Source organism: Haloechinothrix aidingensis (assembly GCF_013450155.1).
Taxonomy (GTDB): Bacteria; Actinomycetota; Actinomycetes; order Mycobacteriales; family Pseudonocardiaceae; genus Haloechinothrix; species Haloechinothrix aidingensis.
The window spans coordinates 52,531-108,716 of the sequence record NZ_JACCKD010000002.1 but is presented as its reverse complement, the minus strand read 5'-3'; the positions used below and the strand labels follow the sequence as shown (position 1 = coordinate 108,716).

The window sequence follows — 56,186 nt, the reverse complement described above, 5'->3', positions numbered from 1 at the left end:
CGCGATCTTGTACATTCCGGATGAACTCGTGCATCTGCGTGCTGTGCTCGGTCGTCGCGTTCACGGGTAGTCCTCCACTGTTCCGTCTTGCGCCTCGCGTTCGGGTGCCCGCGACAACCGGGTGGTGAGGTCGCGGAAGGGTCGGGTGCGCCCCCGGTGTGGTGATGTCGTCGTCAGGTCTGCTCGGGACGTTGTGGCACGGCGTCCTCGACGTGCTTGGCGCTGTGGTAAGTGCCGTCCGGAAGTGCGCGCACCGCGCGTTCCGTTCGCGCATCGGGCTCGCGCTCGACGACGTAGTCGAGGATGTCCTCCTTGGTGGCCGGGTACTCCAGTCCCTGAAGGGCCTTGCGTACCCGCCTGATGTCGGCGTCCGTCATGGCGGTACGTCCTCCCTCATTCCGGCGTCGTCGTGAAGCGCAGCAGCGCGCCGAGCCCGTCGTCGAGCTCGACCGTGCCCTCCTCGACCAGCACCAGATCGGCGCGAGTGCAGGCCGCGGCACGCAGGATGGCCTCCTGCGCGGGCACGTGCGCGACCCATGCGGCACCGAGTGCTGTCAGCGTCGTCTCGTCCGTCGCCACCTGGTTGGGTTCCGGCCCGATGGCCAGGACGCCGTCCGCTCCCGAGTCACCGGTGTCGCGAGACCACAGCAGGGTGCTGACCTGGTCGTGCAACAGTGCGTCGACCGTGCCTTTCCAGCCCTCTGTTGCGTGCGCGCGGTTGCCGCGTGCCCGCTCGAACTCGCCGACGGCCTCCTCGACCCGGGACCGCAGGGCCGTCGCGACCGCCTCGCCGACCTCCCGGTGGAGCGACTCGTCCACGGCGTGCCTGCCCCGGTGGCTCGCGCCGGTTTCGATCACCAGCTCCCGCACCCCCTTGCGGAGGCGGTCCTGCACCAGCTTGCGTTGTTCGACGTCGCCACCGAGCACGATCACCTCGGCAGCGTGTTCGCGCACCTGGCGGGTGAGCTCCTCGGCGATCCTGCCCGCGTTGGCCTTCCATCGCTCCTCGACGCGCTGATGGTGGTGCTTCTCGTCGCCCTCTCCCGCGGCGTGGCTCTTGTGGTGCGGGTCGTCGTCCCCCTCGACCGTGACGTGACCGGCGTGACCGAGCGAGTCGACGACCGTGATGTCGGCGCCGATCCGGTCCACCATGGCCAGAGCATGCGGTATGCGGGTCCGCCGCATGCGCAGGTAAGGCATGAGCTGGGGAACTTGCTCGAAGGCGACCCCGGCGTCGTCGGCGAACTGCTCGGGTGGTTCGTCGAGCTCGTCGTGGAACACCACGGCGCCCCCGCTGGCGACCAGCACCCGGCCGCGGCAGCCGGGGCGAGTCCCGTGCAGCGCGATGTTCGACTCGAGCGCGTCGAGGGTCCGCTCGTCCGCGCCTTGCCTGCTCAGCCGCTCCCGTGCCGAGCGCCATCGCAGTTCCATCGCCTTCGCGGCGTCCTCCGAGCCGGCCGAGGTGTCCAGGTAGACCGTGGCGAACGGGCCGTCGTGGCGGTAGACATCCTGGAGGAACGCGAGCTTCATGACTGTGACCTCCGATCCTGGCGAGGCGGTCGTGCGGGCTCATGCACTCCGTGCCTGCTTCCCGTGGGCGCCCTCCGCCACTTCCTCGACCAGCTTGGCGCAGAACGCGGGCAGGTCATCGGGCTTGCGGCTGGTGACCAACCCGGAGTCCACGACGATCTCGTCGTCGGACCACCGGGCGCCCGCGTTGCGTAGGTCCGTCGCCAGGCTCGGGTAAGAGGTCAGCCTGCGATCGGCGACCACGCCGGCCTCGATGAGCAGCCACGGGGCGTGGCAGATGGCCGCGACCGGCTTGTGGTGGGCCACGAAGTCGTGCGCGAGCCGGACCGCGTGCGGGTTCAGCCGGAGTGCGTCCGGGTTGGCTACACCTCCCGGCAACACGAGTCCGCCGTAGTCTTCCGGCCGAGCCTGGTCGACGAGCCGGTCGGCATCGAACGTGCCGGCCTTGTCGAGGTGATGAAACGCCTGCACGGTGCCACGCCGGGTGGAGATCAGCTCCGGTGTGCCGCCCGCTCGCCGGACAGCGTCCCACGGGCTGGTCAGCTCGACCTGCTCCACGCCTTCGTGCGCGACGAGGAAGGCCACCTTCGTGCCGGACAAGCTCGTGCTCATCGGAACACGCTCCTACCAACCGCATCGCGAGCCACCGGGACCACACGGCCGCGGACGGCCCGGTCACCCACGCTCGATGGGTCCCGGCCGCGGTGAGCCCGCGTTCGCCTGTCCCGGCGTCGCGGGCTGCCGGTCCGCGCGGGCCCCCATGGACTCTCGGGTACTCCGTTACCTGTGTATTGATACCCGTCGCGCGGCTGCCCGAAACGTGGCGCGGCCACCCGACCGGGTCACGCGACGTTCGGTGCGGAGGAGGCCTGCGCCGGTGTCCCCGGCACGGGGCGGTCTACGAGCCGACCGTCAGGTCGCAGACCTTCCACTCGTCGTCCTCGACGATCATCTCCAGTCGCAGGGCCTGCTCCTCGGGCATGATTCCCTCCCACTCCGCGGGGATCTCGTCGAAGCTGGCTGTCACGTCGGCCGTCGCCGTGTCCTCGTTCTCGGTCACCGCGTCGAGGCTGACCGTGACCTGGAACTCCGGCTCCTGGCCGTCGTCGACCTCGCCGACGAACTCGCGGGCCTTGTCCCGCGCCTCCTCGCACAGTACGGCGATCATCCCGTCGGTGTCCTGCTCGTTCATCGCGGTGACCGCTTGCTGTGCGGTGGTTTCCGGGTCCCCGGGTCCGTCACCGAGCAGTACGACGAGCAGCACCGCGACGCCTGCGAGGACGACGAGCGCGGTTGCCCCACCCAGAACCCAGGCCAGGCGCCCTCCCCGCGGACGGGGAACCGGCTGCTCGCCTGCAGGGAGGTCGTCACCGGCTGCCCCGGACCGCCCGTTCCCGGTGTCGTTCCCGGACGATCGCTGCTGCGACACGTCCGGGTCCCGGGGTTCGTCCGGGTCCTGGGATCCTGGTGGCTGGGACATCTACGCTCCTGCCCTCGCAGCGTGGTCCCCGGCCGGTCCGGAGACGCTGAGTGGTTCGTGTGGCGAGAAGTCTAACCGGCGGTCCCGGCCTCGCGGATCCCGCAGGGCCACCGGTGCCGGTTCCACCGGACGGCGATCCGTGCCGGGACAGCGAGCACGCACGGAACAATCGGGAATGCGGAACGGTTCTACAGCGACATGAAGTTCGGTGTCGCTACATTCGTGACGGACAACGGTATCCGCCCGGGCTCGCTGGGCCGCGCGCTCGAGGACCGCGGCTTCGACTCGTTGTTCCTGGCCGAGCATTCCTACATACCGGCGAGCAGGGAGTCCCCTTACCCGGGTGGGGGTGAGATGCCGTGGATGTACTACCGCACGTTGGACCCGTTCGTCGCGCTGAGCGCTGCCGCGTCGACCACCAGGAACCTGCTGGTCGGTACCGGGATCGCACTGCTGGCCCAACGGGACCCGCTGCATACCGCCAAGGAGGTCGCCAGCCTGGACCTGGTCTCGGAGGGTCGGGCGGTGTTCGGGGTCGGTGCCGGGTGGAACCGCGAGGAGATGCGTAACCACGGGACGGACCCGAGCACGCGCGGGGCGCTGCTGAACGAGCAGCTCGCCGCGGTGACACGACTGTGGACGGAGGAAGAAGCCGAGTTCCACGGCAAGTTCGTCGACTTCGAGCGAGTCCATGCGCGGCCGAAGCCGGTTCAGCGCCCGCACCCGCCGATCTACATAGGAGGCGAGAGCGCTGCGGCGTTGCGGCGGCTCGACGAGCACGGCAACGGCTGGTTGCCCCGTCCGGACATCGCGCCGGAGGAGATCGCCCGGGTACGAGCGTCCTTCTCCGCGCAGGGCCGTGAGCTGCCCGTCACGATCTTCGGGGCCGGGACGGACGAGGAGCTGCTCGCGCGATGGGCCGAGGCCGGCGTGGACCGGGTCGCTTTCCTCCTGCGTACCCGCCAGGAGGGCGAGACCCTCACCGAGCTCGACGGGCTCGCCGAGATCGCGGCACGGTTCCGGTGACCGAGCCGGGTGAGCGCGGTCGCGGTCCCTGCGGTGGCGACACGGGCGGCCCGAGTGCGGTGCGGGCACCGGCGGGTGAATGGTGTTCACGTTAGGTTGCGGAACGGACGGATCGCCGAGATGAGGAGTGGATCAGTTCGTGGATGGTGTACAGGTCGGGATCGCCGCAGCTCTGGAACAGTTCCCTCCGAGGGAGTCGGTGGAGCTGGCCGCGCTGGCCGAGCGGCACGGCTTCCGGGGGCAGATGGCGGCCGACCACTTCCAGCCGTGGGTTCCCGCGCAGGGGGAGGCGTCGTTCGTGTGGAGCGTGCTCAGCGCGATCGCCGAGCGTACCGACGGGGACTTCGGCCCCGGGGTGACCTGCCCGTCGTTTCGGTTCCACCCGGCGCTGGTCGCGCAGGCGGCTGCGACGAACGAGGCGATGTACCCGGGCAGGAGCTGGCTCGGCATCGGTTCGGGTGAGGCGCTCAACGAGCACATGCTCGCCGGGTACTGGCCGGAGGCCCCGGAGCGGGTGCGGAGGATGTTCGAGGCACTCGAGGTGATCAGGAAGCTGTTCACCGGCAAGGACGTCAAGCATGCCGGGGAGTTCTTCAAGATGCACACCACGCGACTATGGACGATGCCCGAGGCGCCCCCGCCCGTCTACATCGCCGCGGCAGGCCCGTACACCTCGCGTAAGACCGGCGAGCTCGGTGACGGGTTGATCACGCCAGGCGCATCGATGGACAAGCTCGGGGGAATCCTGGACAACCTCGCGCAGGGGGCGCGGAAGGCAGGCCGGGATCCGGACGACATCCCGAAGCTGCTGCAGGTCCACCTGTCCTGGGCGGACACCGACGAGCAAGCCTGGTCGCAGGCGATCGAGCAGTGGCCCAACGGCGGGATGAAGTTCCCCAAGGCGGACGTGCGCTCGCCGTTCGACTTCGAGCAGATGGCCAAGCTGGTGCGCAGGGACGACTTCGCGGGACGCATGGTGATCTCGTCGGACCCCGACGAGCACCGGGCATCGTTGCAGAAGTTCATCGACGCCGGGTTCACCCGCATCTACCTGCACAACGTGGGTCGCAACCAGCGGGAATGGCTCGAGGTGTTCGGCCGTGAGGTGCTCCCCAGCCTGACGGCCTGAGCAGGCGAGCGCCGGACCGGCCGTCGCGAGTACGGGCCAGACGCGCCGCGCTCGTGGCAATCTGGGACGGGGGCGGCTGCCGACCGCGCCGCCGGACGGACCTGTGGTGGAGGCGTGCCTGTGCATGGCGAGAGCTGGCTCGACGTGCCGGACGGCGCCGAGTTCGGCACGTACGTCCTGCCGTACGGGGTGTTCTCGCAAACCAAGCGGGGCGATACGGCGGCACGGAAGACGGGTGTCGCGGTGGGCGACAGCGTGCTGGATCTCGCGGCGGTGGCCGGGCGGCTCGGTGAGGACTTCACACCACTCGTCGAGTCCGGCTCGCTGAACCCGCTGCTGGCCGCGGGCCGACCCGTGTGGCGTTCGGTGCGCGAACGGCTCACCGAGTGGCTGCGCGACCCGAGCTACCGCCCCGTGGTGATGGCGAACCTGATCCCGCGCGCGGACGTGCGGCTGCACCTGCCGTTCGAGCCCGCGGACTTCGTCGACTTCTACTCCAGCGAACACCACGCGCGCAGCGTGGGGCGCATGTTCCGAGCCGGCGGGGACTCGCTGCCTGCCAACTGGAAGCATCTGCCCGTCGGCTACCACGGCCGTGCCGGCACGATCGTGCCTTCCGGCACACCCGTTTCCCGGCCGCGCGGACAGCGCGGGCCCGGTGAAGGCGGTTCCCCCGCGTTCGGCTCCACCCGCAAGCTGGACTTCGAGGCCGAGGTGGGGTTCGTCGTCGGCGTGCCGTCCGAGCTGGGCAAGCCCGTCGGTGTCGACGACTTCGCCGAGCACGTCATCGGGGTCTGCCTGGTCAACGACTGGTCGGCGCGGGACTTCCAGGGCTGGGAGTACAAGCCCCTTGGTCCCTTCCTCGGCAAGTCCTTCGCCACGTCGCTGTCGCCGTGGGTCGTGCCTCTCGACGCGCTCGACCATGCCTGGGTGGCGCCGGAGGGGCCGCGCGAGGAGACGTTTGCCTACCTGCGCTGTACGGGCGCGTGGGGACTGGACCTGAGGCTGACCGTGCGTCTCAACGGCCATCCCATCGCGCAGCCACCGTTCTCGACGATGTACTGGACGGGCGCACAGCAGCTGGCGCACCTGACGGTGGCGGGCGCGTCGCTGCGTACCGGGGACCTCTTCGCTTCGGGCACGGTGAGTGGTCCGGAACCCGACCAGCGCGGGTCGTTGCTCGAACTGAGCTGGGACGGCAGCGACCCGATCCTGTTGCGCGACGGGTCGCAGCGCGGCTATCTCAACGACGGGGACGAGGTGAGCATCTCGGCTACCGCTCCGGGGCCGGACGGGAGCCGCATGGGGCTCGGTGAGGTGACCGGGCGCGTGCGGCCGTCGACGTAGGGAGGTGCGCGCGAGCGGGGCGAGGCCCGCGGGGTTTCCCTTCGGAATATCGATGCATATGCATTGGTTTTACCGTTGGTATCGTCGTGCGAGGAGGAAACCATGCCAGCTGTGACGGTAGACGACGTTCTGGTGCTGCCCAGGGTGGTCAGCCCGGATGTCGCGACGAGTGTGGAGCGCACCGTGTCCGCGGTGACAGCGGCTCCCCAGGGGTACGAGGGGGAAGGATTCCCGGTACGCAGGGCGTTCGCGGGTGTCAGCCACCGCGATCTGGACCCGTTCATTCACATGGATCAGATGGGGGAGGTCGAGTACGCGCCGGGCGAGCCCAAGGGCACCGCATGGCACCCGCACCGGGGATTCGAGACGGTCACCTACATGCTGGACGGGCAGATCGAGCACCAGGACTCCACAGGGGGTGGCGGGCTCATCTCCGGTGGCGACACGCAGTGGATGACCGCGGGGAGCGGCCTGCTGCACATCGAGGCTCCACCCGAGGCCGTCGTGATGTCCGGCGGGCTGTTCCACGGCGTGCAGCTGTGGGTGAACCTGCCCGCGCGGATGAAGATGACCGACCCCCGCTACCAGGACATCGGTGGCGGTGAGGTGAAGCTGCTGACCACCGAGGACGGCGGTGCCGTGCTGCGGCTGATCGCCGGTGAGGTGGGTGGTCACACGGGTCCGGGTGTCACGCACACGCCGATCACGATGGTGCACGCCACGGTCTCTCCCGGAGCGCAGGTGCGCTTGCCGTGGCGCCCGGACTTCAACGCGCTGGTGTATGTCCTGGCCGGTTCCGGTGCCGTGGGAACGGAGCGCCGTCCCGTATCGACGGGCGACCTCGCGGTGTTCGGGGCCGGCGACGCGCTGACGGTGCGTGCCGGGACCACCCAGGAGAGCCGCAGCCCGCAGCTGGATGTGCTGGTGCTTGGCGGTCAACCCATCCGGGAGCCGGTCGCCGCGTACGGGCCGTTCGTGATGAACACCCGTGACGAGCTGATCACGGCGGTCGAGGACTTCCAGGCGGGCAGGCTCGGCACGATTCCCGCCACACCCAAGGACGGTGGTGCTGCAGGCGGGAGTCACCGACGGTGAGCGCGGTTCACACGTCGCTGCCGGAACGCCGGCGCAGTATGGCGTGCACCTCGTCGTCCTCGACCTGGTGGAAGTCGCGGTACCACTGGCCGACGGCGTAGAACGTCGGTGGTTCGTCGAGGGTGTGCACCGCATCGGCCTCGGTCTCCACGCGCGCGCGGGCGGACGTGGAGGCGACCGGAACGGCGACGGTGATCGACAACGGGTCGTAGTGGCGCAACGCGCGCACGGCCGCGATGGCGGTGAGCCCGGTGGCGAGACCGTCGTCGACGAGGACGACGTCGCACCCGCGCACCTGGAGAGGACCTCCGTCGCGGTAGGTGTTCTGGCGTCTGAGGGCCTCGGCCGCCTCGGACGCGCGGCGATCCTCCAGCTGCGCGGGCTCGAGATCGAACGCGCGCAGCGAGGCCGTGTCGTACAGGTGCGCCCCGTCCGCGGTGACCGCCCCGATCGCCAGTTCGGGTTGGGCAGGGGCTCCGATCTTGCGCGCGACCATCACGTCCAGTGGAGCGCCCAGGGCATCGGCCACCCCTGCGGCCACGGGCATGCCGCCGCGCGCGAGTCCCAGCACGACCGGGTCGATCCACTGTCGGCGTGCCAGTTCCTTGCCGAGGAGGTGTCCGGCCTCCAGGCGGTCGGTGAACCGGTGTCGTGCCTTCACACGTCCATCATGCGCTCAAACGCGGCAGAAGACTAGAAAACTTACTGATAGTAAGTTATGCTGAGGCCGTTCGTGACAGCCAACGGAGACAGGAATCGAGGCGCGGCGGTGAAGGACTTCTCGGGCAAGGTGGCCGTCATAACCGGGGCGGGATCAGGCATCGGCAGGGCGCTCGCCGTCGCGCTGGCCAGGCAGGGTGCTCGGCTGGCTCTGTCGGACGTCGACTCGGCGGGCGTGGCCGAGACGGCGGGGCTGTGCGAGAAGGAGGGTGCGCAGGCACGCCACTACGTGCTCGATGTGGCCGACCGCGCGGCGGTGCAGTCCCACGCCGAGACGGTGGTCGCCGACTTCGGCCGGGTGAACCTGGTGTTCAACAACGCGGGCGTCGCCCTCACCGCGAACGTGGCGGATATGACCTGGGAGGACGTCGACTGGATCGTCGGCATCAACTTCTGGGGGGTCGTGCACGGGACGAAGGCATTCCTGCCGCACCTCATCGAGTCCGGCGACGGGCACCTGGTGAACGTCTCCAGCGTGTTCGGGATCATCGCGGTTCCCAGCCAGAGCGCGTACAACGCGACCAAGTTCGCCGTGCGCGGGTTCACCGAGGCGCTGCGCCAGGAAGTGCGGCTCGACAAGCAGCCTGTAGGCGTCAGCTGCGTGCACCCCGGCGGGATCAAGACCAACATCGCCAGGAACTCGCGAGCGGCCGAAGGGCTCAACACCGACGAGCTGAGCGCGCTGTTCGATCGTGTGGCGCGCACCACACCGGACAGCGCTGCCGAGCGCATCCTGCGGGGCGTGCGCAAGAACGAGGCGAAGATCCTCGTCGGCGCGGACGCCTACGCGCTCGACGGCATGGCCCGGCTGTTCGGGTCCGTCTACCAGCGCATCGTCGGCGCCGCGGCCCGGTTCGGCCCCCGGAAGTAGCCAGGGGGTCCCTCCCCGGCCCCGATCCCGCCGAACCGGTCGCAGGCGGTGCTCCCTGTCGCGAATCCGAGCGCTCGGGTGCCTGCTGCCCTTGGGCAGCTCATGATGCCGGAGGAGGAACGCGGCAACGCGGCCCAGCTCTTCGCCGGAGTCCGCGACCAGCTGGGCACTCGCCGGGTGCACGGGACCCCCGTCCCGTGCTGGATCGACACCGGTCCGGGCAGGCTGCTACGCACGCCGGGTGCGAACGGGTGGTACACCCTGCGGCAGGGGGACACGCCGAGCATCGCCGCGCAACTGTCCGAACTGGAGCAGCGACTTCGCGGCCGGCGACCCCTCGCGCCGCAGGACCTGCCCCGAGCCGCGTACGGAAGGATCACCACGCGTGCGGGGAACCGGGCGGGCCCGCGTCCGGCGGGGCCATGCCCGCAGCGCGCGCCAACTCGAGGGCGAGACCTTCGGTGCGGATCCTGCGATCGATGTAGACAAGGGCCGTCACGGTAACGACGAAGGGGTAGAGAACCGTAGTGGCGACGACCTCGCCGACGGTGCCCAGGATGATCTGCTCGTTCGTGACCGTCGACCCCGGTTCGACGCCACCGCCCGTCATGATCTCGAACGGCAGTATCACGACGATGTAGATGGCCGTGCCGATCGCGAAGGCCAGCGCCAGGATCCCGAAGATTCGCCACCACGAGTTGAGCACCAGGTCCCAGGAGCGGCGCATCGCGTGCGGCACGGAGGTGCGTTCCAGCACCAGAGCGGGAGCGGCAAGGGCGAGTACCACCGCAGCCCAGATACCCGGGATGAGGAACAGCATGACCCCGGCGAACACGATGACTCCCACCAGGACCGTGACGCCGAGGAGGGGAATCAGCCGGGGCCTGAGATCCTCCCATGCCTCCGCGAAACCGATGGTCCGTCCGAGCACGGCCTTTCCGACAACGATCGTGGCGAGCCCGGTCACGAACAACTGCGCCAGCATCAGGAACCCCATCGAGACCCCGTCCACGGCCAGCCTGTCGAGCATCAGTCCCACCATCTGCTCGTCGGAGAGCTCGTCGGCACCGGCCGTCGCGGCCACCTCCTGAATACGCGGCCATACCAGCGCCAGCGCCAGCAGCTGGCTGAGGCCGATCGCCACGAACGCAGCGCCGAACAGCATGGCCGCGTGCGATCGAAGGGTGGCCAGCGCGCCGCCGAGGATGTCGCCGAGCCCGAGTGGCCGCAGCGGGATCACGCCGGGCTGGAAGTTGCCCAGGTCGGGCCAGCCGCCACCACCCCGGGGTGCGGCGCTCTCCGGCGGCAACGGTGCCACGCCCGGGTAGTCGGAGGAGTACCGGATCTCCTCGCCCGGTTGCCGTTCCTCGTTCGGGTCGGGGTCGGGCCTGTCGCGCGCGTCGCTCATCACTACCTACTCGCCGGACTCAGAGCTGTCCAAGGGGTATCGCTGGTGTACAGGTCACTCTAGCCGATCGGGTCCCCGGTCCAGATGGTCGAGGGAGTGCGCGGCAGCGGGGAACACTCGGGAGACAGAACCCGGCACCCACCGTAGTAATGAAAATCGTTGCCATTAGCATCTCGGTGCGAGATCGGGAGGAGATGATCGAGTGCGTGGTCCGAGCGCGGTGGCGCATCGAGTGGGGCAGCTGCGCGAGCAGCTGGAGGCTGTGCCCGACTTGAACCCGTCCGACACGGTGGACGCGCTGTTCACCGAGCTGGTCGAGCTGTGCTGCTCGACGCCGCCCCGGGTCGCCGAGGCCGCCATGGCCGGGCTGGATCAGCACGCGAGCGCGCTGCAGAACCTGTGCGCGCACGGCGAGTCCGCGCTCGAGGCGTACTGGGCGCGGCGGATCACCGCGGCCACGGATCCGGAGGCAGAGCTCGCCCGCTTCCCGTACCTGAACAACTATCGCGACCTGGTGCGGATGGAGCTCGGCATGGTGGCCGCGATGGGCGAGCCGCGGCCTGCGCGTGTCGCCGTGCTCGGTTCCGGGCCGCTTCCGCTGACGGGCCTGCTACTCGCGGGCGAGCACGATGCACGCGTCGTGCACGTCGACAGGGACGGTGACAGCCTCGCTTCGGGGGAGGCCGTGGCCGGCGCGCTCGACGCGCCGGGAGCGGTCACGGCGGTGCGCGCCGACCTCGAGGATCCGGACTGTATGGACACGCTCGTACAGGCCGGGGTGCACACGTGCGACGTCGTCGTGCTTGCCGCGCTGGCCGGACAGGACGCGCGCGCCAAACGCGCCATCGGCGAGCGTCTCGGGGCGCTGCTGCCCGCTCGCACACTGGTGCTCGTGCGGTCGGCTGTGCGGCTGCGCAGGCTGCTGTACCCGCAGGTGCGGGCCGAGGATCTGACGGGGTTGCGTGTCGAGCTCGAGGTGCACCCCTACACAGATATCGTCAACTCGGTACTGGTCGCGCGCCCGGCGGGTGCCGGGACCGTGTGATCGCGACGCTGCTCCGCGTGCGTTCGCGCCGATTCCTGCTCACCGAGCGGTTCGGGCCGAAACCGATGGTCCTTCTCGGCCGCGTGCTGCGGGTGCTCGGATTCCTCCTGCTCGGCATGGCGGCAGGGTTGCGGTCCGGCCGCCAGGGGCGTGCCCGGCGGTGCCGCGTCACCCCTGGCGGCACTCGGTACGCTGTCGACTAAGCGCTTGCTTGGAACAGGGCCGGCGTGCGTGGATGTCGCGTCATGGGAGGCAGGATGACTACGAGCTCGACGGCGTGGACCGAACCGGGAGCGTACGAGGTGGCTCCCGGCGTGTACCGGATACCGTTGCCGATGCCGAACGACGGCCTGCGCGCGGTCAACGTGTACGCGATCGAGGACGGTGACGGGGTGGTCCTCGTCGACGCGGGATGGGACGTGCCGGAGGCGCGCGAGACGCTCCGGTCGGCGCTGGACTCGCTCGGCTACGAGCTCGCCGACGTGCGACGCATCCTCGCCACCCATGTGCATCGTGACCATTACACCCTCGGCGTCGCGCTGCGCAGGGAGTTCGGTATGCCGATCGCGCTCGGGGAGGGGGAGCGGCAGACGCTGCGGGCGATGTTCGACGAGGAGACCGCCGGTCGGATGGGTGAGCTGCGCCGATGGGGCGCGGAGGAACATCTCGCCGAGCTCGCCGCGAGCTACGATCCGGATGCGGTGCGCCGCAGCTATGACTGGCCGGACGAGTGGATCGACGACGTGGTCGACATCGAGCTGAACAAGCGCGTCCTGCGCGCGGTACCCACCCCCGGTCATACCCGCGGGCACGTGGTGTTCTGCGACACCGGTTCCGGCTTGCTGTTCAGCGGTGACCACGTGCTACCGCACATCACCCCGTCGATCGGTTTCGAGCCCGCGATGGCCAGCTCCCCCCTCGGCGACTTCCTGCGCTCCCTGAGGGGGTTGCGCGACTATGCCGACATGCGCCTGCTACCGGCACACGGCCCGGTCACCGAGAGCGCGCACACGAGGGTCGCGGAGTTGCTCGAGCACCATGACCGCAGGCTGGCCGACACGGCACGAGCGGTCTCGGAGGATGGCGCGCGCACGGTTTACGAGGCAGCGGGCAGGCTCGGGTGGACCCGGCGTGCGCGGTCCTTCACCGAGCTCGACGCGTTCAACCGGTTCCTCGCTGTGGCCGAGACGGCAGCACACCTGCGCCTGCTGGCCGAGCGCGGCCGGCTGAACGTGCGTTCCGTGGACGGCGTCGACTACTACTCGCCCGTTACGCCCTGACCGCGCGGGGACGCTCCGGCGGGACCGCGAGGTCGGGGGCGAGGCCGACGGTGGCCGCGCCGAGCCCCAGCTCGGTGGCGGCACGGAGGTCGTTGCGGGTGTCCACGTCACACCGCAGGCTCGGCCACGGGCCCCACAGCGGGACGGCCCCGCTAGCCAGGTGGGCCGCCGCGGAGCTCGGCCCGAAACGCGGCTCGAGGTCCCCACCTTCGGCGCCGAGCAGCAGCGTCGTTCCGGTACCTTCCCTGTCGGGGCAGAACGCGCGAGCGCCGCGCGCGGCATGTATGGCCGCGGTGACCTCGGCGGGACGTAGTGCGGGCAGGTCAGCCAGCAGTGCCCCGACCCGCGTGCCGGGATACCGTTCGCGCAGGTGGCGCTCGCCGAGTTCGAGTGCGGCGTTGAGCCCGCCGGTGGAGGTGTCCGGCAGCGTCGACGCGCCGAGCTCGCGTACCGCGGCCGTCACGTCGGGGTCGGGGGTGACCATCAGCACCTCTCGTACGGCCTCGGCAGCGAGTGCGGCCGACACGGTATCGGTGATCAGGGCGAGCACGGTGCGCCGGTGTTCCGCGCGGTCGCCCGAGCCGAACGAGGCGAGCAGCCTGCTCTTGGCAAAGGGCAGCCCCTTTACCGGTAGGACGAGGTCCACTGTGCGCATCTCAGCCTGTGCCCGGGGTATCTCACGCGTCAGGGTGGTTGGTCGAAGTGGGTGGTTCCGCGACGTCCGATCGGCGGCCACCGGACTTAAGCATACTGCGAGTGCACAATCGACGGCTCCGGTGCGTGACGCGTTCGCCGAGCCTGCCGGCTCCGGCGAGGCGTGTGCCGGTCGGCTGCTCGCGGGGCTGCGCGGCGGAAATGGCTGGTGAGGCGGTACCGCTCCGCGTGCCTTACGCCAACGGCCGTGCCAGCGTCGCCGTCCGCGGGCGCGGTGGCGTCGTGACCAACCGGTAATACGGGAACGTGTTTCACCAGCGTGGTTCACCCGTTAGTGTGATAGTTGGCAGGGTTCGTATACCGGACAGACAAGGAATGTGTCGCCATGACGAGACGGTTACTGCGTGCGGCAGCGCTCGCCGCTGGTTCCGCCCTGGTCGCGCTGGTGCTCGCGCCGGGCCAGGCCGTAGCGCAGCAGGAAGTCATCCAGCCGGGCGCCTCGATCACCACAGGGGACGGCTACTGCACGCTGAACTGGATATACGACGGTACGGGAGACCAGGCAGGCAGTGTCTACGGCGGAACGGCGGCACACTGTGTCGAGGGGGTCGGTCAACGCATCTCCCTGGCCACGTCGAGCTTGGGAGAGGCGACCGTCGAGTTCGGTGAGGTCGCCTTCGTCGCCGACGAGCTGGACTACGCGTTCATCGAGATCGACACCGCGCACACCGATCTGGTCGATCCGGCCCTGAAGGGGCACCCGCAGATCCCCACCGGAGTGTCCACCACCGAGACGGCGGCGGTCGGCGATCTGATCCAGTTCTCCGGGCACGGTGTCGGCTTCCACCTGACCCCGATCACGCAGGAACAGCGCGTCGGCATCCTCGGATACAACGACGGGACGCAGCACTACGTCAACGGCGCTGTCAGTCCGGGAGACTCCGGCGGGCCGGTCGCCAACCTCACCGACGGCAACAAGGCGCTGGGTCTGGTGAACACGCTGGGTGCCGGTGTCGCCGAGCTGCCCTACGTCGGGGAAGGCGGCGTCTCGCTCGAGGGCATGTTCGCCGACGCGGCCGCGTCCGGCTTCACCGTGACGCTGCGTACCGTGGGCTGACGACGGCGTAGCCGGCCGCCCGTCACGAATCCGGCCGGATCACCCATCGCCCCGCACGCATCACACCCTCGATGCGCAACGCGTCGTTCACGGCGACAAGGTCCGCGCGGTGGCCGGGCTCGATGGAGCCCGTGCCGGTGAGGCCGAGCGTGCGGGCGGGCGTCAACGACGCCGCGCGAACGGCCTGCTCCAGCGGGCAGCCGGTCGCCTCGACGAACCGCCGCACCGCCGCGTCGAGCGTCAGCGTGCTGCCTGCCAGCGAGCCGGTGGTGGCCAGCCGCGCCTGGCCGTGCCGGACGACGACGTCGAGCTCGCCCACGCGGTACTGACCGTCCGGCGCTGCCGCGGCAGCGATGGCGTCACTGACCAGGAGGAAGCGATCGGTCCCCGCGACCAGTGCCGCGTGCCGCAGCATCGCGTCGTGCAGGTGGTGGCCATCGGCGATGAGCTCCACCCGGCAGCGGCCGTCCTCGGTCAGGGCAACCGCAGGGCCCGGTTCCCTGTGGTGCGTCGAGCGCATGCCGTTGAACAGGTGTGTGCCGACCGTGGCGCCCGCGTCGATGGCGCGGCGGGTGGTGGCGTACGTGGCGTCGGTGTGCCCGATGGCGGCCACCGCGCCGTGCCCGGCGACGCGCCGTACGGCGTCGATGCCACCGTCGAGCTCTGGGGCGAGGGTCACCATGGAGATCGTTCCCCTGCCCGCGGTCAGCAGGCGTTCCACTTCCTCGGGCCGGGGAGGGCGGAGGTGCTCCGGAGCGTGCGCCCCCCGGTGCTTCTCGCTCAGCCACGGGCCTTCGAGGTGCACACCGGACAGCAGGCCGTCGTCGACGAGCTCGGCGAGCGCGCGCACGGCACGCTCGAGGCTCTCCAGGGGGGCCGATACCAGGCTGGCCACCGTGCTCGTCGTGCCGTGGCGCAGGTGGGCGCGCGCGGCGTTCGCTGCGGCATCCGGGTCGCCGTCGGTATAGCTGAACCCGCCACCGCCGTGCGCGTGCGCGTCCACGAGTCCGGGAAGGAGCGTCAGGGCGGGCAGGTGCACGACAGGCGCCGGTACGGATGGTTCACCCGTGCCCACCTGCCGTACGCGGTCGCCGACGACGTGTACCCATCCGTCCTGATGCGACTCCGCCGGCGTGACCACGGTGCCTGCGCGGAGTATGTGCCCGTCCGGTAAGGACGCATGCTCGCTCACCACGTCGAGGTCTCCTTGCGCAGGCCGCGTGGCGCGTCCGGGTCGTACCCGCGGGCGAGCGCCATGCTGTGCGCGAGCCGTTGCAGCGGAACGATCTGCAGGATCGGCAGGAGCTGCTCCCCGGTGCCAGCAGGCAGGGCGAGCACGCAGTCGCCGCGTCTCGCGACGGACGGGTCACCGAGTACGCACAGCTCGGCGCCGCGCTCGTGGACCTTGTCGACGACCGGCCACATCGCCTGCCCGCCCGCGCCTTCCGGGATCACCGCGATGACCGGGCGGTCCTGGTCGATCATGGCCAGCGGGCCGTGCAGCAGGTCGGCCCCGGAGAAGGCGTGCGCGGACAGGTACGCCGTCTCCATCAGTTTCAGCGCCGCTTCCCGCGCGGTGGCATAGGCATAACCCCGCGCTGTCGTGACGAGGGTGCCCGCGAACCGGAAGCGGTCCGCCACGGACTGGACGTCCGGCTGCTCCAGCAGCGCCGCTGCCTGTTCCGGCAACGCGTGCGCGGCATCCGTCGGCGCGCCCCGTACGTGCGTGAGCAGGAGCCACAGCGTCAACAGGCTCGCCGTGTAGGTCTTGGTCGCCGCTACGGCCCGTTCGGTGCCGGCGCGCATGTCCAGGTGGAGCTCAGCGACGGCGGCGAGGTCGGACTCGGGGTTGTTGGTTACCGCGAGCGTGGTCGCGCCCGCGCGCCCGGCTGCCGCCGTGGAGTCGACAAGGTCGGGTGAGCCACCCGACTGGCTGACCGCGATCCACAGGACCCCGGTCATATCCGGTCGGGCCCCGTAGGTGGTGAGCGTGGACGGCGAGGCCATCCCGGCCGGAAGCCCGAGCATGATCTCGACGAGGTACTTCGCGTACAGCGCGGCGTGGTCACTGGTGCCGCGCGCGGCGAGCAGCACGAACCGGGGTCGGCGGGTGACGATCGTGCTGGCGACGGAGCGCGCATCGGCCGCGCCGCCGGACAGGATCCCCTCGAGTGTCCCGGGTTGCTCGCGGATCTCGGCGAGCATGAGCTCACCGGGCGGACGCTCTCCGGGCTGGGCAGGGGGAGTGCTCATCGGCGACCTCGTGGTTGTGGTGTGCGTGTCACGGTGTGCTGCCCGATACGGCGAACCGCGCGGTCGGTTGACGCCGAACGACCTCTATTGTACCAATGGTACATTATTTAAGACCGGAGGTACATATGCGAGTGGCGCAGGTACGGGACGTCCTGACGAACCTCGTCGACGGGATGCGGCCGGGAGACCCCCTTCCGGCCGAGCGGGAGCTGGCCGCGCGCGTCGGGGTGTCGCGGATGACCCTGCGCAAGGCCGTGGACGAGCTGGTGACGGCGGGCCGCGTGGTGCGCAGGCACGGTGCCGGCTCGTTCGTCGCCGCCCCGAAGGTGACACAACCGTTGACCGCGAGCTCGTTCACCGAGGACATGCTGGCTCGCGGCCACGTACCCGGATCTCGCACGCTCGACACGGCGACCTGCTCGGCAGGCGCGGTCCTCGGGCGGCGGCTCGAGGTCTCCCCGGAGGCCGATGTGCTGCGCGTGCGGCGGTTACGCCTGGCGGACGGGGCTCCCATGGCCATCGAGGACCTGCACGTGCCGACCGCGCTCGTTCCGGGTCTGCGCGGCACGGATCTGGCCGATCACTCGTTCTACGCGTTCCTGGAACAGCGTTTCGGGGTGCGTGTCGCTACCGGAACGCAAGCTCTGGAACCCACGGTGACCGACCCGGGCGAGTCGGAGTTGCTCGGTGTGCCGGTGCACACGCCCGCGTTCCTGTTCGAGCGGACGTCCCGGGACGAGCACGGGACGGTGGTCGAGTTCGTGCGGTCGATCTACCGTGGCGATCGCTACCGCATCGTCGCCGAGATCCATGCCGACCGGCAGGCACCGGCGGCGGTCGCGGATGGAACGGCAGGTGGCCGATGACGGATCGCTCGGCCCGCGGGCGGTCCCGCGCTGTCGCGCACCGTGTGTTCGCTGTCGGACTCGTATGAACGAGTTCGCCGACGATCTCGGCCGGCTGGAAACCGAGCGGCCCCGGCGGGACCTTGCCGACCTCGACACCCGCGACACCGCCGCGCTGGTCGCGCAGATCTTCGCCGACGACGGCACCGTCGCCGCCGCCGTGGCCGCCGAACACGGTGCGATCACCGCAGCGGTCGAGGCCGTCACGGAGCGACTGCGCGCCGGGGGACGGCTGTGCTACGTCGGTGCTGGCACACCGGGCCGGTTGGCAGTCATGGATGCCGCGGAGTGCGTACCGACGTTCGGTAGTGATCCCGGGCAGGTTCTCGCCGTGCTCGCGGGCGGGACGGGCGCGAGCACGGCGACGGCCGAGGGAGCGGAGGACGATGCCGCGGCAGGCGCCGTCGACCTGCGCGCGGCAGGGGTGTCCGCCGCGGACGCCGTCGTCGGTGTCACCGCATCGGGCCGTACGCCCTACGTGCTGGGAGCCGTGGAGGCGGCTCGGGCTGCCGGAGCAACGACGATCGGGATGGCCAACAACCCGGACAGTCGCGTCGGCACGCTGGCGGACATCGCCATCGAGGTGCGCACAGGGGCAGAGGTGCTCGCGGGCTCGACCCGCATGAAGGCGGGTACCGCACAGAAACTCGTCCTCAACACGCTGTCCACGGCGACGATGATCAAGCTGGGTAAGACCTACGGCAATCTCATGGTGGACCTGCGGGCGACGAACGAGAAGCTACGTGACCGCGCTCGCCGGATCGTCATCGAGGCGACCGGAGTCGACTCCGCGACCGCCGAGGACACCCTGCTGCGGTCGGCAGGGCACGCCAAGACCGCCATCGTCGCACTGCTGGCGGGTACGGACCCGGAAAGCGCCGCACGGCGTCTGGATGCCTGCGCAGGCCACGTTCGCCGGGCACTGCACAGCGCGGCGGGTTGGGCCGGGCAGGAGGCTCCGCGCGATCGCGGGCAGTAGCCGACACTGCCGGACGCTCGTCCCGCGCGTCTGGCAGACTCTCGTTGTGATGCAGGTGGGGTTGCGGATCCGGCGCCGTCTGCCGGCCAGTCCGCTCGTGTTCGGTATATCGGTGCTGGTCATCCTCGCTTTCCTGGTCGTGGGACTCACCGCGACCTCGGCGATGCGGCGGATGTTCGACAGTGCGCAGGCCGGGATCGCCGCGTGGTTCGACTGGTACTACATACTCACGGTCGGCGGGTTCCTCGTCTTCGTGATCTGGCTGGGCGCGAGCAGGTTCGGCAGGATCCGGCTCGGCGAGCAGGACAGCGAGCCGGAGTACCGGTACATGACCTGGTTCGCGATGCTGTTCACCGCCGGTATGGGGATCGGGCTCGTCTTCTGGGCGGTGGCCGAGCCGCTGTCGCACCTGGCCGACCCGCCGATGGCCGAGCCGGGTACGGCGCGCGCGGAGACCGAGTCGATGCGGTTCACCTTCTTCCACTGGGGCCTGCACGCGTGGGCGATCTACATCGTGGTCGGGGTCTGCCTCGCCTACTTCTCCTACCGGCACAACCTGCCGCTGGCGATCCGGAGCGCGCTGTACCCGATCCTGGGGGAGCGGATCCACGGTCGTCTCGGAGACGTCGTCGACATCTTCGCGGTGTTCGGCACGATGTTCGGGGTCGCTACCTCGTTGGGTTTCGGTATCCTGCAGGTCAATGCCGGATTGTCCAGTTTGAATCTGGTGCCGCAGTCCACCGGTGTGCAGCTGGTGCTGATCGCCGCGATCACCTTCGCCGCCGTGTGCTCGCTGCTGGCGGGACTCGACAAGGGGATCCTGCGGCTGTCGGTGACCAACCTCGGCATCGGAGTCGCGCTGATGCTCTTCGTGCTGGTGACGGGGCCGACCACGGACGTGCTGGGTAGCCTCGTGCAGCAGCTCGGCCACTACGTACAGACGTTGCCCGAGACCACGTTGTGGACCGACTCGCAGGAGCAGACGGGGTGGCAGGTCGACTGGACCATCTTCTACTGGGGGTGGTGGATCAGCTGGTCCCCGTTCGTCGGCATGTTCATCGCCCGGGTGTCCAGAGGCCGGACGATCCGCGAGTTCGTGTTCGGGGTTCTGCTGATGCCGACGCTGTTCACTGTCGTGTGGATGGCCGTCTTCGGCAACACCGCGTTCTCGGTGAACTCCGAGACCGGTGGGGAGCTCTCCGGCCAGGCGGTCGACGATCCTGCCGTGGCGTTGTTCGGCATGCTCGGCCAGCTCCCCCTGACAACGGTGCTGAGCGCCCTCGCGATCCTGCTGGTGGCGGCATACTTCGTGACGTCGTCGGACTCGGCGTCGCTGGTGATCGCCATGCTCACCTCGGGTGGCGACCCGGATGCGCCGAAGGCACAGCGGGTCTTCTGGGCCGTGCTGCAGGGCGGTGTGGCCGCGGTGCTGCTGCTGGCCGGTTCCGGAGGGCTGGATGCGCTGCAGACCGCGGCGATCACCACGGCGCTGCCGTTCAGCGTGATCATGCTGCTGATGTGCTACGGGTTGGTGCGTGCGTTGTACGCGGACGGGAGGGTGGACAGCCTCGACCGGCTCGCGCTGACCACCCCGGCGCACCGCGCGGTCCCGGAACGCCGGGCAGCCGCACGCAGTCCCTTCGCCGACCGGGTCCAGGGTTCACCCTGATCCCTCAGGCGGGATCCCGCGTCCGGGAGCCGGCCTCGCGCCGCGTGTGTGTGACGGCGACGTGGGGGAGTGGCCGCAGCCGGGGACGTACCCGGAAGGTGGCGTGCCGCGCGAAGACGGCCACAGCGAGTGCCGTGCACAGTGCGGTCAGCGTGCCACCGGCGAGCAGGGACCACCGGGCGCCGAGCGCTCCGGCGAGCCAGCCGATCACCGGCGCGCCTGCCGGTGTGCCGCCCATCAGGATGGTGATGTACAGCGAGAGCACGCGCCCGCGGATGTGGTGGTCGACCGTGGTCTGGATGTACCCGTTGGCCGCGGTGAGCACCGTCATCACGAGTACGCCGATCGGTGCGAGCGTGAGCGCGAACGTCGCGTACGTCGGCATCGAGCCCGCGGCCACGGCGAGCACGCCGAAGAGCACCGTCCCCCCGACGATCAGGCGCAACCGGGGTAGCCGCCTGCGCGCCGCGACCAGTGCGCCGGACAGCGTGCCGATGGCCAGGATCGAGCCGAGCAGCCCGTACTCCTCCGGCCCGCGGTCGTAGATCTCCGTGGCCATCAGCGCCATGGTCATCTGGAAGTTCATCCCGAACGTTCCGAGACCGAACACGATGGTCAGCACCATGACCAGGTCGGGACGCGAGCGGACGTACGCGACTCCGGCGCGCAGCCGCCCGAGCGGGCCCGTGGCGTCGCCGTCGGCCGAGCTGGCGCGGGTGGACGGCACGCGCAACAGCAGCAACATCGTGATCGGTGCGGCGAACGAGAGCCCGTTGATGACGAACAGCCATCCCGTCCCGATCAGCGCGATCAGGCCCCCGGCGGCTGCGGGCCCGATCAGGCGGGCCCCGTTGAACGAGGCACTGTTGAGCGCGACCGCGTTGGTGACGTCGGCCTGACCGACCAGCTCGGAGACGAACGCCTGCCGGGCGGGGTTGTCCAGCGCGTTGCCGACACCGACCAGGAACGCGAGGACGTAGACGTGCCAGATCTCGGCAGCGCCCGCGAGTACGAGCGTCCCCAGTACGAGGGCGAGCCCGCCGAGGAAGCCGTTCGTGGCCAGCAGCAGCCTCCGCTTGGGCAGCCGGTCGGCAAGCAGGCCGCCGAAGGGTGCGACCAGCAGGAACGGGAGGAACTGCAGGCCGGTGGTGATCCCGACTGCCTGGGCTCCGCCGCCGAGGACGACGAGGACGAGCCAGTCCTGGGCGACCCGCTGCATCCATGTGCCGATGTTCGATACGAACATCCCGGACCAGTACAGGCGGTAGTCGCGATGGCGCAGGGAGTGGAACGTGCGGTTCACGCGAACTCGACCCGACTACGGATCGGCGCCGCGCCGGGCGACCCGTGCGCGGCTGCCGGGGTGAACCTTGCCGCGTGCACTGCCGTTAGCATAGCTCACTAGTTACCGGCGCGCTCGCCCAGGCGCCCGGTGAGCGCCGGGATCAGGCGATCGGGTCACCGGGGTCGGCGCCGTCGTCGGGTCGCAGCAGCCGGACCTCGCCGCCGGTCCCCACCGCGCCGAGTAGCAGGAACTCGCTGGTGAACCCCGCGATCCTCTTGCGCCCGAGGTTGATCGCGCCGACGACCGTCCGCCCGATCAGCTCCTCGGCGGAATAGTGGGTGACCTGGGCGCTGGTCCACCGGTGGCCGAGGATGCCGAAGTCCACGGCGATCTTCCATGCGGGGGAGCGCGCCTCGGGGAAGGGCCGCACCTCGGTGACGCGGCCGACCCGCATATCGACTGCGGGGAAGGCATCGGGCGCATCCGGCTTCGGAGAAGCGTCCATGCCGTAGAGCTTAGCGCCGGCTGTGCGCGAAGCGCGGGGCGGGGCGTCCGGCGTCCTGCGTCCGCCTTCGGGCACAGCCGGCGTGAGCGGTGATCCACTGCGGGTCAGTTGGACTCGCCCTCTGGCTGGGGTTGCTGGCCCTCCTGCCCCGGCTGCTGCCCCGGCTGCTGCTGGGGCATCTCGGGCATCTCGCCGATCTCCTCCTTCGGGGGAGCCTCGATCTCGACCGACTCGCCCCAGTCGGAGTAGTTCACCGTGATGACGGACTTGCCTTCCGGTGCTTGCTGCTGCTGCCCCTGCTGCCCCATCGACTCCGCGGCAGCCTTGTACAGCTCCGTCAGGTTCATCGTGACCTGCATGGGGAGGTCATCCTCGTTCACATCGAGGTTGACCCGGTACGACTCGATGCCGGACTGCTGCAGGGACTGCAGAGCCTGCTGCGTGATGCCCATCGGGAGGTTCTCCTTGAGCTTGCCGAGCTGGACCTCCGTCTTGTACCGGGTAGCCGGCTCGCCCGCCACCTCGGTCTCCTCGGTGCCCAGGATCGTGCCGGCCTCCTCGAGCTGGCCGAGCACACCCGCGGGGTCGGCCTGGCGGGGCAGCTGGTCCATCCCGCCGAACATCTGGGCCACCTGGGGGCTCTCGGTGAGGTCGAGCCACGGTGCGTCGGTTCCCACGGCGGCCTGCATCTGCTCGGGAAGCTTCATGTAGACGGCATCGTCGACCTGGCGCAGCTCGGTCTTCTGCCCTCCGGCATCCAGTGCGACGTCGACAGCGGAGCCGTCGTCGCCGTGCCGGTACGTACCCTGCCCGGTAGCGGTCTGACCGCCGATATCCATCTTGAAATCGAAGCTGGCGGTCTCCTGCTCCTTGGCCTGCTCGCCCGCGGCGAGAGCGATGTCCGCGGCGCTGTTCGGATCCTCCTCGGCGGACTTGTCGTCCGAATCCTCACCGCCGTCGCCGCCGCAACCGCTCACCGCCAGGGCAAAAGCGAGGGTTCCGGCTGTCACGAGTGATTTGCGCATATCATTCTCCTGCGTGCGGGGTCCCTATTCGTGCGTCAGGCTGTTTCTCGATCCGTCACCCACTCCAACGGAGGCGTTCGCGCCCCCACCGTGCAGGGCTGTGCAACGCCGTCGTCATCGCTCGATCACGGTACTGCTCGCGATAGTGCCAGGCGTACGCGCGGGGTTCGAAACCGGGTGAAGCAATTCGGCGCAAGAAAACCAGCAGATTTCCGATTTGTGCGAATCACACGGCCATATTTGTCCGGAAATCTATGCTCGCCGAATACGTTTGACATGAATTTTATATCCGGCCGGGCGGGTGCGGGATGCCCGGTGCCCGCGCGGAAACGGTCTCAGCCGCCGAGTAGCGAGGCGAGCGAGGTGTCCGGGTCCAGCTCGACCCCGAGTGCGCGGGCTGTCCCGGACAGCATCGAGCAGAGCGACGTCGTCAGGTAGGTCGTGAGCTGGCCCGCGCTCAACGACTTCTCGTTCGGGTCGGTGCGCCAGCTGTTGACCGTCGCGTCCACGAACCCGAGCATGCCGAACGCCGTCGGCCGTGCGAGGCGGGGGTCACCCTCGTAGCGTGCCAGTGCACGGCCGACGGCGTCCTCCATGCGCGCGGCTACAGCCGTACGCGCACCGCTGATCGCGTGCGAGGCGAGAACCTGCTGGTCGCTGGATCCCGCGACGAGGAAGTGGTGCAGGTGGGGGTGCCGCTCGATCCAGCTCACATACGTACCCACCGCGTGCCGGACGGTCTCGATCAGCGTTCCGTTCGGGGACAGAACCGGCGTCAGCTCGTCGAGGAGCATGTCCACGATGCGGCGACGAACGTGCTCGTCGAGATCCTCGCGGCCGTCGAAATGCCGGTAGACGACCTGGCGGGGCAGCTCCAGCCGCTGCGCGATGCGCCGCACGCTGACGCCGGTGCCCTCCTCCTCGATGGCGCGCAGCGCCGCGTCGACGACCTCCGTGCGGCGCTGTTCCTTGTGCTCCTGCCAGCGCGTCGTGCGCCCGTCGACGCGTACGTCCTTGGTCTCGTTCGCCGTATCCAGCACGGCTGCCACTCTACATCGCTCGCTCGGCTGGATGGTCATTGACTGTGACAACCTGTCACACTAATCTATGTGTGACGGTTGGTAACAGGCCAGCAGTGGTCGTGCGAGCAAGGGAGCTGCGATGACCGAGAACGGGAACGTGGCGACGCGGGAGAAGGTCGCCGAGAGGTTGCTCAGCGGGTCGGTCAAACGGTCCTACGAGCCCGCCGTGGATATCGACTGGGACGCGCCGCTGGACGAGAACAAGCTGTTCCTGCCCGAGCAGGTCATCTCGCTGTACGGCACGCCACTCTGGGAACGCATGAGCCACGCGCAGCGCAGGGAGCTCTCCCGTCAGGAGCTGGCGAACGTACTGAGCGCGGGGATCTGGTTCGAGAACGTGCTCAACCGGATGCTGTTGCGCGAGCTGCTCGCCGAGGACCCCACGGGCCGCCACGCCCACTACGCCCTGACCGAGATGGGCGACGAATGCCGGCACATGGTCATGTTCGGGCGGCTCATCGACCGGATAGGGGTGCGGCCCTACCGGTTGCGCGGGCTCGGCCTGCTGGGGGTCACGGCGTTACCCGCCGCCATCCGGCGCTCGTTCGTGTGGGTGGCCGCGCTGATCGGGGAGGAGATCTTCGACGCCCTGCAGCGGCGGATGGTGGACGCGCCCGAGCTGGAGCCGCTGGTGTCGCGGATGATGCGGATCCACGTGACCGAGGAAGCCAGGCACATCCGGTTCGCCCGTGAGGCGCTGGCCAGGACAGCCCCGCTGATGAGCCGGTGGGAACGGGAGTACACCGGCAACCTGATGGGCATCGGTGCCCCGCTGTTCGCGGCCTTGTTCACCAACCGGCACATGTACGCGCGCGCCGGTCTGGACGGTAAGGAGGCAAAGAACCAGGCACTGAACAACCCGCACTTCGCCGAGGCCCGCCGGTACGGGTTCGCCGATCTCGGGAACTTCCTGGAGAGCGTCGGCATGATGCGGCCCGCTGCCCGGTACATGTGGAAGCGCTGGGGGTTCATCGCATGACCGCCGGCACGCACCCGCAGGTGATCATCGTCGGAGCCGGATTCGCCGGGTTGTGCACCGCCATCAAGCTCGCCGAGGCAGGCATCGAGGACTTCCGCATCCTGGAGAAGGCCGACGAGCTCGGCGGCACCTGGCGGGAGAACACCTACCCGGGGTGCGGCTGTGACGTCCCGTCACTGATGTACTCGTACTCCTTCGCGCCGAACCCGCACTGGTCGCGCATGTACGCGCGGCAGCCGGAGATACTCGACTACCTTCGCCGCGTGGTGCGGCGCTACGACCTCGGCAGGTACATCGAGTTCGGCACGGAGGTGACCTCCTACGAGTTCGACGAGGAGGCGGACCGGTGGTGGGTACGGACGGCGGGGGGACGGACCTACCACCCGCGTATCGTGGTGGCCGCTCCCGGACCGCTGCACGAGCCGAAGATTCCCGAGCTGCCCGGCCGGGAACGCTTCCGTGGGACGAGCTTTCACTCGGCGGAGTGGGACCACTCCTACGACACGGCGGGCAAGCGAGTGGCGGTGATCGGTACCGGCGCCAGCGCCGTGCAGTTCATCCCCCGGCTGGCGAGGGACGCGCAGCGGATGTCGGTGTTCCAGCGCACACCGCACTGGGTGCTACCCAAATGGGACAGACGCCTGACCCGTACCGAGCGGGTCGCCTTCCGCGTGGTTCCCGGGCTGCGCAGGCTGTACCGCTACGCGATCTACTGGATCCACGAGGCGCTCATCCTGGGGTTCCTGCACCCGCGCCTGATGAGGCGGATCGAGGCGATCGCCAGGGGCCAGCTGCGACGCCAGGTCGCCGATCCGGAGCTCCGGCGCGACCTGACCCCGGATTACACGATCGGCTGTAAGCGGATCCTGATCTCCAGCGACTACTATCCCGCGCTGCAACGCGAGAATGTCGAGCTGGTCACCGGAGGGATCGCCGAGATAACCCCGGACGGGATCCGTACGCGCGACGGCTCCGAGCGGGAGTTCGACGCCATCGTCTACGCCACGGGTTTCGCCGTGACCGACCGGTTCGCCGCCGAGCGCATCGTCGGCAAGGGTGGCCTGACGATCCAGCAAGCCTGGCGGGACGGCATGGAGGCATTCCAGGGGATCGCGGTAGCCGGGTTCCCGAACTTCTTCCTGATGCTGGGGCCGAACTCCGGCGGTGGCAACCAGTCCATCGTGTTCATGATCGAGGCGCAGGCGGGCTACATCGTCCAATGCCTGCGGCAGATGGAGCAGCGGGACGTCACCCGGATCGAGGTGCGCCCGGCGGTGCAGCGCCGGTTCAATCAGTGGGTGCACGGCAAGCTGGCGGGCAGCGTGTGGAACTCCGGTGGCTGCGACAGCTGGTACCTGGACGACACGGGGGCCAACCGTGCGGCCTGGCCGGGCTCGAGCGTGTCGTACTGGCGCCGGATGCGGCAGGTCAACCCGGAGCACTTCGAGTGGACCGCGGCCGCCGACCGCGAACCGGAGCATGCTTATCACGGACCCGCCACGCTGACCGCCGGTACCGAGGAGCTGCCCGTGACGGTCACGCTGTCCGGGCATCTCGAACCGATCGACGGGGCGTTCCACTGGTACGGCCGGGTCGCGGCCGACGATGCGGTGATCGCATGGAAACGGGCCAACAGGCGGGTCACGCTCAGCCTGCCGGGGCGTGAGGCCGTGCACGCCCGGCTTGTCGAGGTGGATCCCTGGGGGCACGTGCGCATCAGCGGTACGGGGGTCCCGCCGTTCCCCGTCGAGTCGTTGGAGGAGATCGAGCGGACGGAGGTGGCCGGCTCACCGGTTGCGGGGAGCTAGGGCGTGTCTCTAAAGGATGTGTTTGAGCCACTGGGTGATGGCGCGTAGGACGGCTCCGGCCCGGTAGGTGAGGGCGAGTTTGTCGTAGCGCGTCGCCAGGCCGCGCCACTGCTTGAGGTCGCTGTAGCCGCGCTCGATGACGTTGCGGCCGCGGTAGGCAGCGACCTGCAGGGTCACGGGTCGTCCTCCGCGTGATCCGCGGTTGCGGCGGTGCTGCTGCTGGTCACGCGGCTCGGGGATCACTGCCGGGATGCCCCGGCGCCGTAGTTCGGCCCGGGTGGCGCGGGAGGAATAGGCCTTGTCGCCGAGCAGCCTCTCCGGCCGGGTGCGTGCCCTGCCGGGGCCGTCACGGGCGATGCGTAGTGCCGCGAGCAACGGGGCCAGCATCGGTGAGTCGCCGCCCTGGCCCGGCCCGCACAGGATCACCAGCGGCAGCCCGTGCCCGTCGACCAGTTGATGGATCTTGGTGGACAGGCCGCCCCGCGAGCGACCCAGGGCGTGATCAGCCGGCTCGGCACGCGGATGCGTGTGATTCGACCGGGCCCCCTGTGCCCCGCGGCAGGGTGGCGCCGTGCTGATGAGCGCGGCAGATCGTGGAATCGACCGCCACCGACCAGTCCAGCTGCCCCTGCGCATCGGCACGCACCAGCAGGGCATCCAGGACCCTGTCCCAGGTGCCGTCGGCAGCCCAGGCACGGTGACGCTTCCACACCGTCTGCCACGGGCCGAACTCGTCGGGCAGATCTCTCCAGGCGATGCCGCACCGGTACCGGTAGATGATGCCTTCGACTACTTGTCGATGATCACGACGAGGACGCCCCGTCACCGGCCGCTGCCGCGGCAGTAACGCCTCGACCGCACCCCACTGCACATCGGACAAAACCTTCTGACGACTCATCCCGCCAGCATCACCCAACCACCAGCACCAGCTTTGGAGACACGCCCTAGCCGCCTCCCACCCGCAGCCGCTCACGAGCCCGCTGCTCGTTGCCGCCACGCCGTCCGGGCCGCTGCGACCCCGATGTCGCGGTGAGCAGCACGAGACGTACCGGAGCGCCAGTGGACCCTGCTGCCGGTGGTGATGATGATGTTGATCGCCCGCCCGCACCCTTACATGATCGGTGATCGCACTGCTAGCGTCGCTGTGCAGCCATCCAGTTCGCCGAGTACGTCGGGAGAATGCCAGCATGAACTCCTCCACTGAGCCGGCCATGAAGCTGACCTCGCTGTCCCAGGGGGCCGGCTGCGCGTGCAAGCTTCCGTTGGCCAAGCTGGAGAGCATGTTCTCCTCGCTCGGTGCGAACCTCGAGTCGGCCACCGGCGAGATGCTGGTCGGGGCCTCAGAGGGCGACGACGCCGCGGTCTATCGCCTCGACGACGACCGCGCCCTGATCCTGACCACCGACTTCTTCACCCCGATCGTGGACGATGCCTACGACTGGGGCCGGATCGCGGCGGCCAACGCCCTGTCCGATGTGTACGCGATGGGCGGGCGGCCGATCATCGCGGTCAACCTCACCGCGTGGCCGGGCAACGATGTGCCCATGGAGATGCTGTCCGACGTGCTGCGCGGGGGTGCCGACGTGGCGCGTGAGGCGGGCTGCTTCATCGGCGGCGGGCATACCATCGACGATGCCGTTCCCAAGTACGGGATGGCCGTCGTCGGCATGGCCCATCCGGACCAGCTCTTCCAGATCGACCAGCTGCGGGCCGGTGATGAGCTTGTGCTCACCAAGGCGCTGGGCACCGGGGTTATCGCCACGTCGATCAAGGCGGGAGGCGCCAGCCAGGAGTGGATCGACGGCGCCGTCGACTCGATGACCACGCTCAACGCCGACGCCGGCGCGATCGCCTCGAGCGCGGGGGCGCGCGCGGCCACCGACGTGACCGGCTTCGGCCTGCTCGGCCACCTGCACCGGATGGCGCGTGCCAGCGGCGTCGCCGCCGAGATCGACTCCGCTGCCGTCCCCGTCCTGCCGGGCGCGGTCGACGCGATCCGCGCGGGCTTCGTTCCGGGCGGCACCAAGGCCAACACCGACCACCTCAGCTCCGTGGTCAGCGTCGCCGACGACGTCGACAAGGAGATGGCGGTGTTGTTGCACGACGCCCAGACCTCCGGCGGCATGCTGATCGCGGTTCCCTCCGGGACGGACAGCGCGGCCGTCGTCGCCGAGCTGCGTGGCAAGAACCTCCCCGCTGCCGTGATCGGCCGGGCGGCGGCAGGCACTCCCGGCCACGTCACCGTTGTGCGCTGAATGACGCTTTCACTCCATACGGGTGGTTGACGGACGCTTTCGGTCCACGAGCCGGACTGAAAGCGTCCGTCAGCGTCAGCGCACGGTACGGCGGACGGCTGCGCTGATGAAGTCCACGGCCAGGGTCAGCAGGATCAGCGTGACGAGCGTGGTCAGCGCGGCGCCGTAGTCGAAACCGCTCAGCTGTTGCGCCAGCGCGTAACCGAGCCCGCCGGCCCCGACGACGCCGACGACCACGGTCTCCCGGATGGTGACCTCCCACCGGTAGAGACCGTAGGCGGCGAAGCGAGGCGTCGCGGCTGGTACCACGCCGTAGCAGAAGACCTGCGCCGCAGACGCTCCGTGGGCGCGCAGCGCGCGCAGCGGCCGGACGTCGAGGTTCTCCGCCGACTCGGCCATCAGGCGGCCGAGCACGCCGACGGTGTAGACGCCGAGTGCCAGCGCGCCCGGCAGGATCCCTGGATAGAGGACGAACAGGAACAGCAGTGCCCACACCGGTGGCGGGATGGCCCGCAGCACCACGAGGATCAACCTGCTCACCGCGAACAGCACCAGGCGTGCTGCGCGCGAGAGGACATGACGCCGCGTGTGGTAGCTGCCGCGAGGAAGGTTCGCCGCGGGGAAGGCGAACAGCGCTGCCCCGCAGAAGCCGATCACCATGGCCAGGATCGAGATGGCGAGCGTGACCGCGCTGAGCCACACCAGCCCGGACAGGCCGTCGCCCGCCAGGGAGGGCGGCCATGCGTCGCCGAGCAGCCGCCGGGTGTGTTCCCAGGTCTCGCCGCTCCACAGCACGGCGACATCCAGCCCGATCCACCACACGGACAGGACGATCAGGGCGATGCCGAGTAGCCCTGAGCCCATGAGAACCGGGTCGGCTCCGCGCCTGGTCCGCTGCGTGCCGTCGGCGCGGGCGCTCCGCCTGGCCCGTACCCGCGAGCTCCAGAAGTCCGCTGCGACGCTGAGTGCGATCAGTGCGTAGAGCAGCGTCCATATCTCGTCGTAGTGCAGGCTCTGGAAGCTCAACGAGAGCTGGAAACCCAGGCCACCGGCGCCCACCAGGCCGAGCACGGCTGCGCTGCGGATGGCGCACTCGAAACGGTAGAAGCCGTAGGAGAGCAGGTCGGACAGCGCGGGTGGCAGCAGGCCGTAGATCATCGCCGCGCTCCGGCTCGCGCCGCCTGCCAGCAGGGCCGAGTACGGCTGCCGCGCGGTCTCGTCCAGCAGCTCGGAGAACACCTTGGCCGTGACAGCTCCGAACGGGATACCGATGGCCAGTACCGCCACGATCGGGTCGAGCCCGAACACGATCAGGAAGATCAGGCCCCAGACCACCTCGTGGATACCGCGGGGCACCACGAGCACCGTCCGTGCCAGCATCCAGGAGGCCGTGCCGCGCCTGCCGCGTGCACGGCGGCCGAGTGACCACCATGTCTGCGAGGTCAGCACGCCACCGACGATGCCGATCACCAGGCTGAGTGCGGTGCCGAGTACCGCGTACGCCAGGGTGGTCAGCGCGGCCGTCCCGGTCAGTGCCAGGAACTCACCGTCGAGCCGGGGGGCACCCGCCGCGCGGAAGAACTCGAGGAACGCGGGGATCCCCTCGGCACGGAGCACGTCCCGCTCGCCGATCCCGGCGGCCACAAGCGAGGCGCCGGTCACGGCCACGGCCGCCAGTGCCCACAACCACCGCTGGCGCGAGCGCCGGGTGCCGCCGCTCCGCCCGGCCGGAGCGGGAGTCGACGTCTCCTCGACCCCGTCGAGCGCGCGCAGCGACACTGTCATGGCGACCCCGGTGCCTGGTCGATGGTGTAGAGCGCACGGACCTCGTCGTCGTGCAGGTTCTCCCTGCGCTTGTCGAACACGATCCTGCCGTCCCGCAGGCCGACCACGCGCTCGAACTTGTCCAGCGCCATGTCCACGTCGTGCAGGCTGGCCAGCAGCGCGGTCTCCGACTCGGCGCTGATGTCCAGGAGCAGCTTCATGATCTCCAACCCCCGGGTCGGGTCGAGGCTGGCGACCGGCTCGTCGGCGAGGATGGCGTCGGGCTGTTGCACGAGGACCCTGGCGATGGCGACACGCTGCTGCTCCCCGCCGGAGAGGTCACCGGTGCGCTCGTGCAGTTTGTCCCGGATACCGACCTGCGCGAGCGCCTCACGCACGCGCGGCACATCCCTCGGCAAGACGAGAGACAGCGCCGCCTTCCAGAACGGCCACGTACCGAGCCTGCCCGCGTTCACGTTGTGCACCGTGCGCAGCTGGGCCACGACATCGAACCGCTGGTGGATCGTACCGATGCGTCGCTGGGTAGCGCGGATGTTCCTGGCCGAGGCGCGCGCGTAGGGGCAGCCGAGCGCCCGCACCTCACCGCGCGTGGCCGTCGTGGTGCCGTTCAGCAGGCTGATCAGCGTGGTCTTGCCCGCGCCGCTCGGCCCGATGATCGCCACCCGTTCCCCGGAACGCACCACGAGGTCCACACCGGACAAGGCTTCGACCTGGCCGAGCCGGACGCTGACATCCCGGAGCTCGAAAACGACGTCGTCGTCCCGATCGCCGACCCGCGGCCGGGATCCCTCGCGTGCCGTGGCCTGCTCGGCCCTACGATCGCGCTGCCTGTCGTGCTCCGCGTCCCGCGCCATGGCGATCACAACAACCCGACGTCGCGAGCGACCTTCTCGATCTGCTCGTAGTTCTCGGCCTCCGTTGCGATGAAGCCCTCCGCCTGGAACAGCTGGAGGATCTCCCGCTCGCGTTCGTCGCTGCCGTCGAGGTCGAGCAGCGCCTCGGTCAGGTTGTCGGTGAAGCCTGCGCCGAACGTCCCGTCCAGCTCCGGCCGGGCCAGCCAGTGATAGTCGTGGTACGTGGGCGTGCGGTACACCTCGCGAACCCGGTCGGTGTCCACGGCACCCTCCTCGACGCGGTCGTCCCACAGCGCCGCGTTGAGTGCGCCGACCTCGTAGGTGCCTTCCTCGACGAGCTTGGCCGTGGTGTCGTGCGAGCCGGAGAAGCCGACCTCGCCCGCGAACTCGTCCACCGAGACTCCTGCCTCGGACAGGAAGTGCTGGGGCATGACGCGTCCGGAGGTGGACGACTCGCTGCCGAAGGTGAACGAGTGCCCGGCCAGCTCGGCCAGCCCGGCCGGATCGTCGAACGGCTCCAGGCCGGTGTCGGTGTTGGCGACGAACACGCTCTCGAACTCCGCGTCGATGGTGCGCTGCGCGATCGGTTCGGCCCCCTCGACCTGGTCGCGTGCCTGCACGCCCGTGACCCCGCCGAAGAACGCCAGCTGCAGGTCGCCGCGCTGGAACGCGGTGACAGCCGCGGTGTAGTCGGTGACGGGTACGTATTCGACCTCGACGTCGAGCTCCTCGCTGAGGTAGTCGGCCAGCGTGCCGTAGGTGCGTTGCAGCTGCTCGGGGTCCTGGTCGGGGATCGCGCCGATGCTGAGCGTGTCACCGCTGCCGCCGCCCTGGCCACTCGGGTCGCCCGGAGCGCTCCCGCAAGCCGCGGCACCGAGGGTCACGGCCGCGAGGGCCAGGATCCGGAGGGGCGCGTCGCGCATGGTGGCTCCTTTCACTCTGGTTACGTCAGCGACAGCTCGGCAAGCAGGTCGGCCCAGGCCGCGTGCTCGCGTCGCGGGTCGACGAGGTGTCGCAGGTTCCGGCACCGGCGTGCCAACTGGGTGTAGAAGCCGTCGCGGTCCGACTCGGCTGCGGCGAGCAGATCAGCGAGGGACTCGGTGTCGCCTGCGGGGAAGTAGCCTGGGTAGTCATGGCCGAGCAGGCCGATCGACCCCGGGATGGCAGAGGAGATCACCGGGACGCCCGCGGCGATCGCCTCGGAGATGACGTTCGCGCCACCCTCGTGTTGCGAGGCGAGCACGAGTAACCTGCTGCGTGCCAGCACGTCGAGCGCCTGTGCCCGGGTGCGCTCACCGAGCCAGCTGTACCGCGGGTTCGTCGCCGACTCCTCGCGCGCCGCGGCCGCGAGGTCGCTGTCGAGCACCGAGCCGACATGGGTCACGTGGACGCGCGAGTCCGGTGGCAGCAGCCGTACGGCCGCGGCCGCGCGAAGCGGGTCCTTCACGGCGCGGATGTGCGCGAGCTGGGCGACCTCGACGATGCCGTCCGCGGGCCGGCGTCGCTCGATGGGTGGCACCGACTGCAGGATCACGCGGCACCGCTCGCGCCGCGCGCTGTCGAGCTGGTCACGTCCGTGCTCCTGCAGCACGACGATCCGGGACGCCAGGTCGAGCACCTCCGGCTCGACACCGGTGCTGCGCAGGTCCGGGTAGAGGTCCGTGCCGGTCAGCGCGAGCACGATGGGTGCCCGCGGGTTCTCGGCGCGGAACGCGCGGATCGCGTCCGCGCTCTTACGCGCGTGCAGCGCGATCAGCGCCGCGTAGCGACCTCCCGGATACTCCTGCGCGGTCCGTACCTCGTGGCCGAGCTCGCGCAGGATGCCGGCCCAGCGCTGGGCGGTGACCCCGTTCCCGTGGACGGTGTTCGGGGCCGCGGGGCTGACCAGCAGGATCATGTCAGTGAACCGCACAGGTCCGGAACCCGGCGAGAACGTCCGCGCGGTCCGGTGTGAAGTAGTTGCGCAATGTGGACCGGGCGTACCGGCCCCTTGTGGGCCACCCTCCGCCGCGCAGCACCTTGCGCTGCCCGAAGAACTGCTCCGAGTTGTCCCCGTAGGCGTCGCGCTCGAAGTTCGGGTACGCGTCGAAGTCGCTGGCCGTCCACTCCCACACGTTGCCGATCATCTGCCTGCACCCGTCAGGGGAGTCGCCCTGGCCGCACGCGCTGACGGGGACCGGCCCCCCGGATCGCCAATCGGTCGCTGCCTCTGCCGGCCCGGGCAGCCGCGAGCCCCACGGGTAGGCACTCTTGTCCTGCCTGCCCGCTGTGGCGGCGAACTCCCACTCGGCTTCGGTCGGCAGCCGCCTGCCCGCCCAACGGCAGAAGGCGTCGGCCTCCCACCAGGTGATATGGCTGACCGGTAGGTCCGGTTCCAGATTCACCCACGCGTCGAAGTGGCGCCGTTGCCAGCCGCCGTCCGGACCGGGCCGCCAGTACACCGGATGCGTGGCTCCGCTTGCCGCGAGCCAGGCGCCACCATCGGACCACAGCCCTGGTGTACGGTAGCCGCCGTCCTCGACGAACTGCGCGAACTCCCGCTGGGTCACCGCGGTGGCCGTCATCGCGAACGGCGCCACGTCGACCGGATGCGCCCACTTCTCGTTGTCGTAGACGAACGGGTCACGGCGCTGCGCGCCGAGCAGGAAGCGGCCGCCCGCGAACTTGACGTCCCCGCCGAAGTCCTCGCCGGAGGCGTCGAACGACGCACCGGTGTCGGTGAGCCCGGCCATGTGCGGGGCAGGGTGGCCGAGGAGCTGCCTGGTGTAGGTGAACGCCTCGGTGTGCGTGTCGTGGTGGTGCACGGTGTAGCGGGCGAAGTGCCGGACGACATCGGTGGCGTCGCCCGCAGTCACCTCCTGGGCGACCCGCTCGGCCACGGTGCGCAGGTACGACAGTGTGTCCTCACGGGACGGCAGCGCCAGGTACCAGCGTGTGTCGTGCGGGATGGCGCCCGAGTCGTACAGGGCGTCGGCATACGGCAGGATCGGGTCCCTGCCGCAGGCCCGCCTGAGCACGAAGAGCTCCTGGAACCAGGCGATGTGCCCCAGCTCCCAGAGCAGCGGGTTGACGGTGGGCAGCAGTGGACCGATCAGCTGGTCGTCCGTGAGGTCAGCGACGAGCTCCTCGGCGCGGTGCGCCGCGTCGGATATCCAGCCGGCCAGTTCTTCCGCGGTCACCTCGCGGTGATTCACATCGCCTCCCTACTCGTCCGCCTGGGCCTTCTGGTGACCCCCGGGCGGTGCCGTTACGTTCCCCCGGTCCGGGGGACGATGAGCGTCGCCAGCGATGAAAACACAGTACGCGTCGGCTGTCAGCGTCCATCAGAGTTGATCTCTGCCGCACCCCGGCGATTCTGTGTCAGTGCGCTGACAGTCGTGGGCGTCGGCTGTGACTCAGGGAGTCGCGCGGGCGAGGCTGAGCGCGAACCGTCCCGCCGCGTCCGTCCACCAGCTGTGCAGCTCGAATCCGGCCGTGACCAGCTCGGATGCCACGTGCTCGCGGCGGAACTTCGTGGAGACCTCGGTACGCATCTCCTCGCCCTCTGTGAAGTTGATCTCGAGGTCGATCCCGGGGAGCGTGACGCGCATGTCCCGCTCGGCACGCAGCCGCATCTCGATCCATTCCTGGCGCTCGTCCCACACCGCGCGGTGTGTGAACGCCTCGGGGACGAAGTCGGCGTCCAGCTCGGCGTTGAGGACGTGCAGGACGTTGCGGTTGAACTCCCCGGTCACCCCCTGGGAGTCGGCGTAGGCACGAACCAGGGTGTCGGGGTCCTTGACCAGATCCGTGCCGAGCAGCAGCCATTCGCCACCGTCGAGCGCGTCGCGCAGCGAGGTCAGGAACTTGGCGCGCTCGTCGGGCAGCAGGTTCCCGATGGTGCCGCCGAGGAACGCGACCAGGCGGGGACGCGATCCGTCCGGAACCGCGAGGGAGCTGGTGAAGTCGTCGACGACACCGTGTACCCGAAGCGCCGGATAGGTCTCGGCGATGGCGTGCGCGGCCTCGCGAAGGGCCTGCTCGGAGACATCGAGCGGGAAGAACTCGCGCAGGATCCCAGAAGGGGTCCCCTCGGCGGTACCGTCCGGTGCCCCGTTCGCGCTGAACGCGTCCAGCAGCAGCCGCGTCTTGACGGACGATCCGGACCCGAGCTCGACCAGTGCCGACGGCCGGGTGATGGTGGCGAGCTCGGGTGCGCGTTCGGCGAGGATCTCGCGTTCGGCACGGGCCGGGTAGTACTCCGGGAGCCGCGTGATGTCCTCGAACAGCTCACTTCCCCTGGCGTCGTAGAACCACTTCGGGGGCAGCCACTTCGGCATCGAGGTGAGTCCGGTGAGGGCGTCGGCGCGCAGCGCCTCGGCCGCCTGTTCGGGCGTGTGCCGGATCTCGACGGTTGCTGGCGGCATGGTCACCTCGCAGTGAGCTGATGGACGGTCGCCCATGATGATCTCTGACGAGGGGGCACAGGGAAAGCCGTCACGCCTGCGTCCTTGTTCATAGTCGGGCTGTCCACCACGTCGACGTCCCCGAACGTCACGCCTCACCCGCTGGTTCCCGCCCGCGAGTCGGTCACGCGCCGGCCCTCGTCCGGAAACGTGCGGACAGCCCTGCGGTACTCAGGCGGGCAGCACACCCCGGCCCGGCGCGGGCGATGCCCGCGCCGGGCCGGGGCCGGCAGGCGTCACGCCGCCTGCCGGTCGCTCGCGCTCACCTCGAAGCGCAACTCGCCGTCGACCACGTCGACGGCGACCCGCTGGCCGCTGTCCAGCTGCTCGACGAGCAGCAGGTCCGCGAGCCGGTCGTCGACCTCCCGCTGGATCGTGCGACGCAGCGGCCGCGCACCGAACTCGGGCTGGTGTCCTCGCTCGGCGAGCCAGTCGATGGCCGCGCCGGTGAACTCCACATCGACACCCTGCGCCCGCAGCCGCTTCCGGCTGTCCTCGAGCAACAGGTCGGCGATCGAGTGCAGCTCCGTTGCGCTGAGCTTGCGGAAGATCACGACCTCGTCGATGCGGTTGAGGAACTCCGGCCGGAACGACTCCTTGAGCCTGCCCATCAGCCGCTCGCGTACGGGCCTCTCGCTGGCGTCCTGGCCGGGGGAGGTGAAGCCGAGCGAGCCGGAGCCGCTGGAGATGACGTCCGAGCCCAGGTTGCTCGTCATGATCAGCACCGTGTTCCGGAAGTCGACGGTGCGACCCTGCCCGTCGGTGAGCCGCCCGTCGTCGAGCACCTGGAGCAGGATGTTGAACACGTCCGGATGGGCCTTCTCGACCTCGTCGAGCAGGATCACCGAGTACGGGCGGCGCCGCACGGCCTCGGTCAGCTCGCCGGACTGCCCGTAGCCGACGTAGCCGGGCGGCGCGCCGATCAGCCTGCTCTCCGTGTGGCGTTCCTGGTACTCGCTCATGTCCAGCCGCACCATGTTGTCCGTGTCACCGAACAGCGCGGCCGCCAGTGCCTTGGCCAGCTCGGTCTTGCCGACACCGGTCGGTCCGAGGAACAGGAAGCTCCCGATCGGCCGCTGGGGGTCGCCCAGCCCGGCGCGGGAACGTCGCACGGAGCGCGCGATGGCGTGTACCGCGTCCTGCTGCCCCACGACCCGTTCGTGCAGCTCGTCCTCGAGCCGCTGCAGGCGCGTCTTCTCCTGCTCGGTGAGACGCTGCACGGGCACGCCGGTGGCGCGTGAGACGACACCGGCGATGTCCTCGGTGGTGATCTCGACAGCGTGCTCGTCCGCGTTCGAGGCGACCCTGGCGAGACCGTCCTGCAGCGCGTTGATCTCGTCACGCAGCGCGGAAGCCCGCTCGTAGTCCTCCTCGGCGATGGCCTGCTCCTTCTGCCGCTCCAGCCGCTCGGCCTTCTCGCGCAGCTCGCGGCGCTCGTCCGCCCCGGGGCCGATGCTCAGCCGCTTGCGTGCGCCTGCCTGGTCGAGTACATCGATGGCCTTGTCCGGCAGGTGCCGGTCGGTGATGTAGCGATCCGACAACGTCACGGCCGCGGTGATCGCGTCATCGGTGAACCGCACCCCGTGGTGCTGCTCGTACTGCCCGCGCAGCCCGTCGACAACGGCGACGGCTTCGTCCGCATCGGGCTCGTCGACGAGGACCGGCTGGAACCGGCGCTCCAGTGCCGAATCGGACTCGATGGTGGAGCGGTACTCGTCGAGCGTCGTGGCGCCGACCATGTGTAGCTCACCGCGGGCCAGCCGCGGCTTGAGCATGTTCCCCGCGTCCACGGCGCCCTCGGCGCCGCCGGCACCCACCACGGTGTGCAGCTCGTCGACGAACACGATGATCTCGGAGCTGTGCGCGGCGATCTCGTCGATCACCTTGGTCATGCGCTCCTCGAAGTCACCCCGGTAACGCGTGCCGGCGAGCATCCCGGAGATATCCAGTTGCACGATCCGCTTGCCGGAGAGCATGGCCGGGATGTCGCCCTCGGCGACGCGCCTGGCGAGGCCTTCCACGATCGCGGTCTTGCCCACGCCGGGTTCGCCGATGAGCACGGCGTTGTTCTTGGTCCGGCGCGTCAGTATCTCGATGGTCTGCTCGATCTCGCTGTCCCTGCCGATGACCGGGTCGATCTCACCGTCCCTGGCACGTGCGGTCAGGTCGACGCCGTACTGGTCCAGCGTGGGCGTCGCGCTGCTGTCCCGCTCGCCATCGGCGCGTGTACCCGTCGCGGCCGACTGCAGCGACTCCGGCGTGACATCGGCGTTGAGCAGGATGTTGCCCGGTGTGGACCCGTGGTTGGCTGTCAGCGCCAGGAGCAGGTGGTCGGCGTCGATGTAGGCCGAGCCGACGGCCCGGGAGATCTGGTGGGCACCCAGCAGGACGGACCGGGCGGCCGAGGTCAGCGGAGGCCGGTCCGGTTCGTCACTGCCCGCGTTGGCCGAGCCGGCAGGCGGTAGGCGCTTGGCGGCCCGCTCGGCGAGCTCGTCCGGGTCGGCGCCCGCGCCGCTCAGCAAGTTCCTCGTCGGCTCGGTCCGCGTGGCTGCGAGCAGGATGTGCAGCGCGTCGACCTCGCCGTGGCCCCGCTCGACAGCCTCGCGCGCCGCCGTGCCGACCACCTCGTGGGCCTGCTGTGTCATCAGCTTGCCGATGTCGATGCGGCGCACGGAACGGTCACCCCCGAAGAACCGGGCGAAGAAGTCGTCGAACGGTTCGCCGTCGGGGCCGAATTCGTTGGCCATTCCTACCCCCTTCGGGAGGTTATCGAGTGATGTGCACCCGACAGAACGTCGGTGGACGCCCGATTGTTTCCGGTGCGGCTCGCGGCGTTATGTGCGTCACTTCAGTCCAGCTCATGGAGCTGAGTGGGAACAAAATGGAATGGCCGAGCGTTGTATCGGACTAGTTTTCGCCGAGAGAGAACGTCGACTCCGTGTCGGCCCGGGAATACGACCGGAATGCTATGTGCGTGTCGGTCTTGAGAACGCCAGGAACCTTGTTGATCCGCTCGGGAATGACCGTCGCGAGATCCTGGTGGTCGGGCACCCGGACGATGGCGACGATGTCGATCTCGCCCGCGCACGAGTACGCCTCCGACACACCGTCGATCTCGGCGATCGCTTGTGCTGTCGCGGGCAGCTTGTCGGGCGCGGCGTGCACGAGCACGATCGCGGTGATCACAGTAGCCTCCTTGACTGGCCCTGGACGTCGGGTGCCTGTCGATCGTAGCCCGGCCGCGCCGGAGCGATGAGTTTTCCTCCTTGCCCGTGTCTGTATCTGTGACGGGCCGCGACAGCCGGCCGCGACGATCCAGCACACCGATGATGGAGGGTTACCATGCCTACGAAAGCCTTCGTGAACCTGCCGGTCAAGGACCTGACGAAGTCGGTCGCGTTCTTCACCGAGCTGGGTTTCGAGTTCGATCCGAAGTTCACCGACGACAACGCCACCTGCATGATCGTCAACGACGGTGTCGCGGTGATGCTGCTGGTCGAGGAGTTCTTCGGCAACTTCACCAGCAAGAAGCCCTGCGACACCGGCACGCACGCCGAGGCGATCATCGCGCTGTCCGCGGGCAGCAGGGACGAGGTGGACAGCCTGGTCGACCGCGCGCTGAGCGCGGGCGGGAGTCCGTCGAACGAGCCGATGGACATGGAAGGCATGTACGGGCGCAGCTTCCAGGACGTCGACGGGCACAACTGGGAAGTCATGTACATGGACCCGAGCGTGATGGGGCAGTAGGCCGCGCGGGAACGGTCGCGCCCGGCCCTATCGCCGGGCGAGGCGCGACCGGCGGTGGGCGGCCATCCGGACAGGGGCGTTGACCGAGCCGTAGCCCGCGTAACCGCCGACGCGCTGGACGACCTCGAAGAACACCCGCGAGCCGAGCATCTCGGTGTAGAGATGGAAGAACGCACCGTGCTCGTCCTGGTCGTAGAGCACGTCGCAGGCGCGCATCCGCGCGATCAGGTCGGGGTCGAGCGCCAGCCGGGCGTCGAGGTCGTCGTAGTAGTTGTCCGGGACCGGAAGGATCTCGCCACCGCGCTCGCGCATCGCCAGGGCGGTGCCGAAGATGTCGTCGGTGGCGAACGCGATGTGCTGCGGGTCGGGAACGCCCGGTGCCCACTCGCCCCGGCGCAGCAGCGTGCTGTTCAGCGCGATCCGGACGCTGCGCTCGTCGTCGGTCATGGCTCTGCTGCGCATCAGCCCGAACGGCGCCGCGTACTCGGTGTCGTGGTGCGGCTCGAGACCGAGCACCGACCGGTAGAACAGGCTTGCCTCGTCGAACCAGTCGAACGGCTGGGTCAGCGCGACATGGTCGGTGCGGGTCAGGCCCGTTCCGCCTGCGGGCTCGGTGCCGGTGAGGATGAAGTCGGACAGCCAGCCGGTGTGGTCCTCCGCGCCGGAGCGGCAGAAGAACACGGCCGTGCCGTCCGGCGCGGCCACCGACGACAGGTCGGCCTCCGCGGTCCCTCGCGTGCGCGGCAGCACCGGGGCGAGCAACGCCTCCGCCCTGCGGGCGGAGCTCGCCGGGTCGACGCTGTCCACGGCCAACGCGCGTACCTCGGCGATTCCGCCCGGCTCGTCGCCCGCGCCGACGGTATTGAGCAGCACCCGCGCGGTGCCCTGCTGCCAGAGCTGCACCGGCTTGGACCGGTGCTGGCCCCTGTGCGCGAAGCCCATCGTGGCCAGCGTCCGCTCCACCCGTGCCGCAGAGTGTGCGTCCACGCCCAGCTCGGTGAAGGCGTGGCCGGTCAGCTCCGGCGCGACGGGCAGCGCCCCGGCAGCCTGCCCGGCAGCCTGCCCGGCAGCGGGCCCGGTCGCGGTCGCTTCCGCCGGTCGTGCCGCGGCCCGCTCGGTCGTTGCAGCGCGATGACGGTGTTCGACCGCCTCGTCGAGGGTGCGCAGCGAGCGCATCGCGTCCACGGCCGTGCGGTTGGGGTCGGACTGGCGGAAGACGTCGTTGAACACCTCGAGCGACAGCGGACCGGAGTAGCCGGTGTCCAGCACGTCCCGCAGGAAGGTGGCCAGGTCGAAAGCCCCCTGGCCGGGGAACAGCCGGTGGTGCCTGCTCCACTGCAGCACGTCCATGGACAGCTGCGGCGCGTCGGCCAGCTGCAGGAAGAACAGCTTCTCGCCGGGGATCCCGGCGATGCCTGCCGGGGAGGGCTCGCGGGACAGCACGTGGAAGCTGTCCAGGCACAACCCGAGCGCGGGATGGTCGCCGCGCCGGACGACATCCCAGGAACGTGCCCATGTGTCGACGAAGCGCCCCCACGCCAGCGCCTCGTAGGCGATCCGGATCCCGCGCCGCGCGGCGCGCTCGGCCAGGGTGCGTAGCTGTGTGGCGGCCAGCTCGTCGTCATCGACAGCGTGCGGCGATACGGTCGAGCACACCAGCATGGTCGAGGTACCGAGCCGCTCCATGACGTCGAACTTGCGCTCGGCCCGCCGGAGACCGCCGTGCAACCGGTCCTCGTCGACGGCCTCGAAGTCCCGGAACGGCTGGTACAGCTCGATCGACAGGCCGAGGTCCGCGCACAGCCTGCCTACTTCCTCCGGTGAGGCGGGGGAGGCGATGAGGTCGTTCTCGAAGATCTCCACCCCGTCGAATCCCGCCGCGGCCGCGGCGGCCAGCTTGTCCTCCAGCGTGCCGGACAAACATACGGTGGCGATGCTCGTGCGTATGGCACCACGGTGCGGGTGGGCGCGTGTCATGGCCATGCCGGTTCCTCCTGCGCTCCTTGCTGCGAGTGGTCCGCCTGCTCCGCGGTCCCGGGGATCGGCACAGGGGCGCCGGTGCGGGCTGCCTCCGCGATCGCCTGGGTCGCTCGCAGGGTGCGCACGCCGTCCCTGCCGGTGACAAGGGGCGGTGTACCGGCGCGGAGTACGGCGTGGAAATGGTCGAGCTGGGCTCGCAGCGGGTCGCGGCGTGGTACCTCGACCGCCGTCGTGTGGAACGGCTCGGTCCAGCCGGGTCGCCGCTGGTAGGTCGTCAGCCGCATGGTGGGGATGGCGAGCGATCCACGGGTTCCGGTGAGGATGTAGCAGTCCTCGTCGCCTGCGTGCGCGTAGCCGGGGTTCTCCCCGGAGGTCTGCTCCCAGCTTCGTACCGACGCGGCGGTGTCGGACAGCAGGAACGTCCCGAGCGCGCCGCTGGCGAAGCGGAGACTGATCGCGACGGTGTCCTCGACCGCGAAGCCTCGGGTGCTCGTCGAGGCGGTGGCCTGTACCTCGGCGATCTCCCCGTACAGCGCGCGCAGAGCGTCGACCTCGTGAATCATGTTGATCAGGATGGGGCCACCACCGGGTTCGCGACGCCACGGCGCGGCTTCGAAGTAGCCGTCCGGTTTGTAGAACATCGCGCTGCCCATGAGGGTTACGGGGTCACCGAGCGTTCCGTGCGCCACGATCTCCCGCGCGGTGGCCAGGACGGGGCTGTGCCGCCGGTGGTGGCCCACCAGTAGCGGGACGCCCGCTGCGGACGCGACCGTGACCAGCCTCTCGGCGTCGGCGACGTTGTCGGCGATGGGTTTTTCCACCAGCACCGGCACGCCGGCTGTGACACACTCCATGGCGCAGTCGACGTGCGTGGTGTTCGGTGTGGCGACGACGGCACCGTCCGGACGGGATACGGAGAACGCCTCGACCAGTGATGCGTACCGCGGTACACCTGCCTGCTCGGCGAGGTAGCCTGCGGCCGGGTCGGGATCGATGATCGCCGCGAGCCTGCACGCCGGGTGCTCCCGCACGAGCTCGATGTGCGTGCGGCCGATCAGCCCGGCGCCGACAACGGCTATGGCAACGCTATCCATTGTGGTCATTTCCGATACCGCCTCGCTGGCATGTGGACGAACGTCTCGGGTAGTACTGCACGGCGTCCGTGCTGAGGCGAACCGGATGGCCGTGGGGAGCCCGGAAGCCGTTCGAGCTCCCCACGGCCGGGCCGGCGGAGGATCAGGACGTGGCCTCGCGTGTCTTCTTGTAGAACTCGAGCTGCTCGCCGTCGAGGTTGTCCAGGAAGTACTCCTCGGTCTTCTCCCGGAACGCTTCACGGTCGACATCGTCGACGATCTCGACGTCACCGCCCTGCTCCCATTCCTGGACGATCTCGTCCTCGTCCTCCTCGATGCACTGCCGGTTCTCCTGCCGTGTCTCGTGCACGGCCGTGGCGAGGGCGTCCTGCTGCTCGCCCGAGAGCTCCTGCCAGCGGTCCTCCGAGATCACGATCATCTGCGAGCCGGTCTGGTGGCCACTCATGCTGACGTGGCTCTGCACCTCGTCGAAGCTCTTCTCGGCGATCGTCGGGATCGGGTTCTCCTGCCCGTCGATGACGCCTTGCTGCAGGCTGACGTAGACCTCCTCGAAGGCCACCGGCGTGGCATCGGCGCCCATCGCCTCGGCGTTGGACAGGTAGATGGGCGAGTCGGGGAACCGCAGCCGCAGCCCCTCGAGGTCGTCGGGCGTGCGGATCGGCGCGTTGGCGCTGAAGTGCCGCATCCCGAAGTACCATGTGTCCAGCACCCGGGCGCCGGTCTCCCGCTGGAAGCTCTCGAAGACCTCGTCGGCCGCCCCGCCGTCGACGACGTCGAACAGGTGATCCGGCCCGTCTATGGCGTAGGCCATGTCGAACACGCCGATCGGAGCGTATGTGGAGGCGAGCGCGGACGATCCCTGCACGTCCATGTCGACATCGCCGGACATCACCGAGCTGAACCGCTCGTCGTCGGCGCCGAGTTGGCTGTCCGGGAAGGTCTCGATCTCCACGCCGACGTCCTTCTCGGCGACCTTCTCGGCGACCCGCTCGATCCCGCAGCGCGTGTGGGGATGGTTGCTGGTATAGCTGTTGGCGAACGACAGGGTCACGGACCCGTCCGTGCCGCCGGTGCCGTCACCACCCGCCGAGTTGCAGGCGGCGGCCAGCAGGGCTGTGGCGGGCAGGACGGCCAGGAGCCGGAGCTGCTTGCCTTTGGTGCTGTGTAGCATCGTTGTCTCCTTACGGTGACGGGCGGTACCGGGTCGGCCGCCCTCTCGTTGGACCGTCACAAGCCGAGTGCGTGAGGTAGGCCCAATACGACGGATGGGACGAACGTGACGAGCAGCAGCACGGCCACCAGGGGGATCAGGAACGGCGCCGTGCCGCGGAAGACCTCGTGTACCGGGGTGTCGGTCACCGGGCTCATCACGTAGAGAACCATTCCGATCGGCGGGGTCAGCAGTCCGATCATCAGGTTCAGGATCACGATGACGCCGAAATGCAGTGGATCGACGCCGAACTGGACGGCGATCGGCAACAGGATCGGTACCGTGATCACCAGAGCCGAGGTACCTTCCAGGACCGATCCGATCAGGATCAGCAGGACGTTCACGATGAGCAGGAAGACGATCTGGTTGTCGGTGATGCCCAGCATCGCCTCGGCGATCGCCTGCGGGACTTGCTCGCGGGCAAGGATCCAGCCGAGCAGCCCGGACGCGGCGATGATCAGCGTGATGGACGCCGTGGTGGTGGCGGTGTCGCGCACGATCGAGCCGAGGTCGCGCAGGCTCAGCTTGCGGTAGGCCAGCCCGAGCACCAGGACGTAGGCGGCGGCGACGGCGGCCGCCTCGGTGGGGGTGAACAGCCCGCCGAGGATCCCGCCGAGAATGATGACGGGCGCGCCGAGCGGGCCGAGTACGTGCAGGGCAGCCCTGCGGAACCGCCGCCAGGCGAAGGGCTCCCCGTGCAGCCCGGTCTGGTGGCGCGACCAGATGAACACGGCCATCGCCAGGCCGGTAGCCATCAGCGCCGCGGGCACGATCGATGCGGCGAACAGCGCGCCGGTGGACACCGCGGCGACGGAGGCATAGATGATCGCCGGGATGCTGGGAGGCATGACCGGGCCGATCACGCTGGACGCGGCTGTCAGGCCAACCGCGAACTTCCGCGGGTAGTTGTTGCGCACCATCGCGGGAACCTCGACCTTGCCGAGGCCCGCCGCGTCGGCCAGTGCCGACCCGCTCATCCAGGAGAAGCCGAGGCTGACGCCGATGTTGACGTAGCCGAGACTGGCCCGGACCCTGCCGACGGTGGCCAGGGCGAACTCGAACAGCCGCTCGGCGATGCCCGTGTGGTTGGCGATGACACCGACGAGGATGAACAGCGGTACCGCCAGCAACGGGAAGCTGTCCACCGCCTCGGTCACCATGCGCAGGCTCAACCCGGTCGACTGGCCCCCGGCGATCATGTAGGCGAGGCAGGGACCGAGGATGGCGAAAGCGGCCGGAACTCGCAGCACCAGCAGCGAGGCGATGCCCAGCGCGAGCAGTATCATGCTCATCTCGCTTGCCCTCCTTCCCAGCCGCCTGCCTGTTCGCCGTTACCGGCGCCGGGGGCGACGATCGCGACCAGCGCGCGGACTGCCGTGAGCACGAGCCCGATCAGCGGGATCAGGTAGAGCCACTTGACCGGCATGCCCAGGCCCGGTGACGTCTGCAGCGGGGGTAGCCGCAGCAGTTCGAATGCCTCGTAGGCGAACCCGGCGCACACCGCGGCGATGACCAGGTTCGCGACGATCGTCACGAACCGCAGCGCGCCTGCGGGCACGGAATGGTCGATCAACTTCAAGGTGATGTGGCTGTCGTGGCCCATCAGGTAGCCGGCCACCGCGAAGGTCAGCCACACCAGGCTGAACCGGGCCAGCTCGCCTGCCCAGATCCAGCTGTCCATGGGAAGGTAGCGCTGAAGCGCCTGGACCAGCATGAGCGCGAAGACGAGCACGACCAGTGCGCTGCCGAGGATCTGCTCGCCGAGCGCGACCCAGCGCAAGACCGCGAAGTGCCGGCCGGGGCGCCCTGCGGGACCGTCCGGTTCGTGCTTCATGCGGCCTCCTCTTGCCAGGACGACAGGTCGATCCAGGACTTGCCGGGTGCCTCGCGGGCCTGGGCGAACGCCGTGCCTGCGTGCTCGGGGTGTGCACCGGCCTGGAGAACCTGCTCCGGGGCCACCGACCCGTCGGCGACGGCCGCGACCGTGGCGGAGAAATCGGTGGGGTGGTCGTAGATGAGCGAGCCCACGATGGTCACCTGCCGCTGCACCAGCTCGCGGGTGGACACCGACACGGGGGTCCGGCTCATGCCGATCATCACCACCGTCCCGCCGCCCGCGACCGCTCGCAGCGAGGTCTCCCAGGCGGCAGGCACCCCCGCGGTGTCGAACACCATCGGGAACGGCTCCACGTCCGCGGCCTCGGCGCGCTTGGCTCCGAGACGTTCGGCCAGCTCCAGCCTGCCCTCGTGCGGTTCGGTGACCGACACCTGTGCTCCCGCTGCGAGCAGGGTCTGGCAGGTGAACAGCCCTTGCGAACCCGCCCCGACGACCAGGCACCGGTCACCGGGGGTTACTCCGGAGCGGCGCACGGCCGTGCGGGCGACGGCCAGCGGCTCGGTGCAGCCCAGCGCCCCATCGGCAACGGCGGCCGGGACGGGCCAGGCGAAGCGCGCCGGTACGGCGACCCGTTCGGCGAGCAGGCCCGGGTGGTTCATCCCGACGACGCGCCGGTTGCCGCACGCCGAGGTCCGGCCGTTGCGGCAGGCTGGACAGTCGAAGCAGCAGTAGTTCGGCTCGATGACCACGCGCTGCCCGACGTGCCGGTCGACGACCGCGGATCCGGTCGCGACGATCTCTCCGCCGCCCTCGTGTCCCATCACCCAGGGCAGCGACGGTACGGCCCGGTCGCCGTCGTAGACGCTGAGGTCCGAACCGCACAACCCGACGGCCCGGATCGCGACGACCACCTCGTCCGGGCCCGGTTCGGGATCCGGCCAGTCGTCCACGAGAGCCACTGCCTGGGGCTCGGTCAACACGATGGCGCGCATTCGCCTGCTACCTCGCAACGCTTCGTCCGTGGTCAGCGGGGTGATCGCTGACACAACTGCGTGGTTCATTCAGACGGTAAGCTGTTGTCGCAACTACGGCAAGCGGTTGCCAAAAGTTGCCACGGCGAGTAGAAAGAACCGGGGAACTATCCTGCGGATCATGTGCGGGTCGGAGGCCGGTTATGGCACGGGATGAGCGGAAGCGACCGACGATCTACGACGTCGCGCGGGAAGCGGAGCTGGCCCCGTCGACGGTCTCGCGGGCGCTGTCCAACCCGGGCCGGGTGAGCTCACGGACACGCGAACACGTGCTCGCGGTAGCGGACCGGCTCGGGTACCAGGTCAACTCGCTGGCGAGTGCGTTGCCGTCCGGTCGGACGCACACGGTCGCGCTGTTCGTATCGGACATCACCAACCCGCACTTCTTCGGGATCATCCGGGGCGCGGAGCACCAGGCGCGGGCGGCCGGGTGCACGCTCATCCTCGGAGACACCGAGGAGTCACCGGAGGTGGAAGCCAGGAACATCGAACGGCTCGGCGGCTCGGTGGACGGCTTCGTGGTCGCGGCGAGCCGGATGACCGACGAGGACATCGAAGAGCTCGCCGGCAAGCACAGCGTCGCCCTCATCAGCAGGCAGCTGGCAGGCCTGCCGAGCGTCATCGTGGACCATGTGGACGGTACCCGGGAGATCGTCGAACATCTCTCCGCGCTCGGGCACGAGTCGCTCGTCTATCTCGCGGGCCCGCGCAGGGCATGGCTGACCGACCAGCGCTGGCGCGGCCTCGCGCAGGCCGCGCGGCAGGTGGGGATGTCGGCGAGACGGCTCGGCCCGTTCCAGCCGACCATGCGGGCAGGTGCGAACGCGGCCGACGTCGCGCTGGGCTCCGGGGCGACGGCGGCGGTCGCGCACAACGACCTGATGGCGATCGGGATGTTGCGCCGGGTCGCGGAACGCGGCATGCGCGTGCCGGACGACCTCAGCGTCGTCGGGTTCGACGACATATTCGGATCCGACTTCTCCTCGCCAGCGCTGACCACGCTCGGCGGGCCGTTCGAAGAGGTCGGGCGGCTGGCTGTGGACTCGTTGCTGGGGATGCGGGAGAAGTCGCGCGAAGCCCGGCGCGCGGAGCAGATCGTCCTGCCGTCACACCTGGTGATCCGTGGCTCGACAGGGAAGGCTCCTGCGCGGTAGCCGACGGCGCGGGAGCGCGCACCGCCACAGGGCGTATCGCGGTGGTCCGCGCTCCCAGGCCCTGCGATCCGCGCTCGCGGCGATCACGACGAACGCTTCAGCCGCCCGCGGCCGCGCCTCCCGCTGCGCCGGCGGCGACCGCCGTCGTGATCGCGGCGAGCGCGGCACGGACGGCTTCGGAAGCCCAGTCCCCCTCGGCGATCTCGCCGGCCCGTCGCTTGGCGGCCTTGCGGTGCTGCTTGTCCACCACCCGGGATATCATGCCGCCCGCGGACAGCAGCGCGATCAGGGCCGCGGTGCGCTCGTCGGGGTCGGCTCCGGTGACGAGCACCTCGTGGAGGCGTTGCCGGATGGCGTGCTCGTGGTGGGGTTCCTCGGCGGGCCAGCGCCGCACCGGGATGATCCCGGCGACGGCGCGCTTCTCCTCGCGTAGCACGCCCCGTTCGGTGAGGGCGGCCCGCACCGTGCGCGCCAGCTTCCTGTGCAGCCCGGCGACCGCGTCGCGTGGCACACGGCCGTCGTACTTCACGGCCTTACGATGTGCCGTGTCCAGCACGGCGTCACCGGTCGGCGCCGCATCGGCGTGCACCCGCAACCGCGTCGATCGCTTCTTCGTGCCCTTCTCGGTGATGTCGACACAGCCGTGCCGCGCCAGATCGACCAGCACGGCTCCCGCGAGCAGGTACTCCAGGTTCATGAACCCTCGTTGCCGTCCACTCTCACCGTCGTAGGCGAGAAGTAGCAGTTCTTCGGCGAGTAACACGGACGTCAGGTTACCGCCGGCGCGCCTGTGCCGCAGGCCGCCCGTGTGGCACTCGCGGCACGGCGGGCGGCCGTGCACCCGGTCCGGGTGGGACGATCGGTGCTCCGAACGATCAGGACACCGGTACGCGAGGAGGTGAGTCATGGGCGGGACGGCACTGGTCACCGGCGGAACGGGCGGTCTGGGCGCCGCGGTGACGGGGGAGTTGCTGCGCCAGGGCTGGAGGGTCGTGGTGCCGTGGAACTCACCCGGGTCCGCGGAGCGCCTGGACGAACACACGAACCTCGAGCTGATCGAGGCCGACCTGTTCGAGGAAGGCGACGCTGCGACGGTGGCCGAGCGCGCCGCGGCTGATGCGGACGCCCCGTTGCGCGCGGTGGTCAACCTGGTAGGCGGCTTCGCCATGGGAGGCAGGGTGCACGAGGCTCCGGTCGCCGACTTCGAACAACAGCTGCGCCTGAACCTGCGCCCGACGTACCTTGCCTCGCAGGCCGCGCTCCCGTACCTGATCGACAGTGGGGGCGGCGCGGTCGTGTGTGTGTCGAGCAAGGCCGCCCTCAAGCCCTTTCCGGGGGGCGTGGGTTACGTGACGTCGAAGGCGGCCCTGCTGGCCTTCGTCGACACGCTCGCCGTGGAGTACAAGGGAAAGGGCATCCGGAGCAACGCCGTGCTGCCGGGCATGATCGACACTCCGGCGAACCGCGCGGGGCAGCCGGACGCCGACCGCAGTAACTGGACCGCGCCGGAGGATATCGCCTCGGTGATCGCGTTCCTGTGCGCGGGAGACTCCACGGTCGTCAACGGAGCGCACGTTCCGGTCTAGCGTGCCTGTGCGGCATGCCGGGTACCGGGCGCCGCGGCGGCCACACCGCCCGGCTGTGCCTACCCTTCCGGTGTCCCGCCTGCCCGGACGTCCACGATGGGCAACCGGAGCGCGGCCGGGGCGTGCGTCGGTACGGCAGGCCGGGCAGGCGGCACCGGGTGGAGGCGCCGGTAGGCCGATCCGAGGCGCGGCCGCGGGTCCGGCCCGGACCGGTTCGGCCAGAACGCCATCGCGCGCTCGGCCTGGGCTGTGATGGTCAGCGACGGGTTGACCCCGAGGTTCGCCGAGATGGTCGAGCCGTCCACCACGTGCAGCCCCGGATGCCCGTACACCCGGTGCCACGGGTCGATCACACCGGTTTCCGGGGAGTCACCGATGGCGCATCCGCCGATGAAGTGGGCGGTCATCGGGACGTTGGCGATGTCGCCGAGCTGTCCGCCAGGGGTGCCCCCGATCTTCTCGGCGATCCGCCGGGTGGCCTCGTTGCCGACGGGGATCCAGGTCGGGTTGGGCTGTCCGTGCCCCTGCTTCGAGGTGAGCCGGTAGCGACCGAACCGGGTCCGCCTTCCGGAGACGGTGATCGAGTTGTCCAGCGACTGCATCACCAGCACGATGATCGTCTTCTCCGACCAGCGCCGGACGGACAGCCAGCGGAGCTGCCGGGGGTTGCCGAGCATCTCCTTGAGCCAGGTGACCCAGCGGGGGTGGCGCTTACCGCCGTCGGTGAGCGCCGTCTGCAGCAGGCCCATGGCGTTGCTGCCCTTGCCGTAACGCACCGGTTCGACATGGGTGTGCTCGTCGGGATGGAAGGACGACGTGATCGCGATACCGGTGCTGTAGTCGACATCGGAGCCCCGGGCACGGGCCCCCATGATGGCCTCGGAGTTGGTCCGGGTCAGTGTGCCCAGCTTCGCCGAGATGCCTGGCAGGGATCCGCTGTCGCGCATGCGGTGCAGCAGCTTCTGGGTGTTGTAGGTTCCGGCCGCGAAGACGACCTGTTCGGCCGTGAAGTTGCGGCGGTCCCGCGATCGCTTACCGGAACGCCCGGTGACCACCGTCTCCACCACGTATCCTTCGTCGCGGCGCGGGCGCACCTCGGTGACGGTGGTCAGCGGGTGAACCTGCGCCCCGTTCTGCTCTGCCAGGTACAGGTAGTTCTTGTCCAGCGTGTTCTTCGCGTTGTGCCGGCATCCGGTCATGCATGAACCGCAGGAGACACAGCTCGACCGCGGCGGTCCGGCACCGCCGAAGAACGGGTCGGCGACCTCGGTCCCCGGTCGCGTTCCCGGCCCGCCGAAGTACACGCCTACCGGGGTGTGGTGGAACGTCTCACCTGCCCCCATGTCCTCGGCGACCTCGCCGAGGACCCGGTCCGCGTCGGTGTGCAGCGGGTTCTCCACGACGCCCAGCATGCGCTCGGCCTGGTCGAAGAAGGGGGCGAGCTCGTCGCGCCAGTCGGTGATGTGCCGCCATTGCGGATCGTCGTAGAACGGCGGCAGCGGCTTGTACAGCGTGTTCGCGTATACCAGCGAACCTCCGCCGACGCCGGCGGCTGCCATGATCACCGCATCCTGTAGCAGATGGATCCGTTGCAGCCCGTAGCAGCCGAGCCGCGGTGCCCACAGAAAGCGCCGCAGGTTCCACGAGGTCTTCGGGTAGGTGGTCTCGTCGAAGCGCCTGCCGGCTTCCAGCACGCCGACCCGGTAGCCCTTCTCGGTCAGTCGAAGCGCGCTGACCGAGCCGCCGAAGCCGGAACCGATGATCAGGACGTCGTAGTCGTAGCCGTTGTCGCTCATGCTCCCGCCGATCGCGTCGTCGATGTGGGTCACGGTAGGCGCCGGGTAGCGGCTGGTCACAGGTGCGAACGCGCCAGAGAGTTACTATGTCCGGCCAGGAGACGGTTCCCGCGAGCGGAGAGTGGCCGATGGTGCGGTGGGATGTGCGGCGACCGGCCGCGAGCGCGCTGCTGCTCACCAAGCTCGGCGCGGAGTACGGCGTTGCCACGCGGACCTGCCTGCGCGGCAGCGGCGTCACCGCCGAGCAGCTGGAGGATCCGTCGACCGAGCTCACCGCGGCGCAGGAGCTGGCCATTACCCGTAACCTGCTGGACGCGCTCGGGCACCCGGAGGGGCTGGGGTTGCGTGCGGGCGCGCGCTATCACCTCACCACCCACGGCATCTGGGGGTTCGCGCTGATCAGCAGCCCGACGTTGCGCAGCGCCATCGATGTGGGCCTGCGTTTCCTCGACCTGACCTACTCGTACTGCCGGATCGAGGTGCGCGAAGGGGAGCGGGGACTGCTGCTGGTGCTCGCGGCGCCGGATGTCCCCGGCGACCTGCGACGGTTCGCGGTGGAGCGGGACGTGGCCGCCATCCGGACGCTGCAGTCCGACCTGCTGGCCGAGCCGGTAGCGCTGCACGGCGTACGGTTCGCGTTCCCGCCACCGGCGGGCGCGGTGGACCGCTACACGGAGCTGTGCGGCGTACGCCCCGAGTTCGGCGTCGCGGAGAACGTCGTCGAGATCGACCCCGATCTGCTGGACGCACCGCTACCGCAGGCCGACGAGCACACCGCCGCGCTGATGCGGCAGCAGTGCCGTGAGCTGCTCGAGCGGAGGCAGCAACGGGCGGGTCTGGCCGGACGCGTCCGCGAGCACGTGCTCACCCGGATGAGCAGCCCGCCGGGTCGTGCCGAGGTGGCCGCTGCGCTGCACATCAGCGAGCGGACGCTACACCGGCGACTCGCCGAGGAAGGCACGTCCTATCGGGATGTGCTGAACGACGCTCGCGCGGAGCTGGCCGAGGACCTGCTGCTGACGGCGGGACTTCCGGTGGCCGAGGTCGCCAGGAGGTTGGGCTATGTCGAGGTGACCAGCTTCTCGCAGGCCTTCCGGCGATGGAAGGGAGTCGGACCCCGTAGCTTCCGGGGCGGTCCCGCGCCCCGGAAGGGGCTGTGAGCGGCGCGAATACAATTTTCGATTCGGGATAGTGCGTAATGGGCAACGGTTGCGTATTTATCACCGTACGATTGTGCTTCGCGAGTCGAGAGATCATTTCGCGGTGAGAACGGTCACCGCCGCGGCCTGACGATTTCACTCCGTTCGGCACGGCGGCCGAGTAATCTGCCGGCAGGGGCGGGCAGGGTGACCAGGATCACCGTGACATATTACTCGACGCGACGTCGTGCCCGGAAAAACCCCAGTTGAGTGGGGTCGGAGAGGGAGGTCGCGGCGGCGGAGCCGGGGTGCGCGGTGAGTGATGTGCGCGGCCAACCGGGCCGGAATTGGCTCGTTCAGAGTAGTTTCCCCTGACCGCGAGAGTTACTATTTTCTCCACGTGGGTCCCGTCCACTCATCTCGACAGCGCGGTCGTGGGTGAGCTTGCGATAGGCTCCCTGGAGCGTTTGGTGAACTGCCGTGATCGACGTCGACAGGACACAATTGTCGACAGGAGGGAAACCCAAGTACGACATGAACACCATCGCACTCGAACTCGTGCCGCCTGACCTCGACGGCGGTGTGGACAAGGCTGTCGAGGAAGGTCGCAAGGTGGCGGAGAACGCCCGCGCCACCGGGATGACCGAGCGCATCAAGCACCTGATGATCCCGGGCATCATCGCCGAGGACGACGACCGCCCGGTCGAGATCAGGCCGAAGATGGACACGCTCGACTTCTGGAACACGGTGCGGCCGGAGATCGGCGATGTGCAGGGCCTGTGTACTCAGGTGACCGCCTTCCACGACAAGCCCCAGCTCACCGACCGGTTGCAGAACCTGGTTGACGCCGGTATGGACGGCATCACCTTCGTCGGTGTGCCCCGCACGCTCGCCGATGGCCAGGGTCCGGGGGTGGCCCCGACGGACGCGTTGAGCGAGTTCCAGGACATCGTCGACAACCGCGGCGTGATCCTGATCCCGACCCGGGAAGGCGAGCAGGGTCGTTTCAACTTCAAGTGCGAGCGCGGCGCCACCTACGCGATGACGCAGCTGCTGTACTCGGACGCCATCGTCGACTTCCTCAGCGACTTCGCCAAGGAGACACCGCATCGGCCCGAGATCCTGCTGTCCTTCGGCTTCGTGCCGTCCGTGGAGAGCCGCATGAAGCTGATCGACTGGCTTATCCAGGACCCGGGCAACAGCGCCGTCGAGCAGGAACAGAAGCTCGTCGCGCAGATCGCCGAGCGCTCCTTCGACGAGCGCAAGCAGTTCCTTGTGGACCTGTACAAGCGCATCATCGACGGGGTCTACGACCTCGGCTTCCCGCTCAGCGTGCATCTCGAGGCGCCGTACGGCTACTCCAAGCCGGCCTTCGAGACCTTCGCGGAGATGCTCGACTACTGGGAGCCGAGCCCGAACGGCTCCTGAGCCGCGAGCCGTTACTGCATCCAGGGTCTCTGGTCCGACCGCCGTGCGCGGCCCCGTCTGCCGGACGGCGGCCGGACCAACCGCTGGTGTGTTTCCAGCTCTGGTCCGGCCGCTGGAGGGGTGTTCCGGCAGTCGCGACCTCCTCGGGGAGGCCCCGTCTGCCGGACGCGGCCGGACCAACCGCTGTTGTGTTTCCAGCTCTGGTCCGGCCGCTGGAGGGGTGTTCCGGCAGTCGCGACCTCCTCGGGGAGGCCCCGTCTGCCGGACGCGGCCGGACCAACCGCTGGTACACGCCGCCGGGTCGTCTGATTGGCTTGCGCGATGAATGCGTTGTCCGATCTCGTGATCGCCGATTTCTCCCGCGTGCTCGCTGCCCCGTACGCGACGATGCTGCTCGCCGATATGGGCGCCGATGTGATCAAGGTCGAGCATCCGGACAGAGGGGACGAGACACGCGGCTGGGGGCCTCCGTTCGCCGGGCAGGAAGCCACCTACTTCCTCTCGGTCAACCGCAACAAGCGCTCCCTCGGACTCGACCTCGCGGACCCGATGGACAACCGGCGCGCTCACGAGCTCGTGCGCAGGGCGGATGTGGTGGTGGAGAACTTCAGGCCCGGCACCATGGCCAAGTACGACCTGGACTACGAGCAGGTCAGCGAGAGCAACCCGGGTGTGGTGTACTGCTCGATCACCGGATTCGGTTCGGCCGAGGGGGCCGACCTGCCCGGCTACGACCTCCTCGTGCAGGCCGTCGGCGGGCTGATGAGCGTGACCGGGCAGGAGCCGGGTCAGCCCGTGAAAACGGGCGTCGCAGTCGTGGACGTGCTCACCGGCCTGCACGCGATGACCGGGATCCTCGCCGCGCTCCGTCATCGTGACGCCACCGGCCAGGGGCAGCTGGTCGAGGTGAACCTGCTGACCTCGTTGCTGTCCGGGCTGGTCAACCAGAGCGCGGGATACACCCTCGCGGGGGCCGTACCCGGGATCATGGGTAACCGGCACCCGTCCATCGCACCGTACGAGGTGTTCGCCACGGCGGATGTCCCGATGGTGCTGGCCGTCGGGAACGACCGGCAGTTCGCGACGCTGTGCGACGGTATCGACATGCCGGACCTCGCCCGCGATCACCGGTTCACCACGAACGCCGACCGGGTCGCGCACGTCGAGGATCTCGGGGAGCTGCTGACCAGGCGCCTGCGGCAACGCACCGCGAAGGAGTGGTTCGACCTGCTGACCCCGCTGGGAGTGCCGTGCGGGCCGGTGAACGACGTGGCGGGCGCCTTCGCGCTCGCGGACGATCTCGGCCTGCGCTCGCGCGCGACGATCGGTCCCGCGGGTGAGGCCGGGGATGACGCTACCGAGTTCGTGGCCAACCCGATCTCGCTGTCGGCGACGCCGCCCGGATACCGGGCGCGCCCACCCCACCTCGGGGAGCACACCGCGGAGATTCTCGCCTGGCTCGACGGCGACGAGGGGCGCTGACCCCGCCCAGCCGTCAGAACGGTGGGTCGGTGCCGCTGGGTTCGGGTGGTGCGGTTGGTGGGTGTTGTTGTGTGGTGTAGCGGCGTCCGGTGGGGGTGGTGATGGTGCTGGTGTCGCTGGTGGGGTTGTGGTGGAGGGTCCAGTGGGGGTGGTCTTTGAGTCGGTGGTGCC

At 69.6% G+C, this 56,186-nt stretch carries 51 protein-coding genes and 1 pseudogene (1 of these 52 running past the window's edge); 21 read left to right on the top strand and 31 right to left on the bottom strand.

What is annotated here, in order from left to right; all coding sequences use genetic code 11:
* The 5 genes from H0B56_RS05070 to H0B56_RS05050 form a co-directional block, all read right to left on the bottom strand.
* Positions 1-64, bottom strand: partial view of a DUF2267 domain-containing protein gene (locus H0B56_RS05070; RefSeq protein WP_343063758.1) — the start only. 335 nt of this gene lie to the left of the window's left edge; 64 of the gene's 399 nt are visible here — the first part of the coding sequence; it begins with the start codon at positions 62-64; the stop codon falls past the left edge of the window.
* Between the two features lie 109 nt (positions 65-173).
* A complete protein-coding gene (locus tag H0B56_RS05065; RefSeq protein WP_180891782.1) occupies positions 174-377 on the bottom strand; it encodes a DUF2795 domain-containing protein in 204 nt (67 codons plus the stop codon).
* A 16-nt stretch (positions 378-393) separates the two neighbouring features.
* A complete protein-coding gene (locus H0B56_RS05060; protein WP_180891781.1) occupies positions 394-1,530 on the bottom strand; it encodes a baeRF2 domain-containing protein in 1,137 nt (378 codons plus the stop codon).
* Positions 1,531-1,569: 39 nt separating this feature from the next.
* Positions 1,570-2,142, bottom strand: coding sequence for a type 1 glutamine amidotransferase domain-containing protein (locus H0B56_RS05055; protein WP_180891780.1), 573 nt, complete (start codon positions 2,140-2,142; stop codon positions 1,570-1,572).
* Positions 2,143-2,428: 286 nt separating this feature from the next.
* Entirely contained in the window at positions 2,429-3,010 is a 582-nt protein-coding gene (locus H0B56_RS05050; protein WP_180891779.1) for an Rv0361 family membrane protein, read from the bottom strand.
* A gap of 198 nt (positions 3,011-3,208) precedes the next feature.
* Here H0B56_RS05050 and H0B56_RS05045 point away from each other — a divergent pair, with 198 nt between their 5' ends.
* The 4 genes from H0B56_RS05045 (at position 3,209) to H0B56_RS05030 (ending at position 7,607) form a co-directional block, all read left to right on the top strand.
* The gene (locus H0B56_RS05045) at positions 3,209-4,036 is read left to right on the top strand and encodes an LLM class F420-dependent oxidoreductase (protein WP_180891778.1); all 828 of its coding nucleotides are present in this window, start codon (positions 3,209-3,211) and stop codon (positions 4,034-4,036) included.
* A 139-nt stretch (positions 4,037-4,175) separates the two neighbouring features.
* Positions 4,176-5,165, top strand: a complete 990-nt coding sequence (locus tag H0B56_RS05040; RefSeq protein WP_180891777.1) for a TIGR03557 family F420-dependent LLM class oxidoreductase — start codon at positions 4,176-4,178, stop codon at positions 5,163-5,165.
* A gap of 114 nt (positions 5,166-5,279) precedes the next feature.
* Entirely contained in the window at positions 5,280-6,512 is a 1,233-nt protein-coding gene (fahA, locus tag H0B56_RS05035) for a fumarylacetoacetase (RefSeq protein WP_425484493.1), read from the top strand.
* A gap of 102 nt (positions 6,513-6,614) precedes the next feature.
* A complete protein-coding gene (locus tag H0B56_RS05030; protein ID WP_180891776.1) occupies positions 6,615-7,607 on the top strand; it encodes a pirin family protein in 993 nt (330 codons plus the stop codon).
* Between the two features lie 7 nt (positions 7,608-7,614).
* On the opposite strand, the gene H0B56_RS05025 is transcribed toward H0B56_RS05030, so the two are convergent.
* Complete coding sequence (locus H0B56_RS05025; protein WP_180891775.1) at positions 7,615-8,268, bottom strand: phosphoribosyltransferase family protein; 654 nt, start codon at positions 8,266-8,268, stop codon at positions 7,615-7,617.
* A gap of 108 nt (positions 8,269-8,376) precedes the next feature.
* Here H0B56_RS05025 and H0B56_RS05020 point away from each other — a divergent pair, with 108 nt between their 5' ends.
* Complete coding sequence (locus tag H0B56_RS05020) at positions 8,377-9,198, top strand: SDR family NAD(P)-dependent oxidoreductase (protein ID WP_180892334.1); 822 nt, start codon at positions 8,377-8,379, stop codon at positions 9,196-9,198.
* Positions 9,199-9,574: 376 nt separating this feature from the next.
* Here the strand turns inward: H0B56_RS05020 and H0B56_RS05015 are convergent, their stop codons facing one another.
* Positions 9,575-10,606, bottom strand: a complete 1,032-nt coding sequence (locus H0B56_RS05015) for a DUF7847 domain-containing protein (protein WP_180891774.1) — start codon at positions 10,604-10,606, stop codon at positions 9,575-9,577.
* Positions 10,607-10,808: 202 nt separating this feature from the next.
* Here H0B56_RS05015 and H0B56_RS05010 point away from each other — a divergent pair, with 202 nt between their 5' ends.
* From H0B56_RS05010 to H0B56_RS05000, 3 genes are read left to right on the top strand one after another with little or no spacing between them, the layout of a single operon-like run.
* Positions 10,809-11,651, top strand: a complete 843-nt coding sequence (locus H0B56_RS05010) for a nicotianamine synthase family protein (RefSeq protein ID WP_180891773.1) — start codon at positions 10,809-10,811, stop codon at positions 11,649-11,651.
* Between the two features lie 17 nt (positions 11,652-11,668).
* A complete protein-coding gene (locus H0B56_RS05005; protein WP_180891772.1) occupies positions 11,669-11,854 on the top strand; it encodes a hypothetical protein in 186 nt (61 codons plus the stop codon).
* A 54-nt stretch (positions 11,855-11,908) separates the two neighbouring features.
* Complete coding sequence (locus H0B56_RS05000) at positions 11,909-12,931, top strand: MBL fold metallo-hydrolase (protein WP_180891771.1); 1,023 nt, start codon at positions 11,909-11,911, stop codon at positions 12,929-12,931.
* Here the strand turns inward: H0B56_RS05000 and cofC are convergent.
* Complete coding sequence (cofC, locus tag H0B56_RS04995) at positions 12,921-13,586, bottom strand: 2-phospho-L-lactate guanylyltransferase (protein WP_180891770.1); 666 nt, start codon at positions 13,584-13,586, stop codon at positions 12,921-12,923. The two genes, H0B56_RS05000 and cofC, sit on opposite strands and share 11 nt — an antisense overlap.
* Before the next feature lie 384 nt (positions 13,587-13,970).
* Here cofC and H0B56_RS04990 point away from each other — a divergent pair, with 384 nt between their 5' ends.
* Positions 13,971-14,702: a trypsin-like serine protease gene (locus H0B56_RS04990; protein WP_180891769.1), complete on the top strand. Its 732-nt coding sequence runs from the start codon at positions 13,971-13,973 to the stop codon at positions 14,700-14,702.
* 22 nt (positions 14,703-14,724) lie between these two features.
* Here the strand turns inward: H0B56_RS04990 and nagA are convergent, their stop codons facing one another.
* Together nagA and H0B56_RS04980 are read right to left on the bottom strand one after the other, a co-directional pair.
* Positions 14,725-15,894, bottom strand: a complete 1,170-nt coding sequence (nagA, locus tag H0B56_RS04985; protein ID WP_219632348.1) for an N-acetylglucosamine-6-phosphate deacetylase — start codon at positions 15,892-15,894, stop codon at positions 14,725-14,727.
* Positions 15,891-16,955 (bottom strand): SIS domain-containing protein, encoded by a 1,065-nt coding sequence (locus H0B56_RS04980; protein ID WP_180891768.1) that lies wholly within the window; start codon positions 16,953-16,955, stop codon positions 15,891-15,893. Before H0B56_RS04980 ends, nagA begins: the two co-directional genes overlap by 4 nt.
* Positions 16,956-17,080: 125 nt before the next feature.
* On the opposite strand from H0B56_RS04980, the gene H0B56_RS04975 reads away from it, so the two are divergent.
* The 3 genes from H0B56_RS04975 to H0B56_RS04965 all read left to right on the top strand — a co-directional run bounded on the left by H0B56_RS04975 (position 17,081) and on the right by H0B56_RS04965 (position 20,508).
* Positions 17,081-17,821 carry a GntR family transcriptional regulator gene (locus tag H0B56_RS04975; RefSeq protein WP_180891767.1) on the top strand — a complete coding sequence of 247 codons (741 nt, stop codon included), beginning with the start codon at positions 17,081-17,083 and terminating at the stop codon, positions 17,819-17,821.
* Positions 17,822-17,885: 64 nt separating this feature from the next.
* The gene (gene murQ / locus H0B56_RS04970) at positions 17,886-18,839 is read left to right on the top strand and encodes an N-acetylmuramic acid 6-phosphate etherase (protein ID WP_180891766.1); all 954 of its coding nucleotides are present in this window, start codon (positions 17,886-17,888) and stop codon (positions 18,837-18,839) included.
* A 49-nt stretch (positions 18,840-18,888) separates the two neighbouring features.
* Positions 18,889-20,508 carry a BCCT family transporter gene (locus tag H0B56_RS04965; RefSeq protein ID WP_246360929.1) on the top strand — a complete coding sequence of 540 codons (1,620 nt, stop codon included), beginning with the start codon at positions 18,889-18,891 and terminating at the stop codon, positions 20,506-20,508.
* Positions 20,509-20,512: 4 nt separating this feature from the next.
* On the opposite strand, the gene H0B56_RS04960 is transcribed toward H0B56_RS04965, so the two are convergent.
* From H0B56_RS04960 to H0B56_RS04945, 4 genes are all read right to left on the bottom strand, one after another.
* Positions 20,513-21,811, bottom strand: a complete 1,299-nt coding sequence (locus H0B56_RS04960) for an MFS transporter (RefSeq protein ID WP_180891764.1) — start codon at positions 21,809-21,811, stop codon at positions 20,513-20,515.
* Positions 21,812-21,953: 142 nt separating this feature from the next.
* Positions 21,954-22,298, bottom strand: a complete 345-nt coding sequence (locus tag H0B56_RS04955) for a tRNA-binding protein (RefSeq protein ID WP_180891763.1) — start codon at positions 22,296-22,298, stop codon at positions 21,954-21,956.
* A 104-nt stretch (positions 22,299-22,402) separates the two neighbouring features.
* Positions 22,403-23,323, bottom strand: a complete 921-nt coding sequence (locus H0B56_RS04950; RefSeq protein WP_180891762.1) for an SCO4651 family lipoprotein — start codon at positions 23,321-23,323, stop codon at positions 22,403-22,405.
* A gap of 335 nt (positions 23,324-23,658) precedes the next feature.
* Positions 23,659-24,363 carry a TetR/AcrR family transcriptional regulator gene (locus tag H0B56_RS04945; RefSeq protein ID WP_343063757.1) on the bottom strand — a complete coding sequence of 235 codons (705 nt, stop codon included), beginning with the start codon at positions 24,361-24,363 and terminating at the stop codon, positions 23,659-23,661.
* A 121-nt stretch (positions 24,364-24,484) separates the two neighbouring features.
* Here H0B56_RS04945 and H0B56_RS04940 point away from each other — a divergent pair, with 121 nt between their 5' ends.
* Both H0B56_RS04940 and H0B56_RS04935 read left to right on the top strand, forming a co-directional pair.
* A complete protein-coding gene (locus H0B56_RS04940) occupies positions 24,485-25,384 on the top strand; it encodes an AurF N-oxygenase family protein (RefSeq protein WP_180891761.1) in 900 nt (299 codons plus the stop codon).
* Complete coding sequence (locus tag H0B56_RS04935) at positions 25,381-27,192, top strand: DUF4873 domain-containing protein (RefSeq protein WP_180891760.1); 1,812 nt, start codon at positions 25,381-25,383, stop codon at positions 27,190-27,192. Before H0B56_RS04940 ends, H0B56_RS04935 begins: the two co-directional genes overlap by 4 nt.
* Before the next feature lie 9 nt (positions 27,193-27,201).
* On the opposite strand, the pseudogene H0B56_RS04930 reads toward H0B56_RS04935, so the two are convergent.
* Positions 27,202-28,090 (bottom strand): annotated as a pseudogene (locus H0B56_RS04930) (IS5 family transposase).
* Positions 28,091-28,379: 289 nt separating this feature from the next.
* On the opposite strand from H0B56_RS04930, the gene selD reads away from it, so the two are divergent.
* Positions 28,380-29,447 (top strand): selenide, water dikinase SelD, encoded by a 1,068-nt coding sequence (selD, locus tag H0B56_RS04925; protein WP_180891759.1) that lies wholly within the window; start codon positions 28,380-28,382, stop codon positions 29,445-29,447.
* 75 nt (positions 29,448-29,522) lie between these two features.
* Here selD and H0B56_RS04920 read toward each other — a convergent pair whose 3' ends face one another.
* From H0B56_RS04920 to H0B56_RS04885, 8 genes are all read right to left on the bottom strand, one after another.
* A complete protein-coding gene (locus H0B56_RS04920; protein WP_180891758.1) occupies positions 29,523-31,232 on the bottom strand; it encodes a PhnE/PtxC family ABC transporter permease in 1,710 nt (569 codons plus the stop codon).
* A complete protein-coding gene (locus H0B56_RS04915; RefSeq protein WP_180891757.1) occupies positions 31,229-32,086 on the bottom strand; it encodes a phosphonate ABC transporter ATP-binding protein in 858 nt (285 codons plus the stop codon). The genes H0B56_RS04920 and H0B56_RS04915 overlap by 4 nt, the downstream gene beginning before the upstream one ends.
* Before the next feature lie 5 nt (positions 32,087-32,091).
* The gene (locus tag H0B56_RS04910; RefSeq protein WP_180891756.1) at positions 32,092-33,009 is read right to left on the bottom strand and encodes a putative selenate ABC transporter substrate-binding protein; all 918 of its coding nucleotides are present in this window, start codon (positions 33,007-33,009) and stop codon (positions 32,092-32,094) included.
* A gap of 20 nt (positions 33,010-33,029) precedes the next feature.
* Entirely contained in the window at positions 33,030-33,998 is a 969-nt protein-coding gene (gene senB, locus H0B56_RS04905; RefSeq protein WP_219632347.1) for a selenoneine biosynthesis selenosugar synthase SenB, read from the bottom strand.
* Positions 33,985-35,280: a selenoneine synthase SenA gene (gene senA / locus H0B56_RS04900; RefSeq protein ID WP_219632346.1), complete on the bottom strand. Its 1,296-nt coding sequence runs from the start codon at positions 35,278-35,280 to the stop codon at positions 33,985-33,987. The genes senB and senA overlap by 14 nt, the downstream gene beginning before the upstream one ends.
* Positions 35,281-35,481: 201 nt before the next feature.
* Positions 35,482-36,492 (bottom strand): L-histidine N(alpha)-methyltransferase, encoded by a 1,011-nt coding sequence (gene egtD, locus H0B56_RS04895; RefSeq protein WP_180891755.1) that lies wholly within the window; start codon positions 36,490-36,492, stop codon positions 35,482-35,484.
* 275 nt (positions 36,493-36,767) lie between these two features.
* Positions 36,768-39,278 (bottom strand): ATP-dependent Clp protease ATP-binding subunit, encoded by a 2,511-nt coding sequence (locus H0B56_RS04890; RefSeq protein ID WP_180891754.1) that lies wholly within the window; start codon positions 39,276-39,278, stop codon positions 36,768-36,770.
* 160 nt (positions 39,279-39,438) lie between these two features.
* Positions 39,439-39,717, bottom strand: coding sequence for an Lrp/AsnC ligand binding domain-containing protein (locus tag H0B56_RS04885; protein WP_180891753.1), 279 nt, complete (start codon positions 39,715-39,717; stop codon positions 39,439-39,441).
* A gap of 156 nt (positions 39,718-39,873) precedes the next feature.
* Between H0B56_RS04885 and H0B56_RS04880 the strand changes: the two genes are divergently transcribed.
* Positions 39,874-40,278 carry a VOC family protein gene (locus H0B56_RS04880; protein ID WP_180891752.1) on the top strand — a complete coding sequence of 135 codons (405 nt, stop codon included), beginning with the start codon at positions 39,874-39,876 and terminating at the stop codon, positions 40,276-40,278.
* Positions 40,279-40,305: 27 nt separating this feature from the next.
* Here H0B56_RS04880 and H0B56_RS04875 read toward each other — a convergent pair whose 3' ends face one another.
* The 6 genes from H0B56_RS04875 to H0B56_RS04850 all read right to left on the bottom strand — a co-directional run bounded on the left by H0B56_RS04875 (position 40,306) and on the right by H0B56_RS04850 (position 47,460).
* A complete protein-coding gene (locus H0B56_RS04875) occupies positions 40,306-42,261 on the bottom strand; it encodes a bifunctional sugar phosphate isomerase/epimerase/4-hydroxyphenylpyruvate dioxygenase family protein (RefSeq protein ID WP_180891751.1) in 1,956 nt (651 codons plus the stop codon).
* Positions 42,252-43,361, bottom strand: coding sequence for a Gfo/Idh/MocA family protein (locus H0B56_RS04870; RefSeq protein ID WP_246360901.1), 1,110 nt, complete (start codon positions 43,359-43,361; stop codon positions 42,252-42,254). Before H0B56_RS04870 ends, H0B56_RS04875 begins: the two co-directional genes overlap by 10 nt.
* A 133-nt stretch (positions 43,362-43,494) precedes the next feature.
* Complete coding sequence (locus H0B56_RS04865) at positions 43,495-44,523, bottom strand: DctP family TRAP transporter solute-binding subunit (RefSeq protein WP_180891750.1); 1,029 nt, start codon at positions 44,521-44,523, stop codon at positions 43,495-43,497.
* Between the two features lie 56 nt (positions 44,524-44,579).
* Positions 44,580-45,854, bottom strand: coding sequence for a TRAP transporter large permease (locus H0B56_RS04860; protein ID WP_180891749.1), 1,275 nt, complete (start codon positions 45,852-45,854; stop codon positions 44,580-44,582).
* On the bottom strand, positions 45,851-46,396 hold the full coding sequence (locus H0B56_RS04855; RefSeq protein WP_180891748.1) for a TRAP transporter small permease: 546 nt from the start codon (positions 46,394-46,396) through the stop codon (positions 45,851-45,853). The genes H0B56_RS04860 and H0B56_RS04855 overlap by 4 nt, the downstream gene beginning before the upstream one ends.
* The gene (locus H0B56_RS04850) at positions 46,393-47,460 is read right to left on the bottom strand and encodes a zinc-dependent alcohol dehydrogenase (RefSeq protein WP_246360900.1); all 1,068 of its coding nucleotides are present in this window, start codon (positions 47,458-47,460) and stop codon (positions 46,393-46,395) included. The genes H0B56_RS04855 and H0B56_RS04850 overlap by 4 nt, the downstream gene beginning before the upstream one ends.
* Positions 47,461-47,573: 113 nt before the next feature.
* Here H0B56_RS04850 and H0B56_RS04845 point away from each other — a divergent pair, with 113 nt between their 5' ends.
* Entirely contained in the window at positions 47,574-48,584 is a 1,011-nt protein-coding gene (locus tag H0B56_RS04845; RefSeq protein ID WP_180891747.1) for a LacI family DNA-binding transcriptional regulator, read from the top strand.
* 97 nt (positions 48,585-48,681) lie between these two features.
* Here H0B56_RS04845 and H0B56_RS04840 read toward each other — a convergent pair whose 3' ends face one another.
* Positions 48,682-49,347 carry a GPP34 family phosphoprotein gene (locus H0B56_RS04840; protein ID WP_180891746.1) on the bottom strand — a complete coding sequence of 222 codons (666 nt, stop codon included), beginning with the start codon at positions 49,345-49,347 and terminating at the stop codon, positions 48,682-48,684.
* A gap of 142 nt (positions 49,348-49,489) precedes the next feature.
* Between H0B56_RS04840 and H0B56_RS04835 the strand changes: the two genes are divergently transcribed.
* The gene (locus H0B56_RS04835) at positions 49,490-50,170 is read left to right on the top strand and encodes an SDR family NAD(P)-dependent oxidoreductase (RefSeq protein ID WP_180891745.1); all 681 of its coding nucleotides are present in this window, start codon (positions 49,490-49,492) and stop codon (positions 50,168-50,170) included.
* Between the two features lie 59 nt (positions 50,171-50,229).
* Here H0B56_RS04835 and H0B56_RS04830 read toward each other — a convergent pair whose 3' ends face one another.
* Entirely contained in the window at positions 50,230-51,966 is a 1,737-nt protein-coding gene (locus H0B56_RS04830) for a GMC oxidoreductase (protein ID WP_180892327.1), read from the bottom strand.
* An 86-nt stretch (positions 51,967-52,052) separates the two neighbouring features.
* Between H0B56_RS04830 and H0B56_RS04825 the strand changes: the two genes are divergently transcribed.
* From H0B56_RS04825 to H0B56_RS04815, 3 genes are all read left to right on the top strand, one after another.
* The gene (locus H0B56_RS04825; protein WP_246360899.1) at positions 52,053-53,126 is read left to right on the top strand and encodes an AraC family transcriptional regulator; all 1,074 of its coding nucleotides are present in this window, start codon (positions 52,053-52,055) and stop codon (positions 53,124-53,126) included.
* A gap of 513 nt (positions 53,127-53,639) precedes the next feature.
* Entirely contained in the window at positions 53,640-54,533 is an 894-nt protein-coding gene (locus H0B56_RS04820; RefSeq protein WP_180891744.1) for a mycobacterial-type methylenetetrahydrofolate reductase, read from the top strand.
* A gap of 321 nt (positions 54,534-54,854) precedes the next feature.
* Positions 54,855-56,015 carry a CaiB/BaiF CoA transferase family protein gene (locus H0B56_RS04815; RefSeq protein WP_180891743.1) on the top strand — a complete coding sequence of 387 codons (1,161 nt, stop codon included), beginning with the start codon at positions 54,855-54,857 and terminating at the stop codon, positions 56,013-56,015.
* Positions 56,016-56,186: the final 171 nt, after the last annotated feature.

Bases quoted from the DNA above. Each gene is read 5' to 3' on its own strand.
- H0B56_RS04910 (WP_180891756.1), bottom strand. From the start codon at position 33,009: ATGCGCGACGCGCCCCTCCGGATCCTGGCCCTCGCGGCCGTGACCCTC.
- H0B56_RS04980 (WP_180891768.1), bottom strand. From the start codon at position 16,955: ATGAGCACTCCCCCTGCCCAGCCCGGAGAGCGTCCGCCCGGTGAGCTC.
- H0B56_RS04815 (WP_180891743.1), top strand. From the start codon at position 54,855: ATGAATGCGTTGTCCGATCTCGTGATCGCCGATTTCTCCCGCGTGCTC.
- H0B56_RS05045 (WP_180891778.1), top strand. From the start codon at position 3,209: ATGAAGTTCGGTGTCGCTACATTCGTGACGGACAACGGTATCCGCCCG.
- H0B56_RS04990 (WP_180891769.1), top strand. From the start codon at position 13,971: ATGACGAGACGGTTACTGCGTGCGGCAGCGCTCGCCGCTGGTTCCGCC.
- H0B56_RS05065 (WP_180891782.1), bottom strand. From the start codon at position 377: ATGACGGACGCCGACATCAGGCGGGTACGCAAGGCCCTTCAGGGACTG.
- H0B56_RS04855 (WP_180891748.1), bottom strand. From the start codon at position 46,396: ATGAAGCACGAACCGGACGGTCCCGCAGGGCGCCCCGGCCGGCACTTC.
- H0B56_RS05050 (WP_180891779.1), bottom strand. From the start codon at position 3,010: ATGTCCCAGCCACCAGGATCCCAGGACCCGGACGAACCCCGGGACCCG.
- H0B56_RS04890 (WP_180891754.1), bottom strand. From the start codon at position 39,278: ATGGCCAACGAATTCGGCCCCGACGGCGAACCGTTCGACGACTTCTTC.
- murQ (WP_180891766.1), top strand. From the start codon at position 17,886: ATGAACGAGTTCGCCGACGATCTCGGCCGGCTGGAAACCGAGCGGCCC.
- H0B56_RS04965 (WP_246360929.1), top strand. From the start codon at position 18,889: ATGCAGGTGGGGTTGCGGATCCGGCGCCGTCTGCCGGCCAGTCCGCTC.
- H0B56_RS04940 (WP_180891761.1), top strand. From the start codon at position 24,485: ATGACCGAGAACGGGAACGTGGCGACGCGGGAGAAGGTCGCCGAGAGG.
- H0B56_RS05000 (WP_180891771.1), top strand. From the start codon at position 11,909: ATGACTACGAGCTCGACGGCGTGGACCGAACCGGGAGCGTACGAGGTG.
- H0B56_RS04870 (WP_246360901.1), bottom strand. From the start codon at position 43,361: ATGACCACAATGGATAGCGTTGCCATAGCCGTTGTCGGCGCCGGGCTG.
- egtD (WP_180891755.1), bottom strand. From the start codon at position 36,492: ATGCCGCCAGCAACCGTCGAGATCCGGCACACGCCCGAACAGGCGGCC.
- H0B56_RS04865 (WP_180891750.1), bottom strand. From the start codon at position 44,523: ATGCTACACAGCACCAAAGGCAAGCAGCTCCGGCTCCTGGCCGTCCTG.
- H0B56_RS04835 (WP_180891745.1), top strand. From the start codon at position 49,490: ATGGGCGGGACGGCACTGGTCACCGGCGGAACGGGCGGTCTGGGCGCC.
- H0B56_RS04820 (WP_180891744.1), top strand. From the start codon at position 53,640: ATGAACACCATCGCACTCGAACTCGTGCCGCCTGACCTCGACGGCGGT.
- H0B56_RS04955 (WP_180891763.1), bottom strand. From the start codon at position 22,298: ATGGACGCTTCTCCGAAGCCGGATGCGCCCGATGCCTTCCCCGCAGTC.
- H0B56_RS04845 (WP_180891747.1), top strand. From the start codon at position 47,574: ATGGCACGGGATGAGCGGAAGCGACCGACGATCTACGACGTCGCGCGG.
- H0B56_RS05060 (WP_180891781.1), bottom strand. From the start codon at position 1,530: ATGAAGCTCGCGTTCCTCCAGGATGTCTACCGCCACGACGGCCCGTTC.
- H0B56_RS04880 (WP_180891752.1), top strand. From the start codon at position 39,874: ATGCCTACGAAAGCCTTCGTGAACCTGCCGGTCAAGGACCTGACGAAG.
- H0B56_RS04935 (WP_180891760.1), top strand. From the start codon at position 25,381: ATGACCGCCGGCACGCACCCGCAGGTGATCATCGTCGGAGCCGGATTC.
- H0B56_RS05030 (WP_180891776.1), top strand. From the start codon at position 6,615: ATGCCAGCTGTGACGGTAGACGACGTTCTGGTGCTGCCCAGGGTGGTC.
- H0B56_RS04920 (WP_180891758.1), bottom strand. From the start codon at position 31,232: ATGACAGTGTCGCTGCGCGCGCTCGACGGGGTCGAGGAGACGTCGACT.
- H0B56_RS04975 (WP_180891767.1), top strand. From the start codon at position 17,081: ATGCGAGTGGCGCAGGTACGGGACGTCCTGACGAACCTCGTCGACGGG.
- H0B56_RS05015 (WP_180891774.1), bottom strand. From the start codon at position 10,606: ATGAGCGACGCGCGCGACAGGCCCGACCCCGACCCGAACGAGGAACGG.
- H0B56_RS04850 (WP_246360900.1), bottom strand. From the start codon at position 47,460: ATGAACCACGCAGTTGTGTCAGCGATCACCCCGCTGACCACGGACGAA.
- H0B56_RS04860 (WP_180891749.1), bottom strand. From the start codon at position 45,854: ATGAGCATGATACTGCTCGCGCTGGGCATCGCCTCGCTGCTGGTGCTG.
- H0B56_RS04950 (WP_180891762.1), bottom strand. From the start codon at position 23,323: ATGCGCAAATCACTCGTGACAGCCGGAACCCTCGCTTTTGCCCTGGCG.
- H0B56_RS04830 (WP_180892327.1), bottom strand. From the start codon at position 51,966: ATGAGCGACAACGGCTACGACTACGACGTCCTGATCATCGGTTCCGGC.
- selD (WP_180891759.1), top strand. From the start codon at position 28,380: ATGAACTCCTCCACTGAGCCGGCCATGAAGCTGACCTCGCTGTCCCAG.
- cofC (WP_180891770.1), bottom strand. From the start codon at position 13,586: ATGCGCACAGTGGACCTCGTCCTACCGGTAAAGGGGCTGCCCTTTGCC.
- H0B56_RS04875 (WP_180891751.1), bottom strand. From the start codon at position 42,261: ATGGCCATGACACGCGCCCACCCGCACCGTGGTGCCATACGCACGAGC.
- H0B56_RS05055 (WP_180891780.1), bottom strand. From the start codon at position 2,142: ATGAGCACGAGCTTGTCCGGCACGAAGGTGGCCTTCCTCGTCGCGCAC.
- H0B56_RS04915 (WP_180891757.1), bottom strand. From the start codon at position 32,086: ATGGCGCGGGACGCGGAGCACGACAGGCAGCGCGATCGTAGGGCCGAG.
- H0B56_RS04825 (WP_246360899.1), top strand. From the start codon at position 52,053: ATGTCCGGCCAGGAGACGGTTCCCGCGAGCGGAGAGTGGCCGATGGTG.